This is a genomic window from Exiguobacterium sp. s128, assembly GCF_018618815.1.
Classification (GTDB): Bacteria; Bacillota; Bacilli; order Exiguobacteriales; family Exiguobacteriaceae; genus Exiguobacterium_A; species Exiguobacterium_A antarcticum.
In genome coordinates this window covers 171,768-227,499 of record NZ_JACSMT010000001.1, presented here as the reverse complement: position 1 = coordinate 227,499, position 55,732 = coordinate 171,768, and the positions used below count along the sequence as shown (strand labels likewise).

General features: G+C 46.2%; 51 protein-coding genes (1 of these 51 running past the window's edge). 41 read left to right on the top strand and 10 right to left on the bottom strand.

Annotated features, from left to right (window positions below; genetic code table 11):
* Positions 1-575: RNA-guided endonuclease TnpB family protein (locus KNQ13_RS01105; RefSeq protein WP_214773167.1), on the bottom strand; the 575-nt coding region annotated here is incomplete at its 3' end.
* A 438-nt stretch (positions 576-1,013) separates the two neighbouring features.
* On the opposite strand from KNQ13_RS01105, the gene KNQ13_RS01100 reads away from it, so the two are divergent.
* Complete coding sequence (locus KNQ13_RS01100; RefSeq protein WP_236624303.1) at positions 1,014-1,619, top strand: 3D domain-containing protein; 606 nt, start codon at positions 1,014-1,016, stop codon at positions 1,617-1,619.
* Positions 1,620-1,716: 97 nt separating this feature from the next.
* Here the strand turns inward: KNQ13_RS01100 and KNQ13_RS01095 are convergent, their stop codons facing one another.
* Positions 1,717-2,154, bottom strand: coding sequence for a universal stress protein (locus tag KNQ13_RS01095; RefSeq protein ID WP_014971008.1), 438 nt, complete (start codon positions 2,152-2,154; stop codon positions 1,717-1,719).
* Between the two features lie 154 nt (positions 2,155-2,308).
* On the opposite strand from KNQ13_RS01095, the gene KNQ13_RS01090 reads away from it, so the two are divergent.
* On the top strand, positions 2,309-3,034 hold the full coding sequence (locus KNQ13_RS01090) for an SDR family oxidoreductase (protein ID WP_026830006.1): 726 nt from the start codon (positions 2,309-2,311) through the stop codon (positions 3,032-3,034).
* 68 nt (positions 3,035-3,102) lie between these two features.
* On the opposite strand, the gene KNQ13_RS01085 is transcribed toward KNQ13_RS01090, so the two are convergent.
* Complete coding sequence (locus KNQ13_RS01085; RefSeq protein WP_026830005.1) at positions 3,103-4,215, bottom strand: M24 family metallopeptidase; 1,113 nt, start codon at positions 4,213-4,215, stop codon at positions 3,103-3,105.
* A gap of 154 nt (positions 4,216-4,369) precedes the next feature.
* Here KNQ13_RS01085 and KNQ13_RS01080 point away from each other — a divergent pair, with 154 nt between their 5' ends.
* Positions 4,370-5,680 carry a DRTGG domain-containing protein gene (locus KNQ13_RS01080; protein ID WP_014971005.1) on the top strand — a complete coding sequence of 437 codons (1,311 nt, stop codon included), beginning with the start codon at positions 4,370-4,372 and terminating at the stop codon, positions 5,678-5,680.
* 48 nt (positions 5,681-5,728) lie between these two features.
* Here the strand turns inward: KNQ13_RS01080 and KNQ13_RS01075 are convergent, their stop codons facing one another.
* The gene (locus tag KNQ13_RS01075) at positions 5,729-6,046 is read right to left on the bottom strand and encodes a YtpI family protein (RefSeq protein WP_014971004.1); all 318 of its coding nucleotides are present in this window, start codon (positions 6,044-6,046) and stop codon (positions 5,729-5,731) included.
* A 66-nt stretch (positions 6,047-6,112) separates the two neighbouring features.
* On the opposite strand from KNQ13_RS01075, the gene KNQ13_RS01070 reads away from it, so the two are divergent.
* Positions 6,113-7,051, top strand: coding sequence for a DHH family phosphoesterase (locus tag KNQ13_RS01070; protein WP_014971003.1), 939 nt, complete (start codon positions 6,113-6,115; stop codon positions 7,049-7,051).
* A 71-nt stretch (positions 7,052-7,122) separates the two neighbouring features.
* Here the strand turns inward: KNQ13_RS01070 and KNQ13_RS01065 are convergent, their stop codons facing one another.
* A complete protein-coding gene (locus KNQ13_RS01065; RefSeq protein ID WP_014971002.1) occupies positions 7,123-7,317 on the bottom strand; it encodes a YtzJ family protein in 195 nt (64 codons plus the stop codon).
* A gap of 153 nt (positions 7,318-7,470) precedes the next feature.
* Between KNQ13_RS01065 and dnaE the strand changes: the two genes are divergently transcribed.
* The 10 genes from dnaE (at position 7,471) to mdh (ending at position 20,179) form a co-directional block, all read left to right on the top strand.
* Complete coding sequence (gene dnaE / locus KNQ13_RS01060; RefSeq protein WP_026830003.1) at positions 7,471-10,638, top strand: DNA polymerase III subunit alpha; 3,168 nt, start codon at positions 7,471-7,473, stop codon at positions 10,636-10,638.
* 73 nt (positions 10,639-10,711) lie between these two features.
* Positions 10,712-11,257 (top strand): FadR/GntR family transcriptional regulator, encoded by a 546-nt coding sequence (locus tag KNQ13_RS01055; protein WP_236624293.1) that lies wholly within the window; start codon positions 10,712-10,714, stop codon positions 11,255-11,257.
* 21 nt (positions 11,258-11,278) lie between these two features.
* Positions 11,279-12,139, top strand: coding sequence for an acetyl-CoA carboxylase, carboxyltransferase subunit beta (accD, locus tag KNQ13_RS01050; protein ID WP_026830002.1), 861 nt, complete (start codon positions 11,279-11,281; stop codon positions 12,137-12,139).
* Positions 12,126-13,061 carry an acetyl-CoA carboxylase carboxyltransferase subunit alpha gene (locus tag KNQ13_RS01045; protein ID WP_014970998.1) on the top strand — a complete coding sequence of 312 codons (936 nt, stop codon included), beginning with the start codon at positions 12,126-12,128 and terminating at the stop codon, positions 13,059-13,061. The genes accD and KNQ13_RS01045 overlap by 14 nt, the downstream gene beginning before the upstream one ends.
* Before the next feature lie 153 nt (positions 13,062-13,214).
* A complete protein-coding gene (gene pfkA / locus KNQ13_RS01040) occupies positions 13,215-14,177 on the top strand; it encodes a 6-phosphofructokinase (protein ID WP_026830001.1) in 963 nt (320 codons plus the stop codon).
* Positions 14,178-14,263: 86 nt separating this feature from the next.
* Entirely contained in the window at positions 14,264-16,012 is a 1,749-nt protein-coding gene (gene pyk, locus KNQ13_RS01035; protein ID WP_026830000.1) for a pyruvate kinase, read from the top strand.
* 55 nt (positions 16,013-16,067) lie between these two features.
* Positions 16,068-16,544 (top strand): DUF441 domain-containing protein, encoded by a 477-nt coding sequence (locus KNQ13_RS01030; RefSeq protein WP_193363390.1) that lies wholly within the window; start codon positions 16,068-16,070, stop codon positions 16,542-16,544.
* A 218-nt stretch (positions 16,545-16,762) separates the two neighbouring features.
* Positions 16,763-17,875, top strand: a complete 1,113-nt coding sequence (gene citZ, locus KNQ13_RS01025; protein WP_014970994.1) for a citrate synthase — start codon at positions 16,763-16,765, stop codon at positions 17,873-17,875.
* Positions 17,876-17,944: 69 nt separating this feature from the next.
* Positions 17,945-19,219, top strand: a complete 1,275-nt coding sequence (gene icd, locus KNQ13_RS01020; protein ID WP_026829999.1) for an NADP-dependent isocitrate dehydrogenase — start codon at positions 17,945-17,947, stop codon at positions 19,217-19,219.
* A gap of 27 nt (positions 19,220-19,246) precedes the next feature.
* A complete protein-coding gene (mdh, locus tag KNQ13_RS01015) occupies positions 19,247-20,179 on the top strand; it encodes a malate dehydrogenase (protein ID WP_026829998.1) in 933 nt (310 codons plus the stop codon).
* A 91-nt stretch (positions 20,180-20,270) separates the two neighbouring features.
* On the opposite strand, the gene KNQ13_RS01010 is transcribed toward mdh, so the two are convergent.
* A complete protein-coding gene (locus tag KNQ13_RS01010; RefSeq protein WP_371818606.1) occupies positions 20,271-20,702 on the bottom strand; it encodes a divergent PAP2 family protein in 432 nt (143 codons plus the stop codon).
* Positions 20,703-20,919: 217 nt separating this feature from the next.
* Between KNQ13_RS01010 and KNQ13_RS01005 the strand changes: the two genes are divergently transcribed.
* The 13 genes from KNQ13_RS01005 (at position 20,920) to KNQ13_RS00945 (ending at position 36,352) form a co-directional block, all read left to right on the top strand.
* The gene (locus KNQ13_RS01005; RefSeq protein ID WP_014970989.1) at positions 20,920-21,627 is read left to right on the top strand and encodes a response regulator transcription factor; all 708 of its coding nucleotides are present in this window, start codon (positions 20,920-20,922) and stop codon (positions 21,625-21,627) included.
* Positions 21,624-23,357: a two-component system histidine kinase PnpS gene (gene pnpS, locus KNQ13_RS01000; RefSeq protein ID WP_014970988.1), complete on the top strand. Its 1,734-nt coding sequence runs from the start codon at positions 21,624-21,626 to the stop codon at positions 23,355-23,357. The genes KNQ13_RS01005 and pnpS overlap by 4 nt, the downstream gene beginning before the upstream one ends.
* A gap of 201 nt (positions 23,358-23,558) precedes the next feature.
* The gene (gene polA, locus KNQ13_RS00995) at positions 23,559-26,156 is read left to right on the top strand and encodes a DNA polymerase I (RefSeq protein WP_026829996.1); all 2,598 of its coding nucleotides are present in this window, start codon (positions 23,559-23,561) and stop codon (positions 26,154-26,156) included.
* 24 nt (positions 26,157-26,180) lie between these two features.
* Positions 26,181-27,011, top strand: coding sequence for a DNA-formamidopyrimidine glycosylase (gene mutM / locus KNQ13_RS00990; RefSeq protein WP_014970986.1), 831 nt, complete (start codon positions 26,181-26,183; stop codon positions 27,009-27,011).
* On the top strand, positions 27,008-27,598 hold the full coding sequence (gene coaE / locus KNQ13_RS00985; protein WP_026829995.1) for a dephospho-CoA kinase: 591 nt from the start codon (positions 27,008-27,010) through the stop codon (positions 27,596-27,598). The genes mutM and coaE overlap by 4 nt, the downstream gene beginning before the upstream one ends.
* Before the next feature lie 175 nt (positions 27,599-27,773).
* On the top strand, positions 27,774-28,817 hold the full coding sequence (locus KNQ13_RS00980; protein WP_026829994.1) for a glyceraldehyde-3-phosphate dehydrogenase: 1,044 nt from the start codon (positions 27,774-27,776) through the stop codon (positions 28,815-28,817).
* Between the two features lie 260 nt (positions 28,818-29,077).
* Positions 29,078-29,464, top strand: a complete 387-nt coding sequence (gene speD / locus KNQ13_RS00975) for an adenosylmethionine decarboxylase (protein WP_014970983.1) — start codon at positions 29,078-29,080, stop codon at positions 29,462-29,464.
* A 106-nt stretch (positions 29,465-29,570) separates the two neighbouring features.
* On the top strand, positions 29,571-29,939 hold the full coding sequence (locus KNQ13_RS00970; RefSeq protein WP_014970982.1) for a hypothetical protein: 369 nt from the start codon (positions 29,571-29,573) through the stop codon (positions 29,937-29,939).
* Between the two features lie 13 nt (positions 29,940-29,952).
* Positions 29,953-30,435: a transcriptional regulator NrdR gene (nrdR, locus tag KNQ13_RS00965; protein WP_014970981.1), complete on the top strand. Its 483-nt coding sequence runs from the start codon at positions 29,953-29,955 to the stop codon at positions 30,433-30,435.
* Between the two features lie 67 nt (positions 30,436-30,502).
* Complete coding sequence (locus KNQ13_RS00960) at positions 30,503-31,858, top strand: replication initiation and membrane attachment family protein (protein WP_026829993.1); 1,356 nt, start codon at positions 30,503-30,505, stop codon at positions 31,856-31,858.
* 12 nt (positions 31,859-31,870) lie between these two features.
* Positions 31,871-32,788: a primosomal protein DnaI gene (gene dnaI, locus KNQ13_RS00955; RefSeq protein WP_026829992.1), complete on the top strand. Its 918-nt coding sequence runs from the start codon at positions 31,871-31,873 to the stop codon at positions 32,786-32,788.
* A 319-nt stretch (positions 32,789-33,107) separates the two neighbouring features.
* Complete coding sequence (gene thrS, locus KNQ13_RS00950) at positions 33,108-35,048, top strand: threonine--tRNA ligase (protein WP_026829991.1); 1,941 nt, start codon at positions 33,108-33,110, stop codon at positions 35,046-35,048.
* Between the two features lie 107 nt (positions 35,049-35,155).
* Positions 35,156-36,352, top strand: a complete 1,197-nt coding sequence (locus KNQ13_RS00945) for a glycoside hydrolase family protein (protein ID WP_209547887.1) — start codon at positions 35,156-35,158, stop codon at positions 36,350-36,352.
* Positions 36,353-36,396: 44 nt separating this feature from the next.
* Here KNQ13_RS00945 and KNQ13_RS00940 read toward each other — a convergent pair whose 3' ends face one another.
* A complete protein-coding gene (locus KNQ13_RS00940) occupies positions 36,397-37,866 on the bottom strand; it encodes a catalase (protein ID WP_026829990.1) in 1,470 nt (489 codons plus the stop codon).
* A gap of 435 nt (positions 37,867-38,301) precedes the next feature.
* Between KNQ13_RS00940 and infC the strand changes: the two genes are divergently transcribed.
* The 8 genes from infC (at position 38,302) to pheT (ending at position 45,647) form a co-directional block, all read left to right on the top strand.
* Positions 38,302-38,832, top strand: a complete 531-nt coding sequence (gene infC, locus KNQ13_RS00935; protein WP_026829989.1) for a translation initiation factor IF-3 — start codon at positions 38,302-38,304, stop codon at positions 38,830-38,832.
* 27 nt (positions 38,833-38,859) lie between these two features.
* A complete protein-coding gene (gene rpmI, locus KNQ13_RS00930) occupies positions 38,860-39,054 on the top strand; it encodes a 50S ribosomal protein L35 (protein ID WP_026829988.1) in 195 nt (64 codons plus the stop codon).
* 37 nt (positions 39,055-39,091) lie between these two features.
* Complete coding sequence (gene rplT, locus KNQ13_RS00925) at positions 39,092-39,451, top strand: 50S ribosomal protein L20 (RefSeq protein WP_012371057.1); 360 nt, start codon at positions 39,092-39,094, stop codon at positions 39,449-39,451.
* A 117-nt stretch (positions 39,452-39,568) separates the two neighbouring features.
* Positions 39,569-40,051, top strand: coding sequence for a dUTP diphosphatase (locus tag KNQ13_RS00920; protein ID WP_014970974.1), 483 nt, complete (start codon positions 39,569-39,571; stop codon positions 40,049-40,051).
* Between the two features lie 12 nt (positions 40,052-40,063).
* Positions 40,064-41,146 (top strand): M42 family metallopeptidase, encoded by a 1,083-nt coding sequence (locus KNQ13_RS00915; protein WP_014970973.1) that lies wholly within the window; start codon positions 40,064-40,066, stop codon positions 41,144-41,146.
* A gap of 3 nt (positions 41,147-41,149) precedes the next feature.
* On the top strand, positions 41,150-41,905 hold the full coding sequence (locus KNQ13_RS00910; RefSeq protein WP_014970972.1) for a TrmH family RNA methyltransferase: 756 nt from the start codon (positions 41,150-41,152) through the stop codon (positions 41,903-41,905).
* 310 nt (positions 41,906-42,215) lie between these two features.
* Complete coding sequence (gene pheS / locus KNQ13_RS00905; RefSeq protein ID WP_014970971.1) at positions 42,216-43,238, top strand: phenylalanine--tRNA ligase subunit alpha; 1,023 nt, start codon at positions 42,216-42,218, stop codon at positions 43,236-43,238.
* Between the two features lie 12 nt (positions 43,239-43,250).
* A complete protein-coding gene (pheT, locus tag KNQ13_RS00900; protein WP_026829987.1) occupies positions 43,251-45,647 on the top strand; it encodes a phenylalanine--tRNA ligase subunit beta in 2,397 nt (798 codons plus the stop codon).
* 130 nt (positions 45,648-45,777) lie between these two features.
* Here the strand turns inward: pheT and KNQ13_RS00895 are convergent, their stop codons facing one another.
* Together KNQ13_RS00895 and KNQ13_RS15900 are read right to left on the bottom strand one after the other, a co-directional pair.
* The gene (locus KNQ13_RS00895) at positions 45,778-46,962 is read right to left on the bottom strand and encodes an MFS transporter (RefSeq protein WP_026829986.1); all 1,185 of its coding nucleotides are present in this window, start codon (positions 46,960-46,962) and stop codon (positions 45,778-45,780) included.
* Positions 46,959-47,354, bottom strand: coding sequence for a MarR family winged helix-turn-helix transcriptional regulator (locus tag KNQ13_RS15900; RefSeq protein WP_236624281.1), 396 nt, complete (start codon positions 47,352-47,354; stop codon positions 46,959-46,961). The genes KNQ13_RS00895 and KNQ13_RS15900 overlap by 4 nt, the downstream gene beginning before the upstream one ends.
* A gap of 549 nt (positions 47,355-47,903) precedes the next feature.
* On the opposite strand from KNQ13_RS15900, the gene KNQ13_RS00885 reads away from it, so the two are divergent.
* Positions 47,904-49,373 (top strand): UDP-N-acetylmuramoyl-L-alanyl-D-glutamate--2,6-diaminopimelate ligase, encoded by a 1,470-nt coding sequence (locus KNQ13_RS00885; protein WP_034774009.1) that lies wholly within the window; start codon positions 47,904-47,906, stop codon positions 49,371-49,373.
* 21 nt (positions 49,374-49,394) lie between these two features.
* Here the strand turns inward: KNQ13_RS00885 and rnhC are convergent, their stop codons facing one another.
* Entirely contained in the window at positions 49,395-50,315 is a 921-nt protein-coding gene (rnhC, locus tag KNQ13_RS00880; protein WP_026829983.1) for a ribonuclease HIII, read from the bottom strand.
* A 118-nt stretch (positions 50,316-50,433) separates the two neighbouring features.
* On the opposite strand from rnhC, the gene zapA reads away from it, so the two are divergent.
* The 5 genes in view from zapA to KNQ13_RS00855 are tightly spaced (at most 45 nt apart) and all read left to right on the top strand, a layout consistent with a single transcriptional unit that may run on beyond the window.
* Positions 50,434-50,670, top strand: coding sequence for a cell division protein ZapA (gene zapA / locus KNQ13_RS00875; protein ID WP_026829982.1), 237 nt, complete (start codon positions 50,434-50,436; stop codon positions 50,668-50,670).
* Positions 50,671-50,672: 2 nt separating this feature from the next.
* Positions 50,673-51,221, top strand: a complete 549-nt coding sequence (locus KNQ13_RS00870) for a CvpA family protein (RefSeq protein ID WP_014970960.1) — start codon at positions 50,673-50,675, stop codon at positions 51,219-51,221.
* Between the two features lie 45 nt (positions 51,222-51,266).
* Positions 51,267-52,982: a DNA polymerase/3'-5' exonuclease PolX gene (polX, locus tag KNQ13_RS00865; protein WP_014970959.1), complete on the top strand. Its 1,716-nt coding sequence runs from the start codon at positions 51,267-51,269 to the stop codon at positions 52,980-52,982.
* A 2-nt stretch (positions 52,983-52,984) separates the two neighbouring features.
* Positions 52,985-55,351, top strand: coding sequence for an endonuclease MutS2 (locus tag KNQ13_RS00860; RefSeq protein WP_014970958.1), 2,367 nt, complete (start codon positions 52,985-52,987; stop codon positions 55,349-55,351).
* 10 nt (positions 55,352-55,361) lie between these two features.
* Positions 55,362-55,732, top strand: the 5' portion of a protein-coding gene (locus tag KNQ13_RS00855; protein WP_014970957.1) for a DUF350 domain-containing protein. It continues 37 nt past the right edge of the window; 371 of the gene's 408 nt are visible here — the first part of the coding sequence; it begins with the start codon at positions 55,362-55,364; its stop codon lies off the right edge, out of view.

Here is a 55,732-nt window from a genome sequence, read left to right as displayed (position 1 = left end):
TTCTTGAGTCCTACGTCGACGCCGACGGATGAACCGGTCTTCGGCAGTTCGTTGATCTCCTGCTCGACGAGCAGGGAAACGAAGTATTTTCCTGAAGCGTTACGTCGGATCGTGGCGTTCAAGATACGGCCTGTGACCTGTTTCGAGTGGGCGAAACGAACCCATTTCAGCTTCGGAAGTTTGAGCTTGTTACATCCAATCGAGACTTCAGGAAGCTGGTTTTTGCCTTGGATGTTGGTCTTGTACGACTGGACGGGATGGCGCTTGGACTTGAAACGAGGGCGTTCGTTCTGCTTCTTGAAGAAGCGGTCAAACGCATCGGCAAGGTGTTTGACGCTGATCTGAACAGATGTACTATCCACTTCCTTCAACCAGTCGAACTGCCGCTTCAACAAAGGAATTTCTTTGGAACAAGAACCGTAGGACAGTCCTTTTCCAGTGGTCTTGTACGTTTCATCCCACTTCGCCAGGAAGTGGTTGAAGATGAAGCGCGAACACCCGATCGTCTTCGCAATCAGGATTTCCTGCTCTTTTGTGGGGTAGATTCTGAATTTGTAGGCCTTGTGCTTCAACAAAATTTTTCACCTCCTTCAAAAGGAGTATACCCGAAAGGTAGGCTAGCGATTCATCTCCCACTTTCACTTCGTTTAGAAGTGGGAGTATTCTCGCCTAATTTTGATAAAAAATTAAACATGAACGTCCGGACGCAACATATGTTGCATCCGGACGTTTTTTTGTTTTACAGAGCTTAAACTGGACCCTAAAAAATGAAGTAATTGAGATTGTGATTTAGTTTTGTTACGAACGTTGTCATATAAAAAAGTTGAAATAGAAAGTTAAACCTCGATTTGATGTAAAAAGGACTAAAAACTGAAAAAAATGAGTCTTTTGTAATATAAAAGTAACAATGACGTCATCTTTTTGTGGTCTATATGTAACGGCACGGCTCCATTTTGTCATGTATATTAATGTAAGTTACAAAACAGGGACAATTATGGAGGAGAGATTACATGATGATGAAACGAATACTCGCTAGTGTTTTAGCAGTCTTGTTAGCACTCAGTTCGTTTGCAGGTCTTCAAGCGGAAGCTGCAGCCAAAAAAAATGTCAAGTCGTCGGTCAATAGCCTAGTTGTTCGTCAGAAAGCAACAACAGCGTCTAAGAAACTTGGTCTTCTATATAAGAATCAAACATTACCGTACAAAGCGAAAACGGGAAACTGGTACAAAGTCAGTTACAAAGGCAAAACAGCTTATCTCAGCGCGCGTTACTCAAAAGTCGTTTCAGGATCTTCTTCAAAGAAACAATCGAGCGGCGGATGGAAAACACTCACGAACGTAAGTGCAACAGCCTATACACCATATGATCCGGGCAGCGGCAATTTAACAGCAATTGGTTGGAACATCAAGAGTTCGAAAAAGAAAGTCGTCGCAGTTGATCCACGCGTCATTCCACTTCGTTCAACAGTCAAAGTGTATTACAAAGGGAAATTAAAAGGGACCTACACAGCAGCAGATACGGGCGGTGCCATCAAAGGCAAGAAGCTCGATATCCTCTACTACTCACGTTCAGAGGCTTTTAACTGGGGTCGTCGTAACGTCACCGTGAAATTCAAATAATCAAGTCAGGTCTATTGCACATCGGTGTAATAGACCTTTTTTGTACAAAAAAACACTCCACCCAAAAGTGAAGTGCTGAATAAAGTAATGAGTTCGATTAAAGACGGACAATCAAGACATCACATTTAGCATAACGCGTAATGCTTTCAGAGACACTACCGATAAAGAATCGCTCAACGGCATTTAAACCGGTCGCACCACAAATGATTAGGTCGACATTGTGATTCGGTGCGAGTTTTTTGGCGATCGTCACTTTAGGAGAGCCGTATTCGATGGCGACTTCGACATCTTTGACGCCTCGTTCTTGAGCTGTTTTGACATACTCGTCAAGCAGTTCTTTTGCATAGGACTCGGCGCGTTCTGTAATCGTCCGGTCATAGGCTTCGACGGTCGCGAAAGTCCGTGTATCAATGACATGAGCGATGACGAGTTTGGCATCGTTTCGAAGTGATACGTCAATCGCCGTTTCAAAAGCTCGTTCTGCCTCTTTTGAACCGTCGACTGCTACTAAAATGTTATGATATACAATTGCCATTCTGTATCCATCCCTTCGTATTCGTCTGATTCTTACACCCTTATTATACCATTCCCTGAAATGGAAGGTGAGGAACATTTAGACGGTTTTAAAAATTGTTCTTCGACAACGGAACCCGTAAGATAAAGAAAGACGAAAGGAGGCGGATGCCAAGATGAGGCACGCATTGATTACAGCAGGAACAAAAGGGCTGGGTGAGATGGTCACCCTTCGTTTGCTCGAAGAAGGATGGTACGTCACAGCCCTTCATCGCTCGCAACCGACGTTTGAACATGAACGATTGAATCTGATTAAAGCGGATGTGACGAAACAAGAGGAGTTACTCGAAGCAGTCGAGCAGGCAATGTCTCAGTATGGGCGGATCGATGCCTTGATTCTCAATGCCGGACCGTACATTTTTGAACGAAAGTCGTTAGTGGATTATTCCGATCAAGAGTGGGACGAGGTCGTGACAGGGAACTTAACTGCTAGTTTTTGGTTGTTGCGAAAGATTCTTCCGATTATGCGGAAACAACAATATGGACGGATCGTTACATACGGATTTCCGGAAAGTGCGTCGGCGCCCGGCTGGATTGATCGAGCAGCGTTTGCAGCAGCTAAAAGTGGGATGGTCAGTCTGACGAAAAGCGTAGCACTTGAGGAAGCCGGGCATGGCATCACGGTCAATATGATCAATCCTGGAAACATCGTCGGTGACAATAAATCGAAGCGCATCGAACAAGCGACGGCAGATAACCAGACGCCGGTCGGTCGGACGGGGGTAGGCGAGGATATCGCCCGGGCCATCTTGTTTTTACTGGCTGAAGATTCCAGTCTGATCACAGGCGCGATCCTTGATGTCACAGGCGGCGTCAACGTCGTCCATCAATCACGTCGCTGAGGTTAGGGGAAACAGTTGAAGATACGACAATAGAGTCCATTCCGTTTTTTCGGAATGGACTCTATTATTTACCGTACAGACTGAGATGGAAGGGATTGGAGGTGTTTTGGGTAGCGAGTTAATGCTTCTGGTCCATTTTCTGTCAAGTAAATGTCGTCTTCGATCCGAACGCCACCGACGTTTGGAACGTAAATGCCCGGTTCGAGTGTATAGACGATACCGGCGTCTGCCGTCAACAGATTATTGGAGGCAAGTGACGGGAATTCATGAACATCAATTCCAAGACCATGCCCAACACGGTGCGTAAAGTAGTCGCCATAACCGGCCGTTTCAATCACCTGGCGGGCAGCTTGGTCGAGTGAGCCAAGTGTCACACCAACACGACTCGCTTTAGTCGCTGCTTCGAGTGCTGTGAGGACCGTTGAATAGATTTTGCGTTGTTCGTCACTTGCTTCGCCATACACGAATGTCCGAGTAATATCGGAACAATACCCTTTCCAGACGACACCTAAATCAAACAAGACGAAGTCTCCTTCTTCGATGACGCGGTCGCCAGGTACACCATGAGGATCCGCACTGTTTGCACCGAATAAGACCAATGTATCAAACGACATCTCGCGAACGCCTTTCTTTTTCATCTCAAATTCGATTTCCGCAATGACTTCCATTTCCGTCACACCGGGGCGAATCGCTTGTTTACCGATTTCAATCGCTTGATCGGCTAAATCAGCTGCTTCACGCATGATGTTGATTTCTTGTGAATCTTTTTTCAGTCGCAATGCTTGAAGTTGCTGACCGATATCAAGGATCGCCGCGTTTTCTTGGCGGGATTCGAGTTCCTTAAAACGACTAAATGTCATATGTTCGCCTTCGATTCCGATCCGGTTATTCGAGACCGCAAACGTTTCAAGGACTTGATTGATTTTATCGAATGGATGTTCGTGGTCGGCGTACGTGACGACTTCTCCGTCCCAAGGACTTGCTGAAACGATATTCGCTTCGAGTGCCGGGCAGAAAAGGGTACGTTTCCCGTCAGCATCAACGATGACGGCCATGACACGTTCATGGGGTTCGGCATAGACACCTGAAAAGTAAAAGACACCGGCTTTTGATGTAATCAACGCGACGTCAATTCCTGATTCTTGTAAGACACGACTAATCTGATTTGTCCGTTCTAACATATCGTTACCACCTCTCGATTCTTATCACATTTCAGTATACCATCGTTGAAACGTGAAAACATTTCTTGCAAATCGGACTAGTACACTTTTCATTCTTTAGAGTAGTACAGTATAATGACAGGAGAGTAGAATATAGGAAAAGAAGGGATACAGCATGCCTACGAAACATGAACAGATCATCCGGCACATTGAGGATCTCGATGTGGGCGCCAAAATATCCGTCCGGCAAATTGCAAAGGACTTAACGGTATCCGAAGGTACGGCGTATCGTGCCATTAAAGAAGCAGAAAACTTAGGATTCGTCTCAACGATCGAACGTGTCGGGACGATCCGGATCAAAAAAAAACAAAAAGAGAACATTGAAAAACTGACATTCGCAGAAGTCGTCAACATTGTGGATGGACAAGTCCTCGGAGGCAGAGATGGTCTTCATAAAACCTTGACGAAGTTCGTCATCGGGGCGATGAAGCTAGAAGCAATGATGCGGTATATCGATGTCGACAGCCTCGTCATCATCGGAAACCGGGAAAAAGCGCATGAACTCGTCTTAGAGGCAGGTGCTGCGGTCTTGATTACCGGTGGTTTTGATACAACGGAAGATGCCAAAAAATTAGCAGACGATATGCAGTTACCTATCATCTCGACTTCCTATGATACGTTCACCGTCGCGACGATGATCAACCGGGCGATTTATGACCGACTGATCAAAAAGGAAATCCTACTCGTTTCGGATATCTTGATTCCGTTGCATGATACCTTTTATTTGCAGACGAACGATCCGATTGCCAGATGGCATGAATTAAATGAACAGACGAAACATAACCGGTATCCGGTCATCGACGAGCAGATGAAGGTCGTCGGCGTCGTGACGGCGAAGGATATCATCGATCGTCCACACGACTGGCCGGTTGAAAAAGTCATGACCCGTCATCCGATCACAGTCGGGATCCGGACAAGTGTGACGAATTCCGCTCACCAGATGGTCTGGGAAGGAATCGAGATGTTACCGGTCATCGATCAATACGGTCGATTACTGGGCATCATCAGCCGACAGGATGTCTTAAAAGCCCTGCAACTCGCGAACCGGCAACCGCAGGTCGGGGAAACGTTTGATGATTTGATTACGGGACAAATCAAGGCGGCGGAAGATGCGAGAGGACCGTATCTGTCACTCGAGGTCTCGCCGCAGATGACGAACTTCATGGGGACGGCTTCAAGTGGTGTCTTGACGACGTTACTCGTCGAGGGGGCAACGCGGATGTTACGACACATGAAAAAAGGTGATCTTGTCATCGAAAATGTCAGTATCTACTTCATCAAACCGGTTCAAATCGAAAGTACGATCACGATTCGGGCGAATGTGTTTGATGTCGGCCGTAAGTTCGGAAAAGTCGACGTCGAGATGTATCAAGGGACACAAATCGTCGCCAAGGCGCTCGTGACGTCGCAACTGATTGATCGATAACTTTTTTGGGATTAAAAGCATAAAAAAAGACGGTCATGACCGTCTTTTTTACGACTGTTCCGTCTGTTCCATTTCCCGAATGACATACGGATAGATTTTTTTATAACGGATGAAGCCGGCAATGAAAGAAGCGACCCCGATGACGATCAGGGTGGAACAGACGATTTTACCAGTCAGTGTCGTCAAACCGTCACCGGACACAAACTGATTGACGGCAAATAGAATGACGAACAAGCTGAGCCAGATGCTCGCTTGCGTATTAAATAAAAATTTCCGATTCGTGCTTTTCGTATGGAAGGCACGCCGTTTGGCAAGTAAATAACCACCAAGGGACAAGACGATTAACAGAATGAGAACAAACTGCATATGGATGACCTCCTTTTCTTTCTATATCTGTTTGTATCATATCAATATTTAGAGGAGCTGTGCACTGTGAAAGAACAAATCAGACAATTGATTGAACAAGCATCGACGATCATCATCCACCGCCATGAACGTCCAGACCCGGACGCGCTCGGAAGTCAGTTCGGTTTACAGGTCGTTCTACAAAGTCGTTTTCCTGAAAAAAAAATAAAAGCTGTCGGTGAAATGGCGACTTCACTTGCCTTCATGGGGACACTTGATGTTGTCGGAACGACAGACTATCAAGAAGCACTGGTGATCGTATTGGATACCGCGAATCAAGGGCGAATCGACGGGAAGGAAGCATTGAGTGGTCGACAGACGATTAAAATTGACCACCATCCGGATGAAGATCCGTATGCAGACGTCCAACTCGTCGATACGACGGTCAGTTCGACTTCAGAACTGTTGGTTCATTTGTTAAATGAGTGGGGATACCCGATTCCAGCGGCGGCAGCGATTCAGTTCTACGCCGGAATCGTTGGAGATACGGGACGTTTTCAATTCAGAGGAACGACAAGTCGGACATTTTCCGTCGCAGCGCAACTTCTAGATACAGGAATCGATACGGATTGGCTGTACCGGAACATGTATCAAACGGAGCTCGCAGCACTGCAACTGCAAGGGTATGTCTTGCAACATATCCAATTGACGGAAGCGGGTGTCGGATACGTCGTGTTGACGCAAGAGATGCTTGCGACGTTCGATGCGACCGTCGAACAGGCTTCACTTCTTGTCAACAGTTTTGCTGGTCTGAAAGGGTTGAAAACATGGGCACTTTTCCTGGAAACGGAAAAAGAAGTCCGTGTGCGCCTACGTTCGAAAGGTCCGGTCATCAATGAAATCGCAAAAGAATTTAATGGCGGTGGTCATCCGATGGCCTCGGGTGCGACGATCAAAGACTTGACGGAGGTCGAGCATGTCATATCTCGTCTGAATGAAGTGGCAGGAGCCTTCCACTTCGAATAACGTCCTGCTTCGAATCAAAAGAGGCTGCTCGCTAGAATCCAATGGATCCATAGCGAACAGCCTTTTTAGCATCAGTTGGTTGAAGCCTCTTCTTGGGGGATGAACCAAGTTCCCCGTTCTGTATGATCTTCGATGACGTTCAATTCAAGTTCCTTTACAGACTTCCGAATTTTTTCAGCAATTTCTTCGGTTTCGGTAAAGGCAGTCACACCTAACTTTAGTTGTTCAACTTTTTCACGAGCGATTTGGCTACGGTTTAAAATCATGGCAAACTCTCCTTCCGTGCAAGTCATGACGATCTCTTTTTATTGTAGCGAATAATTGATGGTATGGCGAGACTCAGGGGCAGCTAGATATGAAACTTCTGAAAACGTTTTAAAATAGAAGCACGATAACCAAATGAGGAGGGAGGAAGCAGCATGATTCAACTAAATGTCCGGACGGCATATAGTCCTTTACAAAGTACGATTCGGATGGACCGTTATCTCGATGAAGTGATGCAACGTGGGATGCCTGCAGTAGCCATCTGTGAAACAGCTCTGACCGGTGTCCCGGCGTTCATCGCTGGCTGTCAGCAACGAGCATTGATTCCGATTATCGGGTTCGAGCAAACGGTAGAGACGGAGGAACTGACAATCCTTTGGTATGCGAAAACAAGTCGTGGCTTAAAAACACTGTATCAAATCGCCAGCCAGATGCCTGTTGAGGACTGTTCTGATCTCATCGCGATTTTGCAACCAAAACGACAAGCCCCGGAGGATGAAGCGCGCTTGCGGCGTCTCATCGCGCAGTGGATCGGTTTGACACAACATGCAACAGTTTATTTAGGGGTGAAATCCGTCCGTTCGACCGTCGAACGGGATAGTCGCGAGCAGTACCGACAGGCGGCCTACGCACTTGGCATCGAGACGATTCCGATTGATCCCGTACGTTACTTATACCGAGAGGAAGCAGAAGCTTATCAAGCATTGCGGGCCATTGATGAAGGAACGACGTTGCAGGAACAAAAAATCAACCGAATGGCATACTTTAAGTCCGGTGAAGAATTACACGAGCAGTTTTCTGAACGAGAATTGGCGTTAGTGAACCAATGGGGTGCCTCGCAAGAGACGTTGACGTTACCGTTTCAATCGCGGCCATTACCTCGGGTGACGGAAAACTCTGATCAAACATTAAAGAAATTGGCGTACGACGGGTTACTCGCTCATGGACGAGTCGATGCGCTCGCGACGGAACGGTTACGGTATGAACTGGAAGTCATCGAAAAGACGGGATTTGCGGACTATTTCCTCATCGTGGAAGATTTAGTTCGTCATGCGAAAACCAAAGGAATTCGGGTCGGACCGGGACGGGGATCGGCTGCTGGTTCACTCGTCAGCTATGCGTTAGGAATTACGACAGTTGATCCTATCAAATATGGCTTATTATTTGAGAGATTCTTGAACCCAGAACGGGTCTCGATGCCCGATATCGACATTGATATCGAAGACGAACGACGGGAAGAAGTTCTCGACTATCTGGTCGAACGGTATGGCCGACAGCATGTCGGACAAATCGGAACACTCTCGACCCTTGGAGCGAAAGCAGCCCTGCGTGATGTGGCCCGTGTGCTCGAGTTCTCAAAAGATGAAACGGATGCCGCTGCGAAGCAGTTAGGCAAGGCGACGACGTTGCAGGGACTTGAACAAAAAGCTCCACTTTACCGCTGGTTCTCAGGTAGTGAGAAACGTCGCCAACTCTTGCAACTTGCTCAAGCGATTGAAGGGTTACCGCGGCAACGTTCGATTCATGCAGCGGGTGTCGTCATCGGATCGGATGAATTGATCGAGACAACACCGGTTGATCGAAACACAAGCGACCGTTTCGTCACACAATATTTAATGAAGGCACTCGAACAACAAGGATTGCTGAAAATCGATTTACTCGGGTTACGAAACTTAACCCGTCTCCGGCAGATGGAACAATTGATTCAGCATACGTATCCTGATTTTTCCGTCGAACAGATACCGGAAGAAGACAAGGCGGCGTTACGCTTGTTCTCCAAAGGGGAGACCGATCAAATTTTTCAGTTCGAATCCGCTGGGATGAAACAGACATTACGGGAAGTCAAGCCAAGCCGTTTTGAAGACCTGGTCGCGACGATGTCACTGTTTCGCCCGGGTCCGATGAAGTTCATTGATCTTTACGCAAAACGTAAAGCCGGTCAACCGTACCAAGTGGTCCATCCGATTTTAGAGGATGTCTTACAATCGACGTATGGTGTCATCGTCTACCAAGAACAGATCATGGAAATCACCCGCCGCGTTGCCGGATTTACATTGGCACAGGCCGATCTGTTGCGCCGGGCCATTTCAAAGAAAAGCAGTCAATCGGTCGAGGACGAAAAAAAGCGTTTTATAGAGGGTGCTTTACAAAACGGTTTTGAGTTGACGATTGCCGAGACATTATATGATCAAATCGAGCGGTTTGCCGGGTATGGATTTAACCGGAGCCACGCCGTGGCCTATACAAAAATCAGCTATGCGTTAGGGTACATGAAGGCACATTACCCGCAAATCTTTTCCTTGGTATCGATTGATCAACCGGAACGTCTCGTTCGTGTCATGCGCGAAAAACGATTACCGGTGTTCCCGCCCGACATTTGGATATCGGACTACCGCTCGACCTTAGAAGGCAAAGGCATTCGTCTCGGAATCCAAACACTACGAGGCATCACGGAAAAGGATTTTCAGGCGTTACGAGAAGCAGCAAAATCCGCGCAAACCATCACACAATTGTTGACGGCAGTAGGATGGGGGAAAAAGGAGCGCTCTAAAATCGAATTGCTGTTATATAGCGGTGCACTCGATCGAGCCACACACGGGGACCGGGGACTCTCGGAACAAGAAATCCTCGACTATTTTACGATGGCATCCAATACGTTATTACCAGATGAACTGGCTAGTCTTGGACGAAGAAAGACGATCGCAAACACGAATCGGACTGCAACGGACTGGGCAAGACTTGAACGAGAGTCGCTCGGATTTTGGTTGACGTATTCACCTTTGATGACAGCGATGAAACCGCAAGTCGAGACGACACATTTTCAAGCGATCTCTCTTGAATCGGAGCATACGAACTACTTAGTCTGCTACATCGAACAGATGCGTGAGTTTAAAACAAAACGGGCGCAAACGATGGCCGTCATTCAAGCAGTCGATGGATATACGACGGAAGAAGTCGTCATTTTTCCGAAGCAGTATGAGGCATTCAAACGATCCTTGTATGTCGGGAACGTCTTATTGATCGAGGTGAAGGCGCAAGAACGTGAAGGGAATCGTCAATTCGTACTGGAACGATTACGTCCTTTGGGACAGGATGTGTTATTCATTAAACTGCAGTCTAAAAATGAACTAGCTGTGCTTGAACGGATGTTAGAGACGATGCCTGGTGACATTCCTGTTGTCGTCCGTTATGCGGATACAAACGAAACAAAGGCGTTACCAGGACTCTATGCCGTCCAACAGGAAGAAGAATTATTGGCACAACTCCGGATCCGGTTTGGGGAAACGAACATCATCCTTAAAAATGTCCCCCGTTCGAACTAGTAGTAGGTAATAAGATTTGTTATAATAAGGGGTAATTGGTCTGACCAATACCGCCGGATTTAGAAGGTGACGCATGCGTCAGGAAGGTGGTGTCGTACAAATGGAAAAGAAGCGCAATGCTTTTGAAATGAACATTTCAGCAATCAAAACGATGATCGAACAGGATGGTTTTGTACCAGGAGATCGGATTCCATCCGAACGTGAATTAGCGGAGCGACTTTCAATCAGTCGTCCCTCCGTCCGAGAAGCACTCCGGACATTAGCCTATCTCGGCATCATCGAGACAAGACACGGAGGAGGCAGTTTTCTCTTGAACCGTGACGACCATACCTACATTCAGATCATCGCACAATTTTTAGTGACCGGCGATTCGAAATTTGAAGATTTGGCAGGAACCCTTCGTTTACTGGAACAATCAGTTTTCGTTCAACGTACGGACTGGTCCATCCTTGAAGCGCACATCGATTCCGATGCCGCTTTTCGAGAGGCAATGATCAGTACGGTCGACAATGATTTATTCGAACGGATTTGGCGACAGGTGAATGCCTTTTATCAAAGTTTCGGTCAAGGGGAGCTCTACACGCGAGCGGAACGGGAAGCTTTTCTAAAACGCTCGTAGGAACCACAAGGGGGAACTAACGTGCAAGCATTTTTTCGCAAACCTAAAAAATTTGTCACTTTGACGTCAAAAGAACAACGGGTCGACGTACCCGTCGGTTTGATGACAAAATGTCCAAAGTGCAAACTGATTCAATATACGAAACAACTGGAAGCCAATCTAAAGGTCTGTACATGTGGATACCATCATCCATTAACGGCACATGAACGTTTTCATCAGCTGTTTGATGAAGGAACGGTGACGCATTTTGAATTGCCGGCCGTCAAAGCCGATCCACTCCAGTTTGAAGGGTATCCGGATAAAGTAAAGGGTGATCAGTTACGAACTGGACTCGATGAAGCCATCGTATGCGGGGTCGGGGAAGTGAACGGGTATCCACTTGTTGCCTGCGTCATGGATGCACGTTTTCGGATGGGCTCAATGGGAGCGGCAGTCGGAACGGCCATTGCAGAAGCGGTCCGATATGCGACGGAAAACCGTTTACCTGTCACCATTTTCTCAGCATCAGGCGGAGCGCGGATGCAAGAAGGGATGGTCAGTCTGATGCAGATGGCGAAATCAAGTTTGTTTTTAAAACAGCATTCGGATGCAGGGTTACTCTACGTTTCTTGTATGACTCATCCGACGACAGGTGGGGTCTCGGCAAGTTTTGCGATGCTAGGAGATTTTAACATCGCGGAACCCGGGGCACTGATTGGCTTTGCCGGTCGGAGAATCATTGAACAGACGATTCGTGAAAAGTTGCCGGAAGACTTCCAAACGTCAGAGTTCTTACTGCAGGCAGGACAACTTGATGATGTCGTATCGCGACATGACTTGAAAACCTACTATACACGTATTCTGATGATGCACTCGGAGGGAGCAAACCATGCAACCATTTGACCAACCAGTAATCGCATTACGCGAAAAAATACTAGAACTGCACGATATGGCGGAAACACAAGGGCTTGATTTTAAAGAAGAACTGAATTTATTAGAAGAACGGTTACGTCGATTAGAACTCGATATTTATGGGAATATGAAAGCGTGGAACCGTGTTCAGTTGGCACGTCATCCAGAACGCCCGACGACACTCGATTATGTTCGTCTGATTTGTGAGGATTTCATTGAACTACACGGTGACCGACACGGGTACGATGATGCAGCGATCGTCGGTGGTGTCGCGATGTTTAATGGGCAAGCGGTTACCATCATCGGTCATCAGCGGGGAAAAGACACAAAGGAAAATATTCGGCGGAACTTCGGGATGCCGCATCCGGAAGGGTACCGAAAAGCACTACGATTGATGCAACAAGCGGTCAAGTTCAACCGCCCGATCATCACGTTCATCGATACGAAAGGGGCTTACCCAGGTCGTGCGGCAGAAGAGCGTGGCCAAAGTGAGGCGATCGCTAAAAATCTGTTTGAAATGGCAGGGATGCCAGTCCCGATCATCTCGATTGTCATCGGTGAGGGGGGGTCAGGCGGAGCGCTTGGTATCGGTGTATGTGATCAGCTTCTGATGCTAGAAAATTCGACATACTCCGTCATTTCACCGGAAGGCGCCGCCGCTCTTTTATGGAAAGATGCATCCCTTGCGGAAAAGGCGGCAGAATCGATGCAGATCACGGCACCGGATTTGCTTCGTCTTGGAATCGCTGATGGAATCATTCCAGAAGTCATTGGGGGAGCCCATTTAGATGTTTCATTACAGGCGGATAAAGTGAAATCTGTTATAGAACAAAAGCTTGCATTTCTTGTCCAACTGACACCGGAACAGTTAATCGAGAAGCGCACAGAAAAATATCACCAAATTGGCACATAACGTGCATGTAATCGCTATCATGATTGGCAATCCTTATTTCGTGATAGGCTGAACAAACTGCTGTCGAAAGTTTATGCAATCTGCCCTGTTGTAAAACAACAAAACTACGTGCTATTTTAGACTAAGATTAATGGAGAGGTGATTAACGTGAGTTTGAAACGGATTGCTGTTTTAACAAGTGGTGGTGACGCACCCGGCATGAATGCCGCAGTGCGTGCTGTAACACGTAAGGCGATTTTTCATGGACTAGAAGTATTTGGTGTCTATAACGGATATCAAGGCTTGATCAATGGAGATCTCGTTCAATTGAACTTAGGTTCAGTTGGAGACATCATTCAACGAGGAGGAACATTCTTACGTTCTGCCCGTTGCCCAGAGTTCCGGACCGAAGAAGGGCGCGCGAAAGCGGTCGTCAATCTCAAGAAATTTGAAATCGATGCACTTGTCGTCGTAGGTGGTGACGGGTCTTATCGTGGTGCTCAAAAACTGACGGGTCTAGGGTTCCCGACGATTGGACTTCCAGGAACCATTGATAACGATATTCCAGGGACGGATTTCACCATTGGTTTTGATACGGCATTAAATACAGCACTTGAAGCGATTGACAAGATTCGTGATACAGCGTCTTCGCATGAGCGGACGTATGTCATCGAAGTCATGGGTCGCGATGCAGGTGATATCGCATTGTATGCCGGACTAGCAGGTGGAGCAGAATCGATTTTAGTTCCAGAACGTCCTGAAGATTTAAAAGAAGTATTGAATCGAATTCAAAGTGGTGTCAATCGGGGTAAAAAACACTCGATCGTCATCGTGGCAGAAGGCGCGGGTCGTGCGCAAGATGTGGGCGACGAAATCGCGAAGGAAACGGGTCTTGATACACGTGTTACCGTATTAGGTCATGTTCAGCGTGGTGGCGCACCAACTGCAGCCGACCGTGTGTTAGCTAGCCGGATGGGGGCATACGCAATCGACATCTTACTAGAAGGTAAGCAAGGTCGTGTCGTTGGTGTCCGTGGTGGGAAAATGATTGATCTCGACATCGATGAAGCGTTAGATGAGAACAAACATGAACTGGATCTTGAAATCTTAGAGTTGTCGAAACAACTATCGATTTAAGGTTTTTCAGCATCAGTTGAATTAGGATAGGTTTGTTGGCATTGTTCTTAAACAAATAGCCAAACATTGTAGGAGGTTTATGGAATATGCGTAGAACTAAAATTGTATGTACGATTGGACCGGCGTCAGAAAAACTTCTTCCAGAAATGATTGAAGCAGGTATGAACGTTGCACGTCTCAACTTCTCACACGGTGACTATGAAGAGCACGGTGCACGTATTACGGATATCCGTCGTGCAGCAGAAGAAGCGAATAAATTAGTGACGATTCTTTTAGACACAAAAGGTCCTGAAATTCGGACGCATACGTTTGAAGAAGGAAAAGCGCTTCTCGTACGCGATAAGCAAGTCATCGTCGTCAGCGGTGACGCAAACGAAATCGTCGGAACAGCAGATAAATTCTCTGTGACGTATGACGGTTTATATGATGATGTCGAAGTTGGTTCGATGATCATGTTAGACGATGGATTAATCGGACTTCGTGTCGCGGAGAAACTTGAGAACCGCGAACTCCTTTGCGACATCGAAAACGAAGGAATCATCAAAACGAAAAAAGGGGTTAACTTACCGAACGTCAAAGTTAACTTACCTGCCTTGACAAATAAAGATATCGCCGACATCGAATTCGGAATCAAAAGCGACATCGATTTGATTGCTGCTTCATTTGTTCGTCGTGCGTCTGATGTCGTCGCAATCCGTCAATTGCTCGAAAAACACAATGCAAGCCACATCAAAATCTTCCCGAAAATCGAAAACCAAGAGGGTGTCGACAACATCGAAGAAATCATCGCGATTTCAGACGGTTTGATGGTCGCGCGTGGTGATCTTGGAATCGAGATTCCGACAGAGGAAGTAACACCAACACAAAAAGACCTTATCAAAATCTGTAATGACTACGGTAAACCAGTCATCACAGCAACACAGATGCTTGACTCGATGCAACGTTTCCCACGTCCAACACGTGCGGAAGCATCAGACGTCGCAAACGCGATTCTTGATGGAACAGATGCGATCATGCTTTCAGGTGAAACAGCAGCCGGAGATTACCCGATCGAATCAGTTCAGATGATGCATACGATTGCGAAGCGGACAGAAAAAATGCTCGACTACAAGATGCTCTTAAAAGATCGTCAAACACGTAGCGAACATACGGTGACGGATGCGATCGCTCAAGCAGTTACACACACAGCGATCAACTTGGATGCAAAAGCGATTTTGACACCAACACAGTCTGGTTATACAGCTGCGCGGATCTCAAAATATCGTCCAGAACCAAATATCGTTGCAGTGACACCAAGCGCACGTGTTGCTCGTCAGTTGAACATCGTTTGGGGTGTTTATCCAATCGTCGTCGATCACCTGTCAGATAACACGGATGATATGCTGACGCTTGCTGCTGATACAGCAAAAGAAGCAGGATTCGTCACAGACGGTGACCTCGTCGTCATCTCAGCCGGTATCCCAGCTCTTACAGCAGGTACAACGAACATGCTGAAAATTCACATCGTTGGTAAAGAGATCGCAATCGGTCGTGGCATCGGTGAACGTGGTATCGTTGGCGAAGTCGTCATCGCACATACAGCAGAAGAAGCAAACGCAAAAGCGAAACCAGGGATGATTCTTGTTACGAACTCAACAGATCGTGACATGATGCCTGCAATCGAGCTTGCGGCTGCAATGGTTACAGTAGATGGTGGATTAACAAGCCACGCTGGCATTGTAGGACCATCACTCGGTAAGCCGGTTATCGTCGGTGTCGAAAACGCCTTGACACTCTTCACAGATGGTCAACGTATTTCAATTGATCCGTTAACAGGCAAATTGTACAACGCATAATCAATGGGACGGACGTGGCCGAGAGCCATGTCCGTTTTTTTTTTCGAATAGGGGGATTCACATGGAAGCCTATCTGTTTTTGATTGGTCTTGTATTGATTGGTGTCATCGCTCAAAATAAATCCTTGATCATTGCAGCGGCCTTTTTATTGATCATAAAAGCGATCGGTTTAGACAGCCGTCTGTTTCCTTCTTTACAGGCGAAGGGAATCACCTGGGGGGTCACCTTGATCACAGCGGCCATTCTGGTACCGATTGCCACCGGTGATATCGGATTTAAAGAATTGTTGAATAGTATTCGCGGGCACATTGGAATCATTTCTTTTTTGGCTGGAATTTTCGTTGCCATCATCGCCGCACACGGTGTCGGGCTGATGAAGGAAGATCCACTGGTCACGACGGCACTGCTTGCCGGAACGATTCTGGCGGTCGGACTGTTTCAGGGAGTTCCGGTTGGACCGTTGATCGGGGCTGGGATTGCGGCGCTTGTCATCGGAATGTGGGACATCATCGTCAAGGTAATCAGCGGTTAAGTCTATGAATGGCATGACATCGAATTAATTTTTTGATAATAGTATGCAAGTTCGTTCACTTTTTGGTTAATTTTGTTTATACTAAGGACAGAAACAAGATGGTCTATTCAAGAGCAAACGGTTCGAAGTGGGGAAACGACTCTTGCGTAGACGTCTTTTTTTCAATACGGAAATGAAAGCGTTTTAAATTTCTGGGGGAAAAAAAGGGGGATTTTTGTATGACACAAACAAAAGGTTTAGAAGGAATCGTCGCGACAGCATCGAAGATCAGTTCGATCATCGATGGTCAGTTGACGTATGGCGGCTATACAATTGATGATTTGGCGGAGCACGCCTCATTTGAAGAAGTGGTCTTTTTACTTTGGAATGACCGCTTACCAAAACAAGAGGAACTGAAGCAACTCTCAGAAGCATTGATTTCTGAAGCAACCGTTGCTAAAGAAGTACTTGAGACGTTAAAAGTGGCACCGAAAACCGCAAATGCGATGTCTGCTATCCGAACTGCCTTGTCACAACTGGCACTGTATGATGAGTCTGCAGAAGATATGTCGACGGAGGCGAACTACGCTAAAGCCATCAAACTCCAAGCGCAAATCGCGACACTCGTAACAGCGTATGCCCGTATCAAAAAAGGTCAAGAGCCGATTGCACCGAAAACGGGGCTCTCTTATGCGGCAAACTTCCTGTATATGTTAACAGGTGAAGAACCAACCGAAGTGGCAGAAAAAGCGTTTAATCAGGCGCTTGTCCTGCACGCCGATCACGAACTGAATGCATCGACGTTTACGGCGCGTGTTTGTGTCGCAACGTTATCTGATATCTATTCTGGTGTGACAGCAGCAATGGGCGCACTCAAAGGTCCACTTCACGGTGGAGCAAACGAAGCGGTCATGAAAATGTTGGTTGAAATTGATTCGGTTGAAAAGGTTGACGAGTATGTTCATAATAAACTTAAGAACAAGGAAAAAATCATGGGATTCGGTCACCGTGTCTATAAAGATGGTGACCCACGTGCGAAGCATCTCCAAGAGATGAGCCGTCAGTTGACTGCTCAAATCGGAGAACCGAAATGGTATGAGATGTCAGTCAAGATTGACCAAATCGTCCAATCGGAAAAAGGATTGAAACCAAACGTTGATTTCTATTCAGCTTCCACGTACCATGCACTTGGGCTTGATACGGAATTGTTTACACCAATCTTTGCCGTTAGTCGGATGTCAGGTTGGTTAGCGCACATTTTAGAGCAGTATAGCGACAACCGTCTCATTCGTCCACGCGCCGATTATATTGGTGAAACACACCGGACATATGTGTCCATGAACGAACGTTAAAAAAACGGAGAGGAGAAATCCTCTCCTGCTTTTTGATGACATCAATCATATTCAAGGGGGATTTTACAAATGGCTACAATTCAAGGCGAAAACATTACAGTAACAAACGGAACTCTAAACGTACCAAACGCTCCAATCATTCCGTTCATCATCGGTGATGGCACTGGACCTGATATCTGGAATGCTGCAGTTCGTGTCTTCGACGCTGCTGTCGAAAAAGCATACAACGGCGAAAAGAAAATTGAGTGGAAAGAAGTCTACGCTGGAGAAAAAGCCTTCAATAAAACAGGCAACTGGCTTCCGGAAGAAACACTTGATCTCATCCGCGAACACATCATCGCAATCAAAGGACCACTTACGACGCCAGTCGGTGGCGGAATCCGTTCGCTTAACGTTGCGCTTCGTCAAGAACTCGATTTGTACACATGCCTTCGCCCGGTCCGTTACTTCACAGGTGTTCCTTCACCGGTCAAACGCCCGGAAGATACAGACATGGTCATCTTCCGCGAAAATACGGAAGACATCTATGCAGGAATCGAATATGCATCAGGTAGTGAAGAAGCACAAAAATTACTTAACTTCCTTCAAACAGAGATGGGTGTCAATAAAATCCGTTTCCCTGAAACTTCTGGTCTTGGCATCAAGCCAATCTCAAAAGAAGGAACAGAACGCCTTGTCCGTGCAGCGATTGAATACGCTCTCGAAAACAAACGTACTTCATTGACGCTTGTCCACAAAGGGAACATCATGAAGTTCACAGAAGGTGCTTTCAAAAACTGGGGATATGAACTCGCAGAGCGTGAGTACGCAGAACACGTCTTCACATGGAACCAGTATGACCGCATTAAAGACGAAGAAGGTGCTGACGCAGCGAACAAAGCTCAGTCTGAAGCAGAAGCAGCTGGCAAGTTGATCGTGAAAGATTCAATCGCAGATATCTTCTTACAACAAATCTTGACGCGTCCAAAAGAATTTGATGTCGTCGCAACAATGAACCTAAACGGTGATTACATCTCTGATGCCCTTGCAGCACAAGTCGGCGGTATCGGAATCGCACCTGGAGCAAACATCAACTACATGACAGGACATGCGATCTTCGAAGCGACGCACGGTACAGCACCGAAGTATGCAGGACTTGATAAAGTCAACCCGTCATCCGTCATTCTCTCAGGAGAAATGATGTTCCGTCACTTGGGTTGGAATGAAGCAGCAGACTTGATCGTCCAATCGATGGAAAAATCAATCGAAGAAAAAGTCGTCACCTATGACTTCGCGCGTCTGATGGACGGTGCAACAGAAGTGAAATGTTCTGAATTCGCGGATGAACTCATCAAGAATATGTAATTGAATCTTGACTAGGGGGATTGGACAATGAATCGACGGAAAAAGATTTCGGTCATCGGTAGCGGATTCACAGGGGCGACGACAGCACTGTACCTCGCTCAAAAAGAGTTAGGGGATATTGTGCTCGTCGATATGCCGCAGCAGGAAAACGCAACGAAAGGGAAAGCGCTCGACATGCAGGAGACCGCACCAATCCAAGGATTTGATGCTTGGATTAAAGGGACATCGGATTATCGAGACATCGAAGGTTCTGACATTGTGGTCATTACGGCCGGGATTGCCAGAAAACCGGGGATGAGTCGTGAGGATCTTGTCAGCACGAATGCAAACGTCATGAAGGCGGTCACAAAAGAAATCGTGACCCACGCACCGCAAGCAATCATCATCGTCTTGACGAACCCTGTCGACGCGATGACCTATACCGTCTTTCAAGCGTCCGGTTTTCCGAAAGAACGGGTCATCGGTCAATCTGGTGTGTTAGATACCGCCCGGTTCCGAACGTTTGTTGCGATGGAACTGAACGTATCCGTCAAGGATATTTCCGGATTCGTGCTCGGTGGGCACGGAGACGATATGGTTCCGTTGTTACGTTATTCTTATGCAGGCGGCATTCCGCTCGAGAAGTTGATTCCACCAGACCGCTTGTCTGGAATCGTTGAGCGGACACGCAAAGGTGGCGGGGAAATCGTTCAGTTGCTTGGCAACGGTTCAGCGTATTACGCACCCGCAGCTGCGATTGTCGAGATGGTCGAAGCTATCCTAAAGGATCAGCGGCGGATTTTGCCGGCGATTGCTTATCTTGAAGGCGAGTATGGGTACGAAGACTTGTGCTTAGGTGTTCCAACCATCATAGGTGGGAATGGTGTAGAACAAGTATTAGAACTTGAACTCACATCCGAAGAAAAACAAGCCCTAGACCGTTCTGTTTCGACCGTTCGCTCTGTTCTTGAACTTCTTTAAGTCATGTAATCTGATACAGACTGCTCAATCAAAAAGGTGAATCCGGATTTAAATCCGGATTCACCTTTTTTTGTGAGATAAAGATTACGTATCATAAGAAAAGAACAGGCCACAAGAAACCAACCGCTAAACCAAGTAAAAGACCAACGAAGACCTGAAACTCGGTATGCCCAACCAATTCGTTGAGTAACGGTGTTTCGTGACGGATTCCTTTAAAGTAATCATTTAGAAGCTTGGCTTGTAGACCAACTGCTTGCCGGACTCCGGTTGCATCATACATGATGATGACGGCAAAAATCGTAGCGAGCGCAAACAGTGATGAATCAAACCCTTCTTGAAAGCCAATTACGACAGCCAGTGCGACGACAGTCGAACTATGTGAACTGGGCATACCACCTGAAGCAAACATGATTTCAAGATCAAATTTTCTTGTTTTGATGAGACCGGTGACAAGTTTTGCTGCTTGCGCGATAAACCAAGCAGTGATTGCTGCCAATAACGGGTTGTTCCATTCCATATTCATTCCTCCACATTCAATGACGATATGTTACTGTTTCCCGAATTCTTCGGTTTCAACACGGGAAACTACTGGAAGAACATGTCCGACCTTAAAGATTATGTAAAGAAAGACCAGAAAGATTTGTGATTTAGTGGCGAAAGTCGGTAAGATGAAGACAGAAGAAGTGGATTCCACGGAATTCCTCATTCAAAGATGAAACGCGCTGAGGAGGCCAACTGTTTTGAAAGATAAAATAATCGTTGTTGATGATGAACTCTCAATCGCCACGCTTTTAAAATTTAATTTAGAGCAAGCCGGTTTTATCGTTGAAACCGCACATGACGGCATGACAGGTCTGAAATTAGCCGAAAAACAAGATGCCGCTTTAATCGTACTCGATCTGATGTTGCCGGAACTCGATGGGCTAGAGGTCTGTAAACGATTACGTCAACAAAAAATCAACACACCGATCTTGATGCTTACGGCAAAAGATGATGAATTTGATAAAGTACTTGGACTTGAACTCGGAGCCGATGATTATTTGACGAAGCCGTTCAGTCCGCGAGAAGTCGTTGCGCGCGTCAAGGCGATTCTACGCCGCATGAACCAACAGTCTGTCGTAGAAGAGGTCACGGATGGAACCATCCTGATTGGGGATGTCAAGATCGTACCCGATAACTATGAAGCGTTTAAGGCGGACGAACGACTTGAATTGACACCAAAGGAATTTGAGTTACTGGTGTATCTCGCTAAAAACAAAGGCCGTGTCTTGACGCGTGATCAACTATTGTCCGCCATCTGGAACTATGACTTTGTTGGAGATACGCGCATCGTTGATGTCCATATCAGTCATGTTCGTGAAAAAATCGAACCGAACACGAAAAAACCGATTTATATCAAAACGATTCGTGGACTGGGTTATAAGATGGAGGAGCCGAAAGCGGAATGAGTAAATACCGCAAACGATTTATCCTGAAAATGTTGTCATTCATCAGTCTGGTCCTGATTGCACTTGGTTTTTTACTTGGACAATCCTTTAAAGAGTTTTATGTCAATAATGAAAAAGAAAAACTGACGGACGAGACGGTTCTCGTCGAGACGATTTTACGTGATCGTTCGGTTTCCGATATGGCCCTGTATGTCGACAAACTATATGCAGAGTCGAATTTCGATATGATTTTATTTAATTCACGTGGCGAAATCATTGCCGGAACACCGATTGATGTGACGAAATTAAATGTCCGTGCCATCAACTTCTCTGCCATTCCTGATGAAGGGACGTTTGAGTCAAAAACCGATGAGACGAGTCTTCAATATACAAAACCTGTCATGACTGCGGATGGTAGCGAAGTTTACATCAGTTTAATCCGGTATACAAAAGATTTGGATCTGATTTATTCAAGGATCTGGACCGTCATCGTTCTGTCTTTGATTACGTCGTTTTGTATCATCTTCTTTGCCGTCTACAGTTCGACGAAACGATTTTTACGACCTATCGCGGAAGCGACCGAGGTGTTGTATGAACTTTCGCATGGAAACTACAAATCACGTGTATATGAACTGACGGCACCAGACGAATCAAGAGATCTCGGAAAATCAATCAACCTATTAGCCCGAAACTTAGAAAATGCCTCTTCTGGCGAAGCGATGCAACGGGCAAGGCTTGAATCATTGATTGAGTATATGGGTGCTGGTCTGATGTTGATTGATGAAAAAGGATATGTGTTACTTGTCAACCGGACCTACCGTGAGATGTTTAATATCCATGACAAATCGAATGGTAAACTCTACTACCGGGTTCTGCCGAACGAAAAGATGAGCCAAGTGATTGAAGACGTCTATTTGACGGAAAAACCAAATCGGAAACAATCGAGTGTCCGGTTTGGATTAAACAGTCGGACCTTCATGGTCAGTGCTGCACCGATTTTTGGGAAAAATGGTCGTGTCCAAGGGACGACGGTCGTCTTTAATGATATTACGGAAATCAAGAAACTTGAACAGATGCGTAAAGACTTCGTGGCAAACGTCAGTCATGAGCTGAAAACTCCGTTGACCTCAATCAAAGGATTTGCGGAAACCTTGTTAGACGGGGCACAAGACGTCCCGGAAATTCGGGAACAGTTCTTAAACATCATTCATGATGAATCAGAACGAATGCAGACGCTGGTCGAGGATCTACTTGAGTTATCTCGTCTTGAACAGGATAACTACCAGCTCGAGACGACGATTGTCGATGTGACGAGTTTGCTTCGCGAAACGGAAACCTTATTACGCCATAAAGCGGTTGAGAAACAGATGAAAATCCATCTTGAGATGGAAGAGGAAGTATTCATCCGTGCCGATTTAAACCGTTTGAAACAAGTTGTCGTCAATCTCGTCGCCAATGCACTGAACTACACACCAAATGGTGGGAACGTCTGGGTTAGTCTGGAAGATGGCGAGGAAGCAGTGTTGTTACGGATCAAAGATGATGGAATCGGGATCCATCCGAAGGAAACGCAACGGATCTTCGAACGGTTTTATCGGGTCGACAAAGCGCGGAGTCGAAATTCAGGTGGAACGGGTCTCGGACTGGCCATCGTCAAACACATCATCGATCTCCACCACGGAACGATTGATGTCGAGTCAGAAGAAAATGAGGGGACAACCTTTACGATACGTTTACCAAAAAAGGGATAATGGTTCATATTCTCTTTACAGAATAATCGTATGCTTAAACTACCTTCTTCATCATCTGTGTCCCGACTGGATCAGCTCCCATGTCGAGAGGCACAAAGACGATCGGCATTTTAGCCGGTCGTCTTTTTTTGTCGGCTTTTTAGCGAACAAATGTGTGTAGAGTGATACAATAAGGACAGAAAATCTTCCAAAGGGGCGTAGATGATGGAAAACAAACTGTTATTGATTGATGGAAACTCGTTAACGTATCGTGCTTTTTTTGCTTTGCCGCCGATGACGGACGCACAAGGACGTAATACGAATGCCGCATATGGTTTTACGATGATGCTGTTAAAACTACTTGAAGAGGAACAGCCGACACATATGCTTGTGGCATTTGATGCTTCGAGCGAAACGTTCCGACACGATGTCTATCAGGAGTACAAAGGGAGTCGGGAAAAGACACCTTCTGAGCTTCGTGAACAATTTCCGATTGTCCGGGATATTTGTGAAGCCTTAGGGATTCAAATGATGGAACTTCATCGGTACGAGGCAGATGATTTAATCGGAACACTTGCGCAGACGATGCCGGCTGATCGAATCCGGATCGTGACGGGAGATAAGGATTTACTGCAACTCGTGACCGATCAAGTCGAGGTGTTGATCACTAAACGTGGGATTACAGACGTGCTCTGTATGACAGAAAAATTATTTGCCGAGACGTATGGTGGTTTGAAACCGATGCAGATGATTGACCTGAAAGGATTGATGGGAGATAAATCCGATAACATCCCAGGGGTGCCGGGAATTGGTGAAAAAACCGCCATCAAACTGATTTCTGCCTATGGGTCGGTCGAAGGGTTATATGAACATGTTGAAGACTTAAAAGGAAAACAAAAAGAAAAAGTCATCGCCAACGAAGAATTGGCGCGCCTCTCGAAGGAACTCGCGACGATCAAGCTGGACGTCCCGCTTGATGTCACGCTGGATGATTTACAGATCAGTGATGTCGATACACAGATTCCTTATTCGTTGTTCCAATCGCTTGGTTTTAAATCATTGACGAACCGGTTTGCACCGGTCGTCGAAGAAGCAGACAAGGAACAATTAAACGTCAAGACCATCTCCTCTCTTCCGCTTGATGTCACGGACGCCGTCCTTGTCGTCGAACAATTGCGGGAAGATTACATGGAAGAAGACATCATCGGTTTTGGGATTGCGACACTCGATCAAATTTATGTCGCTTCACAAGAATTGCTCCTCGATCCGGCCTTTCGCGCCTGGATTGAGTCCGACCATCAAAAAATCTGTCTGGATGCGAAACAAGTTGCCTTTGCGCTACGGAAACACGATTTGAAACTGACAGCTTTTGATGATCTGTTGCTCGCTGGTTATTTGTTGAACTTAAGTGGTGGGACGACACTTGCTTCGATTGCCGGCCATTACATGCTGATGGCGCCGAATGAAGAAGCGGTCTTAGGTAAGGGGGCAAAACGTCTTACACCAACGGATGACCTGTTACATCCCTATTTAGCAGAGAAGGCACGGATGATTGAATTGCTGTTCCCGAAAGTAGTCGAAGAACTGAAGGCGAATCAACAATTTGAATTGTATGAGACGTTAGAACGTCCGCTATCTGGTGTCCTTGCCGAGATGGAATGGACCGGTATCCGGGTCGACGTCGCGACCCTGCAAGAAATGCAACAGGATCTTGGAGGACGTCTAAACGATTTAGAACAATTGATCTACGGGGAAGTCGGAGAAGAGTTTAATATCAACTCACCGAAACAACTGGGTGTCATCTTGTTTGAAAAACTCGAATTGCCGGCGTTCAAAAAAACAAAGACGGGGTATTCGACAGCGGCGGATGTGTTAGAAAAACTGCGCCCCTTACATCCGGTCATCGATCACATCATGTTGTACCGGGAACTACAAAAACTACAATCGACGTATGTCGAAGGGCTACAAAAAGTGATTAAGGAAGACGGAAAAATCCATACACGTTTTGCCCAAACGATTGCTCAGACAGGACGCCTCAGTTCGGTGAACCCGAACTTGCAAAACATTCCGGTTCGGATTGAAGAGGGCCGTAAGATTCGGAAGGCCTTTGTTCCGAGCGAACCCGGTTGGTCCTTGTACGCGGCGGATTATTCGCAAATCGAATTGCGCGTCATGGCACACATGTCCGAAGATGAGACATTGGTTCAGGCATTTTTGGATGATGCCGATATCCATACGCAGACGGCGAGTAGTGTGTTTGGTGTCGAACCGAACGATGTCACGGGTAATATGCGTCGTCAGGCGAAGGCGGTTAACTTTGGGATCATTTACGGCATCAGTGATTACGGTTTGTCGCAGAATTTGAACATCTCGCGTAAGGAAGCACAAGAGTTCATCGACCGTTATTTTGAATTGTTCCCACAAATCAAGCTATTCATGGATGCGGCCATCGAGAAGGCACGGATGAACGGTTTTGTCGAAACGTTGATGAATCGTCGGCGCAACATTCCGGACATCAACTCGAAAAACTTCAATTTACGTGGTTTTGCAGAACGAACAGCAATCAATACACCGATTCAAGGATCAGCAGCAGATATCATTAAAAAAGCCATGCTTGACGTCCATGCGGCATTAGAACAGTCGCCATTGCAGGCCCGTCTGTTGCTTCAGGTCCACGATGAATTGATTTTTGAAGCGCCAGATGAAGAACTGGATGAACTAAAATCACTTGTCAAACAAGCGATGGAACAGACCGTCCACTTATCGGTCCCTTTGCGTGTCGATGGGGATGCGGGACACTCATGGTACGAAACGAAATAAACGGTTGTTGGAGGAGGAAACAAGTTGCCTGAATTACCTGAAGTCGAGACCGTCAGACGTAGTCTGGAGCGGACGGTCTCCGGAAAAACGATTTCTTCTGTAAAAGTATTTCACCCGAAGATGATTCGCGGGATGGAAGTAGGTCCGTTCATTGACACGTTGAAGCAAGGACGCATCGAACGCGTAGACCGTCGGGGGAAGTTCTTACTGTTCGTATTCGAGCGTTTTTATTTAGTCAGTCATTTACGAATGGAAGGAAAGTATTTTCCGTATCCACAAGCAATCGAAAAAGATAAGCATACGCATGTCATCTTCCGCTTTACGGATGGTTCGGAATTACATTATAACGATGTCCGGAAGTTTGGAACGATGGAGCTGCGGGATAAAGAGACGGCGATGTCTGTTGCTCCCCTTGCCCAACTCGAACGTGAACCGTTTGATCCGACGTTCACGGCAGAAGTATTGGCAGAAAATCTGATTCGGAAAAAACGAAGTCCCATCAAAACGGCCTTACTCGATCAGTCCATCTTTTTAGGGCTAGGTAATATTTATGTCGATGAGACGTTGTATGCAGCCCGTGTCCATCCTTTGACGAAAGCGGGTGCCTTGACACTCGATGAGATTGCCCGAATACATGTTGCGGGTGTTGACGTCTTGCGAAAAGCGGTCGAGAGTGGCGGAAGTACGATTCGCAGTTATGTTTCTCCAACCGGGAAGGGTGAATTTCAATTGCAACTGGCTGTTTACGGTCAGACCGGAGTCCCATGTCCGAGATGTGGAACGGCGATTGAAAAAATCAAGGTGGGTGGACGTGGGACGCACTTCTGTCCGACGTGCCAACAGGTAGCGTTATGAGAGTCGGGCTGACTGGAGGAATCGCGACCGGAAAAAGTACAGTATCTGCTTATTTGCAAGAACAAGGAGTTGTTGTCATCGATGCAGATCTTGTCGCGCGTGCTGTCATCGAACCGGGCGGATTGGCCTATGAGGAAGTGAAGGCCGTGTTTCCATCTGCTTTTTCAGATGGACAGCTTGTTCGTGCAAAACTGGGGGATATCATTTTTCACGATAGTGAAAAACGACTCGTGTTAAATGAATTGATGCATCCGAAAATTCGTCAGCAGATGCTTCAACAAGCAGACGAATATGAACAAGCGGGGCAGGCGTTGATCGTATTTGATATTCCGTTGTTACTTGAAGGGGACTGGAAACAACTCGTCGAACAAGTCGTAGTCGTCTATTGTAAGGCGGATTTACAAAAAAAACGTTTGATGGAACGTAATCAATTGACCGCTGAAGAGGCGCAGGCAAGAATCGATTCTCAACTTGATATCGAACAAAAAAAACGGCTGGCGGACTATGTGTTATCGAACGAAGGCACACGCGAAGCATTATATCAGCAAATTGATCAATGGTTGGAAACCTTCCGGATGGCTGGATAAAAAGTCAGTCGTCAAACCAATGACGAGTACAAAAACAGACTTCAAAATGAAAGTGAGAGAAAGTTACCAACTTCTCTCACTTTTTTTAGATTACATAATGAAATCGCTTACATTTCATGATATAGTTCTATCTGTAAACGGAGCATCATCCGTCACATTGAAGGGGGATCCAGATATGGGAGTCAAGGTGGCAGTCAATGGTTTTGGGCGGATCGGTCGAATGGTTTTTCGTCGATTGATCGCTGAGGGGAAAAGCGAAGTCGTGGCAATCAACGCCAGTTATCCGGCAGAAACACTCGCACATTTAATCAAGTACGATACGGTTCACGGGAAGTTCGAACATGCAGTGGAAATCGTCGAAAATGGATTGATGATCAATGGTCAGGTCATCCAAATCGTCAGCGAACGTGATCCTGAACGTTTACCATGGAAAGTGCTTGAAATCGATGTCGTCGTCGAAGCGACAGGGAAATTCAATTCGGATGAAGGTGCTGCCAAACATCTGCGGGCAGGTGCTAAAAAGGTCGTCATCACGGCGCCGGCTAAAGGGGATATCCGGACGATCGTCATGGGGGTCAATGACGCGATGTATGATCATGAAGTGGATCATATCGTCTCAAACGCATCCTGTACGACCAATTGCCTTGCACCGGTCGTTCAAGTCATCGATCGGGCATTTGGGATCGAGACAGGTCTTGTGACGACAATCCATGCCTTTACGAATGATCAAAACAACATCGATAATCCACATAAGGATTTACGTCGGGCTCGGGCCTGCGGCTCATCGATCATTCCGACTTCGACCGGAGCGGCAAAGGCGATTTCGCTTGTGTTGCCACATTTAGAAGGAAAATTAAACGGGTTAGCGTTACGAGTGCCGACACCAAACGTATCACTCGTCGACTTGGTCGTTGAAGTGAGTCGGGATACGACGGTCGCAGAAGTTAATGAAGCGTTCGTCAAAGCAGCAGACGGAGCACTCGACGGAATTCTTGGTCTGACCATGGAACCCCTTGTTTCGATTGACTTTAACGGTGAAGAAAAGTCAACGGTCGTGGATGGTTTATCGACGATGGTCATGGGAGGACGACAAGTAAAAGTTCTTGCTTGGTACGATAATGAGTGGGGGTATTCATGTCGTGTCGTCGATCTCGTCCATCTGGTCGGTGCGCATATCAAGGCGATACAGAATGAAGAAAAACAACTTGAGCTAAAATAATTAAATATGGAAGAATCGCTCTACAGCAGTCAGTAGAGCGTTTTTTTTAGGAAAATATATTAAAATTCGAAATTTATCCTTGTGTATCTTTTTGATACTCGCTATAATTCAAATCGTGAACTTCAATCGGTCTGGCAATCGCAGCTTAAAGGGTTAGGACCTCTCTGGACTAACTTTCCCCCGTGGGTGCGAACGACTCAGGCGCAAAGTAAGTGATCATAACTACTTTGAAGACCATTGAATGTAGGGGGGATCCACAAATGGATACTATGGGAAGACACATTATTGCAGAACTTTGGGATTGTAATCCTGAAAAATTGAACGACATGGAATTTGTAGAACGACTTTTTGTTGATGCAGCACTTCAAGCTGGTGCAGAAGTACGTGAAGTCGCATTCCATAAGTTTGCTCCACACGGCGTCAGCGGCGTCGTCATCATCTCTGAATCGCATTTAACGATTCATAGTTTTCCAGAACATGGATATGCATCGGTTGATGTATTTACATGTGGCGATCGGATCGATCCGGCTATCGCAGCGAATTATATCGCTGATGCACTCGATGCGAAAATCCGTGAAACTGTCGAAATTCCACGTGGTCTGGGACCTGTCAAAGTTCCTGCTGCTACGGTTCAGCACGTTAACTGACAAAAACACGAATGAACAAGCTCTCGTCTTCATGGCGAGGGCTTTTTAATATGTCTGACGTCTGTTATTCTTAATAGTAGAAGAAAACAGAAAAAGGTGATGACGAATGGGACTAAAGGAACGTTTGCAAAAACAAATGGAAACATCGGACACACATAAAAATGAAAAATTACGGACGCACTATTATGCAGCGACAGCAGAGATGTTGTTCACAGGTCTAGAAACGGCGATTACACGCCAACAAGGAACAGTCAAACGAATCGACCAAGGAAGAGGGGAATTGGCCTTCCAGGCATCTGGACTAGACGGACTTGCAACCGTCATCATGGTCGGATCAGGTCGGACAGCTGTCGATCTCTTTTTACATCGGGACGGATTGTTAGGTCCGGATCTTGAAAAATGGATTGAGTCGATTTATCAGGACCTCGATGCCGCGTATCGTTTGAAGATGATCGGCACAAGAGAAATTACGTGAATGGAGGTACGACATGCGTTGTCCAGCCTGCAACTATAACGGGACAAAAGTATTGGATTCACGACCCGTGCAAGATTTTGGATCGATTCGCAGACGGCGTGAATGTGAATCCTGCGGGTATCGCTTCACGACATTTGAGATGATTGAACAAACACCGCTCATCATCGTCAAGAAAGATGGGACGCGTGATGAATTCAATCGGGATAAGATTCTGCGAGGATTGGTTAGAGCGTGTGAAAAACGACCGATTTCCATCGAACAATTGGAGACCGTCGTCAGTCGTGTCGAAAAAACGTTACGCGCGACCGCACAACACGAAATTCCAAGTGAACAAGTGGGGCGTCTTGTATTAAATGAACTCGCTTCTGTCGATGAAGTGGCTTATGTCCGATTTGCCAGTGTCTATAAGCAGTTCAAAGACATCAACGTCTTTTTCCAAGAGTTATCTGAATTGATGGAACGCCATCAAGACAATGAACGAGAAAACCTAACATAATGAAGGAGAGGTCGTCTGTCTGTTCAGAACGCCCTCTCTTTTTCTCACGAAAGAAGGGACCAATCAAATGATGGAACGTGAATTGTCAGGGACTGATCTCTGCCTGATCATGAGTAATGGTGTCGTCGATCGGGAAGCCTATCAGTCCCTCTATTATTTATATCAACCAATCATTGGGGTGAAGGCACTTGGTTTGTACCAAACGTTTTGGAGTGAGATGATTCCTGGAAAAACAAAATCTCAATATATTTCACATGCGGAACTTGGGACGTTACTTGGGTTTTCAGTCGAGGAATTTAAAGAGGAACTGTTTAAGCTCGAAGGGATCGGCTTGATTCGGACATTTGAAGCCAAACAAGCCGCTTATCGTTATGTCTACCAAATACGTGTGCCGTTAGCCCCGCATACTTTTTTGAACGATGGTGTGTTATCGAGTTTACTGTTTTATCGTGTCGGTGAAATTCGATTCCGGTCGTTACAAAATCGATTCCGGACGGAGCCATTACCGAAAAACGTCGTCGATCGAACGGTACGCTTTGATCAAGTATTTGATGTCAAAGCCGGTTTGGCTTCAGCGCATCAGCCAAAGTCGTATGCGAAACAAGAACGGGCTGCCTATGAATTTGATTATTCCTTTGACCTCGAAGAAATGAAACGTCAGACCGATCGGTTCCTCCCACGTAGTTTTTATACGAAATCAATTGATCATCTCTTGTTGAAATTAGCCTACGTGACACAATCGAACGAGGCGTTGATGGCGGAACTGTTAAATGCTCGTTTTCGTCACGAAGCGTATTTGCCGATGACGGACAGTGAAAAACAAGAGCGTTGTAAACAAATGATGTTGTCGGCGAAGCAAAAGCTGAGTCGCGAGAAAAAAGCGAAGGTGGCGGTCCTCGAGGAAGTGGAAGTCGGTGAGCTGAGTGAAACGGAAACGATGGAAGGGACCCATCCGAAACATTACGTTGCGAAATTAAGAAAAGTCAAAGCCTTGTCGGAGCGGGACGAAGAGTTGATTCAACAGTTGATCATCGATTATGAGATGTCATCCGGTATCGTCAATGCAGCTTACTACTATGCACTTGTCATCAAAAAAGATAATCGGTTCAGTAAAAACTTCTTACTTTCAATCGTCGACGACTGGAAACAAAAAGGGTACGTGACAGCGGCTGAAGCGTTGGCGAAAACGAAAGAACAAGACGAGTTGATTTCGAAAAAACAGGACCAGAAGCAAGAACGTTCACGGCAGACGGTCGGAGGACGAAGAGGTCGTTCGAATGCGACCGGTCCGAATCCAAAATGGTTACAAGAAGAAAAAGAAAAACAGCAGCAATATGAAGCGACGAAAAAAGCGAGCTTTGAAGCCGAAGTGCCAGATGATGAAGAAATGGAACGGATTCTGCGGGAGCTCAAGGGCAAATAAAGGAGTAGTGAGATGGAACATATCCAATCATCGATTGAAAAGATTTTAAATCGGCCGGACGTGGCGGAATCGGTTCGGGCCATCCATCAACGTGTATTGTCACATCCGGGCGTCATCATGTTTTTACGAACACATCCGGAAATCGATCAACGGACGATTGAGCGAGGGATGCTGAAGCTAAATGAGTACGCCGAACAGATGCATGGGAATCAAATCATTGAGAAGAAGGCTGTCATCGAAGGATACCAGCCTGTTCTCCATCTAGAGAAAGGTCAAATCATGGTCGCCTATGAAAAAACACAAGCGTTACGTGATCTTGAAAATGAACGGGCTTTAGAGAAAAAGTTCAAAAGTTTGTTTTTACCGGATGAAGTCCGGGATGCGAACTTCAGTGATTTTGATTTGACGACGACGGACCGGAAACTGGCCTTGCGGGCTGCCTCACAATTTTTAAATTCTGCGCGTTCGAAACAACAAACAAAAGGATTGTATCTACACGGGAGTTTTGGCGTCGGAAAAACTTATCTTCTGGCTGCAATCGGCAATGCCTTGAAAAAAGAACGGATTGCAACGATTCTTGTCCATGCACCTGGTTTTGTCTCGGAAGCGAAACGCCGTATCCGGTCCGATAGTTTTGATACGTTTTTGGAAAGTTTCCAGACGGTTCCTGTCTTGTTGATTGATGACATCGGCGCAGAATCCATTAGTCCCTGGGTCCGTGATGAATTGTTCGGCATCATTCTTCAGTATCGGATGATGCACCGGTTACCGACCTTATTCAGTTCCAACCTTTCCTATGACGAACTCGAGTTACATTTTGGCATTACGAATGATCAAGGCGATAAATTAAAAGCGATGCGATTGATGGAACGAATCCGGACGACCACGAATCCGGTTGAGTTTTTAGGTGAAAACCGCCGTCGCTATTAATTTCTCTTGTCAAGGAAGTTCGATTTTCGCTATACTAAGGACACAATCTGTATAGATGTCAGCTACGATTGAGGACACGAAAAATGAAATGGTCCAGATCAGCGAGAGAAGGATGGTGAAAGCTTCTCATGGAATCCGTCATTTCTTTACTCCCTCATAGCTCAAGCGGGGCTAATCCGTTTGCGTGTCACGCCCGTTATCGCGTGTTCGAGCCGGTACATGGCAACATGTTCGGGAACGAGGGTGGTACCACGAGATTGAGACTCGTCCCTTTTTGAGGGATGGGTCTTTTTTATTTTAATTTGAGGGGGAAGCAGTCATGTCAAACATTGCTCTTACATTTCCAGATGGTGCAGTAAAAGAATTTGCAGCCGGAACTACAGCTGAAGAAGTCGCCGCTTCAATTAGTCCAGGATTACGAAAAAAAGCATTCGCCGCAAAACTGAACGGACAAGTCATCGACTACCGTCGTCCAATCGAAGAGGATGGTTCCATTGAACTCGTCATGCCGGACTCGGAAGAAGGATTAGATTTGATCCGCCACTCATCGGCACACTTGATGGCTCAAGCCATCAAACGTCTGTACCCGGACGAGACGATTCATCTTGGAATCGGACCGACGATCGAAAACGGGTTTTATTATGACATCGATATGGAGCGCCGTCTGACAGAGGAAGACCTGCCGGAAATCGAAAAGATGATGAATAAGATTGCCGGTGAAAACTTACCGATCGAACGGGAAGTCGTTTCACGTGACGAGGCACTGGCTGTTTATCAAGAATTAAACGATCCGCTCAAAATCGAACTGATCGAATCGATTCCAGCGGATCAGGACTTAACATTCTACCGTCAAGGCGAGTTCTTTGATCTTTGCCGTGGACCACACGTGCCGGCGACAGCCAAACTCCAAGTCTTCAAACTGATGAGCATCGCCGGTGCTTACTGGCGCGGCGATTCGAAAAACAAGATGCTCCAACGGATTTATGGAACAGCATGGGCGAATAAAGACCAGTTGAAACAACACCTGCATTTCCTGGCAGAAGCAAAAGAACGGGACCATCGGAAACTCGGAAAAGAACTCAATTTGTTCTTTACGTCTCAAGATGTCGGTCAAGGTCTACCGATGTGGTTGCCAAAAGGCGCAGCCATCCGCCGGACGGTCGAGCGGTATATCGTCGATAAAGAACTCGAACTTGGGTACGAGCATGTCTATACGCCGGTTCTCGGTTCTGTTGAATTGTATAAAACATCAGGACACTGGGATCATTATCAAGATGATATGTTCCCGAAAATGGAGATGGACAATGAAGAGTTAGTCCTCCGTCCGATGAACTGTCCGCACCATATGATGATTTATAAAAACGAACCGCGATCGTACCGTGATTTACCGCTCCGTGTCGCAGAACTCGGAGGTATGCACCGTTATGAGATGTCGGGTGCGTTAACAGGTCTCCAGCGTGTCCGTTACATGGTCCTCAACGATGGACATACGTTTGTTCGTCCGGATCAAATGAAGGAAGAGTTCAAAGCAATCGTCCACTTGATTCAGGAAGTATACGCCGACTTCGGTATCACAGACTACAAGTTCCGTCTGTCGTACCGTGATCCGGCTGATAAAGAAAAATACTTCGACAACGATGCGATTTGGGAAATGGCGCAGCGTGAGTTAAAAGAAACGATGGATGAGCTCGAGCTGCCGTACTTCGAAGCAGAAGGCGAAGCGGCATTCTACGGACCAAAGCTTGACGTGCAGGTCCGGACGGCACTCGGCAAAGACGAAACGCTATCGACCGTCCAACTCGACTTCCTCTTGCCGGAACGTTTTGAGCTGACGTACAAAGGAAATGACGGACAAGATCATCGTCCTGTTGTCCTACACCGTGGTGTCGTCTCGACAATGGAACGATTCGTCGCGTACTTGATCGAAGAGTACAAAGGGGCATTCCCGACATGGCTCGCACCGGTTCAAGTGAAGTTGATTCCAGTCTCAAGCGTACATGAAGACTACGCACGTGAAATCAAAGCGATTCTCCTGAAAAAAGGGATTCGTGTCGAAACGGACTTCCGGGATGAAAAACTCGGTTACCGGATTCGCGAAGCACAAGTCAATAAAGTACCGGTCATGCTCGTTCTTGGTGATAAAGAAATCGAAGCGCGTGAAGTCAATATCCGCCGCTACGGTTCAAAAGATTCAAGCAACGCATCACTGGAACAGTTCGTCAGCGACTTGGAACAAGAAATCGCAAACCGTTCAAAATAAGGATTTAGTAATAGCGATAAGAGGGTGGCTCACAGCTGCCCTCTTTTTTTGTCCTACAGATTCTATGCTCGAATACCGATAATAGGAACAGAGAAGGGGATGAGGGAATGAAAACAAGAACGATGCTTGGAGTATGCCTGGTCTTAGTATTTCTGCTTTTACCTGACACAGAACACGCAATCAGTATGAAAAGTTACCGGATTACGCCACAGACAGAACCGGTTGATCCTGCACTTCGCGCGTATTCGACATACAATGCCCAAACTAGAAATCATTACACACTTCGGTCGTATCTCGAAAAAATCGAGGCGGAAGGCGGAGGAACGCTAGTCTTGTCAAAAGGAGTGTATCTTTCCCCGTTACGTGTCGGGGTTCCTTCCAATACGACCATCATTTTAGAGGATGGTGTCATCATCAAAAAGACGAATGAGACAGGTACGTCAAAAATCCGTGCAACGACAAGCATCTTCGACTTGGTGCCACCTTCTGTTTTGCGGTTAAATACAACAGTCGGGAAATATGGCGGGTCAAAAAACATTAAAATCATCGGACGGGGAAATGCTCAAATCGATTTAAATTATTTTCCGCGCGGCTCAGCTTTTGCGATTGCGCATAATGAAAATCTGTATCTCGGGGGAATCACGATCCGTCATCAACAAGGGTCACATGCAATTGAACTGGATGCGACCAAAACGGCACTTATTGAAAACATGCATTTTTTCGATGCGAAGATGATTGCCGGGACAGGTCCCAATGAATCCATTAATCTGGATACGCCGGACCCGGTCACAAAAGGCTTTCAATGGAAATGGTCGGCGCAAGACCGGACACCGAATCACGATATTACGATTCGGAACAATGACTTCACTAATATCAATGTCGCAATCGGCACACATCAATATTCTCAAGATCGTCCGCATACGGCGGTCCGTATTTTAAATAACGTAATTGACGGAACGAAAGATCATGCGATTTCAATGATGAACTGGAACCAACCGGTCATTCAATACAATACGATTCGAAACGTGCATCGGGCAGACGGAAAAGCCATCGCTATTTTAGGACGTGGAGTAGTCGGTGGCAGCATCAAACAGAATCGACTGGAAAAGATTGATCGGGCCATTCAATTTCAGCCACACGTCAATTATGGATTTAAGCCGCTCTACAATCGATTCACGGATAAAGAGAAACTAAGCTTTCGTCAAAACGAAGTAAATCAAGCAACGGTAAATCAAGTCGTCCTGTTTTCCAAGTTAGGTGTCTTTTCGGCGGAAACATCAGAACGCTTTAATTTTATTCCATAAAAAAAGCCTATTCCTTTGCGGAATAGACTTTTTTTATGGAAACATTATTTTTGCATCTGTTGCAAGAACGGTTGGATATCGACTTGTAACGCTTCTGATAATTTTTTACCAAGGGATTCATCCGCCCGGTAGAAGTTACAGATGGCAAGCAAGACGGTATTTTCATGGCGGACTTGTTTTAGATCGTCCACCAGGTTGTTGAGAAGGGCTGTTTGTTCTTCTTCTGATAAGCGACGATAGACTTCACCGGCTTGACCGAAGTTGTTTGTTTTTTCGATTTCGAGACGACCGTGGATGTCATCATACAACGGTTGATTTTCTTCCGTGTACTCCGGCGTTTGTTTTGGCTCATCCTGATAACGGTTTGGTTCATAGTTGACCGGGCTTGTTTGTTGTCCGATCGGCATCGCACCATCACGTTGATAGTTGTTAACTTGGGCGAACGGACAGTTGATCGGCAACTGTTGGTAGTTCGTTCCAATCCGGTAACGTTGCGTATCTGAATACGAGAAGAGGCGTCCTTGAAGCAACTTATCTTCAGAAGGCAACATACCTGGAATCAGAACACCCGGGTTAAAACCAACGGATTCTGTTTCAGCAAAGTAATTATCAACGTTTTTATTAAGTGTCATCGTCCCGACATGTTGGAATGGAATGACATCTTCAAACCAATCCTTTGTTGCATCGAGTGGATCAAAGTCGAAATTGTCAACATCAGCGGGGTCAAGAACTTGAACGAACAAATCCCACTCTGGGAATTCTCCGTCTTCGATGGCTTGGAATGTATCGTTTGAAGCGTGGTTGAAGTCTTTTCCTTGAATTTCTGTTGCTTCGTCCGCTGACAGGTTATGAACACCGACTTTTGGCACCCAACGTAATTTGACATAAACCGTGTTTCCGTGTGCATTGACCCACTTAAAGGCATGGACGGATGAACCGCGCATTTTACGGTAGCTTGCCGGAATACCCTCATCTGTAAAGAGGTGCATCAACATGTTTGTCGATTCCGGACGTAATGTCATGAAATCCCAGTAGCGGTCAGGATCTTGAATGTTCGTTCGCGGGTCCGGTTTTAATGAGTGGACCATATCCGGGAATTTCATCGCGTCACGAATGAAGAAGACCGGTAAGTTGTTTCCGACGAAATCCCAGTTTCCTTCTTCTGTATAGAATTTAACAGAGAAACCACGTGGATCACGTAAGGTCTCTGGAGAATGTGTACCATGAATGACGGTTGAAAAACGGGCGAATACCGGTACCTCAGTACCTTCGTTCTGAAGGAATGCGGCTTTCGTGTATTTTTTCATCGAGTTTTTGACAGTGAATACACCGTGTGCGCCAAAACCGCGGGCGTGAACGACGCGCTCTGGAACGCGTTCCCGGTCAAAATGCGCCATCTTCTCAATCAATTGATAGTCTTCTAATAATGTAGGACCACGACGACCTGCTGTCCGTGAGTTCTGATTGTCACCAATCGGCACACCTTGATTCGTAGTTAATCTTTTTTCACTCATATTAATAATTCCCCCTTATGTATAAGATTATATTGATTATAAAACAAGAATCATTCTAAATAAAGAATAATGCTCTTAAATTCTGAAAACTTAATTCAGACCTTTTTTAATTACCCCTGAGGACAAGCTTAGAAACTTCTTGCTAAACAGGAGGAGGATTGCTATTATAATCAAGTGTGTGAGCAACGTTCTATCGGAACAGATAAAGCGGCTTGACATCGAGGGAAAACAAGTGCTATGATAGCAAAGTGAAATGACAACAAAGCAGAAGCATCCCGCTTCTCACCACGTATAGCAAACTATGCTGGTCCATCATGATGATATGCGATGATAGAGTGTTCTCTGATTATTGTATAGATTATGAGTGTGGGCGGGAAAAACTGCCGACGCTTTTTTTATAGCGTTTTATATCATTCATTTTTCGTGCTCTGCACGATGGAGGTGCTAACCATTAGCAAAGATCTGTTAATCAATGAAGGCATTCGCGCTCGAGAAGTTCGTCTTATCGGAGCGGATGGTGCACAACTTGGAGTCCAGTCGCGTACTGAAGCGTTACGTCTTGCTGAGGAAGCTGACCTTGACCTCGTCATGGTCGCACCACAAGCGACGCCGCCTGTATGCAAAATCATGGACTACGGTAAATACCGTTTTGAGTTGCAAAAAAAGGACAAAGAAACTCGGAAGAATCAGAAAGTGGTTCAGATGAAAGAAGTCCGTCTCAGCCCGACAATTGAGGAGAATGACTTCCAAACGAAATTCCGTAATGCGAAGAAGTTCTTAGAGAATGGAAACAAAGTGAAAGCGAGTATTCGTTTCCGCGGACGTGCCATCACTCACTCGGAAATCGGTAGACGTGTCCTCGAACGTCTCGCAACAGAATTAAGCGAGTTCGGTGTCATTGAACAGAGACCGAAGATGGAAGGACGCAGCATGTTCTTAGTGCTTGCTCCAAAGAAAGAAGACTAATCGAATCGAAGTAGGAGGGAATCTCTCATGCCTAAAATGAAATCGCACCGCGGTGCTTCTAAGCGTTTCAAACGTACTGCTTCAGGTAAATTGAAACGTGGTCGTGCTTACACAAGCCACTTATTCGGTAACAAATCAACTAAAGCGAAACGTAAATTACGTAAATCTAGCATGGTATCATCGGGTGACTTTAAACGTATCCGTCACATGATCGCTAAGTAATTTACCCAATCGTACACAGATTTAGGAGGGAATTTATATGCCACGCGTAAAAGGCGGATATACGACTCGTCAACGTCGTAAAAAACAACTCAAATTAGCTAAGGGCTATTACGGCTCGAAACATACACTCTTCAAGGTTGCAAAACAGCAGGTCATGAAATCTCTCATGTATGCTTACCGTGACCGTCGTCAAAAGAAACGTGACTTCCGTCGCCTCTGGATCACTCGGATCAATGCGGCTGCACGTATCAACGGTCTTTCTTACAGCCGCATGATGCATGGTCTCAAACTTGCAGGTATCGACGTTAACCGTAAGATGCTTGCTGACCTCGCAGTTACAGATGCAACTGCATTTGCTTCACTTGCTGATACAGCAAAAGCAAAATTGAACGCTTAAGTTCTACAATTCGTCGGGGAATTTAATTCTCCGACGATTTTTTTGGATTCATGGTAAAATGAAAAAGCACATTTTCACAGACTTAGGTAATTTTTTAAGATTAAAAGGAGAATTAAGATGGACTGGTTGACACTTTTTGAAATGCAGGAACAATTGGATAAACGGATTCAGTCAGAACATAATTTGACGGGAAATCAATTTGATGAACGTTTGCTGGCGTTATTAGTGGAGCTTGGTGAGCTTGCGAATGAGACGCGTTGTTTTAAATTCTGGTCGACAAAAGGACCATCGGCTCAAGTCACGATTCTCGAAGAATACGTCGACGGTGTTCATTTTCTACTTTCGTTAGGACTTTCGTTAGATTATCGGAAAAACGAATTTGTTGAAGGGGACTACTATCTGACGGCAACGGACGCCTTCTTAGATGTCTACAATAAAACAAATGTATTTGCGATTTCACGAACGGAACAAAGTTATGATGTTTTAATTGGTGCGTATTTAGCATTAGGTGCTACACTTGGTTTTACACAAGAAATGATTTTCAAAGCTTATGTCGCAAAAAACGAGGCGAATCACGTTCGCCAAGACAACGGTTACTGAGGAGGAAATCAGATGAATGAACAATTACATATGCTGAAACGTCTTACGGACGCAACAGGTGTTCCTGGAAATGAGAAAGAAGTACGCCAATTAATGCGCGAGTATCTCGAACCGCATGCAGAAGTCTTTCATCAAGATGGATTAGGGAGTTTGTTTGCTGAACATCAGGGAGCAGGAGAAGATGCACCGCGGATTCTGATTGCTGGTCATATGGACGAAGTCGGATTCATGGTCACGAAGATTGATGAGAAAGGATTTCTTCGTTTCCAGCCACTCGGCGGATGGTGGGGACAAGTTCTTCTCGCACAGCGTATGAATATTGTCACGTCATCTGGTGAAGTCATCCCAGGTGTGATCGGTGCGAAGCCACCTCATGTTTTACCACCGGAAGCGCGCAATAAACCAGTTGATATCAAAGAGATGTTCATCGATATCGGTGCCACTTCAAAAGAAGAAGTGGAAGGTTGGGGAGTTCGACCAGGAGATACGGTTGTCCCACATTGCGAATTTACTGTGATGAAAAATGAGAACTTTTTAATGGCGAAAGCGTGGGATAACCGCGTAGGTTGTGCGATTGCCATCGAAGCCATCAAACGCTTAAAAGAAGAGGGACATCCGAATACGATTTTCGCAGGTGCCACTGTTCAAGAAGAAGTTGGATTACGTGGTGCGCAAACGATCGCGAATCTGATTCGTCCGACGATTGCCTTTGCGGTCGATACGGGGATTCCAGGAGATACACCAGGCATGACAGACCGTGAAGCCTTATCCAAATTAGGTGAGGGTGTTCAAGTCATCATGTTTGACGCCACGATGATCGCACACCGTGGGCTAATTGATTTTGTCACTACTGTCGCTAAAGAAGAAAACATTAAATATCAATTGGATCTGACACCGGGTGGCGGAACAGATGCAGCGAAATTCCACCTGTCTCATACAGGCGTACCTTCACTTGCTCTGACTGTTCCGATCCGTTATCTGCATACAAACGTTTCGATCATGCATAAAGCAGACTTCGAAGCGGCCGTTGACTTAATCGTCGCGGTCACAAAACGTCTAGACGCAGAGTCGGTCCAAGCGATTTACGAGGGGTAAACGATGAAACATATTTCTTCCGCAAAAAATGAGATCGTCAAACAATGGAAAAAACTTTTAACTAAAAAGGGACGTCTGCAATCTAAACGTTTTCTGATCGAAGGAGAACATCTAGTTGAAGAAGCAGTTCGTGCCGGCATCATCAAAGAATTGATTGTCCGTGACGATGTTCAAGTACCGGGTTCTTGGAAAAAGAATGCAGCGGACTTGATTACGATCGATGAGTCGGTCGCCAAAGTCCTTTCAGAAACAGAAACGACACAAGGCATTTTTGCTGTTTGTGAAATGAAAGAACAAACAGAACGGTTAGAGCGTGGACGGTATCTGTTACTCGATCGTCTTCAAGATCCGGGTAATGTCGGAACGATGATCCGGACTGCCGATGCGGCTGGGTTTGATGGTGTCATCATTGGACACGGCACAGTGGATGTCTACAACAGTAAAGTATTGCGCGCGACACAAGGTTCGATTTTCCACCTGCCAGTCATCATGATGTCACTGGAAGACGCGATTCAAGATTTACATGAACTCGGTGTCTTTATTCTAGGGACGGCACTACGTGATGCCCAACCTTATACAGACGTTGAAAATCTTGGAGCCATCGGTTTGATTATCGGTAATGAAGCGCAAGGTGTTGCGCCTGAGCTGCTTGATCAATGTGATGGACGCGCATACATCCCGATTCGCGGAAAAGCAGAATCGTTGAATGCAGCCGTCGCTGCCGGGATTTTACTGTATCATTTTGCTCCGGCTGATTGAATCAGACACGCGTTCATGCTAAAGTAAATGACATCAGAACAATTACCTAGACGTTGATGGAACAGAGTAGGTTAGGAAACGATTCGATTAGGGAGGAGAAGCCTTAGACTGAAAGCTTCTTTACGAATCCGCTGACTGAATTCACTCCGGAGTCGCACGAGAGATCGTGACGGGATGCGCCCGTTATTGCGCTACTTGAGGACTTGATGGATTCAAGTCAAACAAGGGTGGTACCACGATGTAATGAAATCGTCCCTTCGGCAAATTGTCGGAGGGGCGATTTTTTATTTGATGAAAAGGAGTGACGAGCATGCGGGAACAATTAGAGGCACTTCGTGACGAAGCGCTACAACTCGTAGATCAGGCAAGTACACAAAAAGAATTAAATGATGTTCGTATCAAGTATCTCGGTAAAAAAGGTCCAATCACGGAAGTGCTTCGTGGGATGGGAAAATTATCAGCAGAAGAACGTCCTGTCGTCGGAGAAATCGCAAACGCTGTTCGAGGTGTGATTCAAACCCAACTGGAGCAACGTCTAGTCGATGTCAAACAACAAGAAATGAACGCAAAATTAGCGCTCGAAGCAATCGATGTGACGCTCCCGGGACGTTCGAAAAAAATGGGGCAAGCCCATTTGCTCCAACAAGTCACGGATGAAATTGAAGACATTTTTGTTGGACTCGGTTATACGATCGCAGAGGGTCCTGAAGTGGAACAAGACTTGTTCAACTTCGAGATGTTGAACCTTCCAAAAGATCATCCAGCGCGCGATATGCAGGATTCATTTTACATCACGGATGAAATCTTGATGCGGACACATACGTCTCCTGTTCAAGCACGGACGATGCTCGCTTCAAAAGGAGAGCCGATTCGGATTCTCTGCCCGGGTAAGGTCTACCGCCGGGACGAAGATGATGCGACGCATTCACACCAGTTCATGCAAGTCGAAGGACTTGTCGTCGGTGAAGACATCTCGATGGCAGATTTGAAGGGAACACTCGAAGCATTCGTAAAACAAATGTTTGGCGAAGCGCGCGAAATCCGGTTACGTCCAAGCTTCTTCCCGTTCACGGAACCATCTGTCGAAGTGGATGTCTCGTGTTTCAAGTGTGGCGGAAAAGGGTGTAACATCTGTAAACAGACCGGTTGGATTGAAATCTTAGGAGCCGGTATGGTTCATCCACACGTGCTGGAAATGGCGGAATACGACAGTACGAAAATGTCTGGATTTGCCTTTGGGATGGGGATTGAACGAATCGCCATGTTGAAATATGGTGTTGATGATATTCGCCACTTCTATACGAATGACGTTCGCTTCAGCGAACAGTTTTAAGGGGGAAAACAGATGTTAGTCTCAAAACAATGGTTACAGGAATTCGTCGATGTCCGTCAAAAAACAGGCGAAGAATTGGCTGATTTGATTACGAAAAGTGGAATTGAAGTAGAAGGTGTCGAAGTCCGCGACGCTGAGTTAAGCAATATCGTCGTAGGACACGTCTTGACGAAAGAAAAACATCCGGAAGCGGATAAATTGAATGTCACGACAGTCGATATCGGACAAGAAGAACCCGTTCAAATCGTGTGTGGCGCACCCAACGTTGATGTCGGACAAGACGTCATCGTCGCGCGTGTCGGGGCACGCCTTCCCGGTATCAAGATTAAACGCGCTAAATTACGAGGAGTCGTCTCCGAAGGCATGATTTGTTCACTTGAAGAACTTGGATTTGAGAAAAAATATATCCGTGAGGACGAACAGGACGGAATCCATACATTCCGGGAAAACGTCGAACCGGGCCAAGATGTATTAGAAGTGCTCGGGATGCATGACGAAATCCTGGAACTCGGGCTGACACCAAACCGTTCGGACTGTCTCAGCATGTACGGCGTCGCCCACGAAGTCGCGGGAATCTTGAATACGAACCCGGTCTTCCCGACGGTCGAAGTGATGGAAGCATCGGAAACTACGGGTGTCGAAGTCCGACTGGATTCAGAAGCCTGCTCGTTTTATGCGGCACGCGAAATTCGGGACATCGCCATTGCCGAATCGCCACTCTGGTTAAAAAATCGTCTGATTGCCAACGGAATTCGTCCAATCAACAACGTCGTCGACATTACGAATTTTGTTTTACTGGAGACGGGACAACCACTCCATGCTTTTGATGCCAAAAAACTCGGCAACCAGATTGTTGTTCGTCAAGCAATCGCCGGCGAAACGTTCCAGACACTGGATGAAGTGGAACGGACACTCGATCCATCGATGCTCGTTATCACAGATGGTGAGCGTCCGGTCGCACTGGCCGGCGTCATGGGCGGGGCGAATACAGAAGTTGATGCAACGACGACATCGATTGTCCTTGAATCGGCGTATTTCGCTCCTATCTCTGTTCGGAAAACAAGCCGTGTCTTAGGCCTTCGTTCGGATTCAAGTTCACGCTTTGAAAAAGGTGTCGACCCACGCGGCGTCCTTCTGGCGCTTGATCGGGCAGCGACATTGATTGCGGAAGTAGCAGGCGGGACAATCCTTGCCGGAACAGCGCAAGCCGGTGCTCTGCAACTTGAGGATCATTTGATCGAAGCAAGTGTCTCGTACATCAACCATCGTCTTGGAATGGAAATCGAAGGAACGGTCATGAAGGAATTGTTAGAACGTCTTGGATTAGGTGTCGAGTTGTCGGCAGATGCGTTGACAGTTAGTGTACCGACACGTCGTCAAGATTTAATGATTCCGGCCGATTTAGCAGAAGAAGTCGCGCGACTGTACGGTTATGACGCGTTAACATCAAGTCTGCCGCGAGAAGCGAGTCGTGGTTTCTTACCAAAACGCAATCAACACCGTCGTCACATTCGTCGGTTGTTGCAGGGCGCAGGACTCTCGCAAGCCATTACGTATTCGTTGACGAGTGAACAACGGGCGATGCAATTCAACGAACAACACGATTTGCATCCGGTCAAACTCGCAATGCCGATCAGTGAAGCCCGTTCGACGCTTCGGACATCCTTGATTCCGGGATTACTGGAAGTCGCACAACATAATGTCGCACGTCAGCACGCCGATCTTGCGTATTATGAACTAGGCAGCGTTTATCTCCAACGGGATGCCTCGCTTGAGACGTTACCGCTTGAGCAAGAAGTAGTCGCGGGAGTCATGGTCGGCGTGGCGGAGCAACATCGTGTCCATGGTACATTCGTCAAAACGGATTTCTTCGTCATGAAAGGAATCGTCGAGACGTTAGCTGAGGCCCTTGACGTGTCATTGACGTATGAAGCGGTAGGGATGCCATCGATGCATCCGGGTCGGACGGCGCGGGTCTTCCTAAGTGGTGAGGCGATTGGTTTTGTTGGACAGGTCCATCCGGGATTATCAAAAGAAGAATACGGACTAAAAGAAGTGTATGTCTTTGAACTCGATGCGATGTTATTGCATTCTAAAGATCAGCTTGTCTATCAAGAAATCTCTCGTTTCCCATCGATGACGCGTGATGTCGCGATTGTTCTGCCACGTTCAGTGACAGCGAGTGAAGTGGAGAACGTCATCACGCAAGCGGCGGGACCACTTTTGCAACAGGTGGAGTTGTTTGATGTCTATACAGGCGAAAACGTCGGAGCAGATCAAAAGTCGTTTGCTTTCTCCCTACGTTATCAAAATAAAGAACGAACACTTGTGGATGAGGAAGTCACGGCAGCCCATCAACATGTAGTTGAAGCACTGAAAGCGACGTTTGACGCCGAGTTACGTGCATAATCGCAAAAACAGTCACCAGTAAAGAGTGTCTTAAATGAAACACCGAATGCGATCTCTCTTTTAAAAAAGAGGGATATCATTTGGTGTTTTTTTGTGTGTTTCAGAGGGGAATCAGATTGTGTCAACGAATTCATGATGCAAGATTTTTTTCATGAGATGACTGATTTCGTCGATTAAAGATCCAGTAGATCAAACCACTTGTGAAGACGATTAGGCTACAAAAAAGAAACATCTTCGAGTAACCGACTTCAGCTGCTAGACTTGAGAGCATTAAAGCCCCAAGACCAAACCCGCTGTCATACGCCAAGAAAAAGGTTGAGATGGCTTTCCCTTTTTGATGTGGAGCGGCATACGTCAACATGACCGTCTGAAGCCCTGGAAAAATCGAGGCGGAGCCAATCCCGATGATGAGCGCGGCCAGCAAGAGTCCGATGAGTGACGGGAATGTACCTAAGAGGACAAAGCCGATGACATATAAAAAATAAGATGGAAACAAAACGAAACCAGGTCCTTTTTGATCAAACCATTTTCCCGCTAAGGGACGAATCGCTACCATACCGAGTGCGACGACAGCATAAAAATAAGAAGCATAAGGAACATGACCAATCGAATCCGCATAAAGCGAAATAAACGCCGATGTACTTGAAATAGCAACTCCGGCAAGAACCGTCGCTAGTAGTAAAAGAGGGCGGGACAGGAAAAGCGATTGATGCAGGCGGAAAGCAATTCTGTTCGGAACATGCTGGCTTTCTAGGGGCAGACGAACCATTAATACGAACGAAAGAAATGCAAGTAATGCGACCAAAACGAAATAAAAGAAAAATGCTTCTTGCTGAATCAAACTGAGTCCGATTACGGGACCGAGAACGGAAGCGAGGTTCATTGAAAGAACAAAATAGCCCATTCCTTCTCCTTGCCGTGGTTTTGGAATGAGCGTCGTCACTGCTAAACTGATCGAGGAAGACAACATACCGAAACTAAATCCGTGCAATACACGCACAACAATCAGGTAGACGAATGATTCGAGCGGTAAAACGAATACATATAACAGGCTCATGAATGTAAACAATCCTGCTGATATTAACAGCACCCGCTTTAAATCAAACCGATCCAGCCAATGGCCAATCAACGGCCGTGAACAGACGGTTGCTAAAATGAAGCTGGTCACGACCCAACCGAGTGCGGCTTGGGAGACGTCAAACCGTTTAGCAGCTAGTAACGGCAAGGAAGCATTTAACAAATAAAACGTGATAAACAGTAGTAGGTTAATCAATAACGTCATGACATAGTGTCGATGAAATAAACGGTTTGTCAATAGAGTTCCTCCTGTTCGTCAGGACGATGTTCTTCGAGGAGGTGTGTCATGATGGTGGCGAGAAGAGCTTGATTTTCACCTGAAATAGTGTGTAAAAAAGATTGATGAGCCGATTGGACGGCTTGATTGATTTGTTCATAAGACTGGTTTGCGGATGGCGTTAACGTAATCCGGCGCTTTCGACCAGATCCGATCCGAACGACAAACCCCAGTTCTTCGAGCCGAGTGACGGTTTTAGTGACGGCGGGTTTTTCAATGACCAGGTATTTAGCCAACGCCACTTGCGAGACAGGTTCAAGGATAACGACGGCCTTCAATAACGCCCATTGTCCTGTATGTAAGGAGAACGGGGCTAGTGCGACATCAATATCCCGTTTCGCGAGACGTGCCACTTTCGATAATTGACCGAGTAAGTCTTCTTGTTGGGTAAAGATAAAAAAACCTCCTTTAAGGTAACTAGTTAACTTAAAGGAGTATAACGGACTAAAGGATAGGTTGGCAAGGCATTGTTTTTTGTAAGAAGCAGTTTGGAATACTAATCGATTTAATACCTTTCAGCATTCGATGATGAACAAACACACCACTACGAAGATTCTAAGTGAGAGCGTTTTCAAAAAAAAAACGTTATAGCTTGCTGAAAATAGGGTAATTTTACGAAAAGAGAGGTCTTTTTCTGTATCTGCCTGAATCTGTTGAACGGTGGCTTCAATCCTAGGGCACTCGATTCTTCAGAACAGGGCTGAGGAAGGTCATCATCAATCCTTTCATCTGATTTTCTTGAAAAGGTTTTGCGAAGCTAACGTGCGATTTTGAATTGGTTGTAACATACTTAGTTGAAAGTTTACTTGAAAATGAATCGACATCTTCCTAATCATTATATAGAACAAACCCGTCAAACTATAACTCACGTCCGTTTAACCACAAAGGAGAGAATACACATCATGAATCGTCCATCCAAACACTTGTCAGAATTAATTGCTCTGTTTCACCTTACATGTGATGAAAACCCGGTCATCACGAGTATCGAGACGGACTCTCGTCGAGTGACAGCAGGAAGTCTGTTTATTTGTGTCCGTGGTTATACCGTAGATGGACATCAATATGCACAAGAAGCGATGGAGAACGGAGCAGTTGCGATTTTAGCAGAAGAACCGCTTGCCGGAATCACGATCCCCGTGATTTTATTAGCGGACACGAAACATGCCGCTGGAAAAATCGCGGATTTGTTTTACGATCATCCAAGTCAACAACTTCGTGTCTATGGGATTACCGGTACAAACGGGAAGACGACGACAACGAAACTAACCTATGACTTGTTCCGAGCAGCTGGGCATAAAGCCGGGATGATCAGTACGGTTGGGGCGATGATTGATGGTGAAATGATTGATACGCCGAATACGACGCCGGAAGCAATCATCTTACATCGCATTTTACATCAGATGGTCGAACGTGGTGTGACGGACTGCGTACTCGAAGTATCTTCTCATGCGTTGGTCGAGGGACGCGTGGAAGGAGTCCGGTTTCATGCGGCAGCATTTACGAACTTAACACACGATCATCTGGATTATCATACATCGATGGAAGAATATGCAGAGGCAAAAGCGTTATTATTTGAACAAGTCGCGACGAGTGGTGGGGAGGCGGTGATTCTCAACGAAGCCGATCCCATCAGCCAAGTCATGGCGCAAGCAGCAGATGGGGTCCCTGTTCTCTGGTATGCGACAGATGAAACATCAAATGCCCCGATTGCAGTCGAATGGAAAAAAGAGACGGTTCGGGTTCGACTCGATGGAACGGTGACGGAAGTCCCGGTCTTTCTTTTAGGTGACTTTAATGCCGCCAATCTCGCAGCAGCAATCGGATTGATTAGGGCGGGCGAAGTCAACATGTACCAACTGATTCGACACATCCCGGAACTTCGTTTACCAAAAGGAAGGCTCGAGCGGATTCCATTCGAAGGGTGTGAAATTTATATCGACTATGCCCATACGCCGGATGGACTGGAAAAATGTTTGAAAGCTTTATCTGTTCCGGATGAACCGTTATATGTCGTGTTAAGTGCAGCAGGAGAACGGGATCGTTCGAAACGAAGTATCATGGGACGAATTGCGAGTCAGTACTGTGAGGGTATCATCGTGACAGTCCATGATACGAGACGAGAGGAACCACAGCAGATCATCAAGGAATTGATCAAGGAAATCCCGCCCCGGAAAATCATCACGTGTCATGAAACACGGAAAGAAGCGTTGCAGATTGCGGCCAAAATCGCCTTGACCGGAAAACGGGTTATCATCGTCGGAAAAGGGCATGAACGGTTTGAACGGATCGGAACGGAAGATGTTCCGTTTGATGAAACGAAAATTTTGATGGAAGCTTTAAACCGTTTATCCGGACAAGAGTCAGCGATGTAAAAAAACCGACCGATCCTGGGATCATGGTCGGTTTCGTTTTTCTGCTAATGTCAGGGCTTTTTTCGTATTGGCAAAATGAAATTTCGTCCAATCTTGTAGACGTGTTGGTCCATATCGTAATAGCAGTGAAGCAGCCACTTGATCGACTTTAGCACCGGCTCCCTTTGGAATCTCGGTCCCTGCTTGTTGGCTCAATTGATTCATTTCTTTAAGAAATATGGCACGGGCTAAAATCGAGGCGGCAGCGACAGCGACATGTAATCCTTCTGCTTTTGTCGAGAAATAGACATTATCTGTCACTTGTTTCGCTTCCCCAGACAAGTGTTTATAGTAGACGGTTTTTTCAGCGAATTGATCAATTAAAATTGCTTGCGGAGGAGATGTTAATTTCTCAAGCAGCCCGTTCAGCGCGGCATTGTGCAGTAAGGCTGTCATTTTTCCTTGCGTCATCGTTCGTTGCATCCGATTGTAATCGGGATTATGCAGAATACGATACTCATAAGGGATGACAGCATGAAGGTCGCGGGCAATCTTTCGAATCTCCGGATCTGAAACGTTTTTAGAGTCGCGGACGCCGAGTTCACGCACAAGATCAATCTTTTCGTGCTCGACATACGCGGCGACGACGACTAACGGACCAAAAAAATCGCCTTTGCCGACTTCATCACTCCCGACGACGGACCAGTTCGAAAATCCTTCAGGTAAGGATGCGCTGGTAGTCGAGCTTGCCTTTTTAGCGACAGGAGAACCGTAACGGGCGGCAATGGATTCTGCTTCTTGTCCTTGAAACATGACTTTGCCAGAATTATAGACCGTCAGGATACATCCTGATGTCCGGGCAGCAAATCGTGCATACGGAGGAGGGGGACTATGTTGACCACCAAAATCTGAAATAACTGCTTCTTGTTTTTCTTTTGTTAACTTTAATACGACCGTTCCCATATGATGATCACCCTTTCGAAATAAGCATACCATCCTTAAGACGGATGGTGGACTTCTTTTCCTATTTCAAAAATGATGGTACTATATGAAAGAAGCAAAGTGTGAGGAGGACAGAAAAATGGCTGATTCAGAAGGGTTGAACCGGACGACGATTCATATCGCAGGAAATGATTATACGATTGTCGGAACGGAGTCGCCTGAACACGTACGTGAAGTGGGTCTCCTCGTGGATACGAAAATTCGTGAAATCAGAGACCAGGCACCACAACTTGATGTTCGTCAAATTGCTGTTTTAGCAGCTCTCAATATTGGTAGTGATTATGTGAAAATCAAAAAGAATTTGGGTGAAATTTAAACATGATTTCTTTTGTAATCTTATTATTTTTGGCGTTAGGGACGATGACAGGTGTCCGTCGAGGTGTAATCTTACAAGCGGGACATCTATTGAGTTTGATCATTTCCTTTATCGTTGCCTTATCGTTTTACGATGAACTGGCCGAAAAATTTAAACTGTGGATTCCATATCCATCGACACTCGATGATGCCGGAATCGATTTGACGATGTTTTCTATCCCAAGTTCGACTGGACTAGATGAAGTCTTTTATAAAGCCTTTTGGTTCATCGTCTTATTTTTCGTCACGAAAATCGTGTTGTCGATCATTTTATCGATGTTTGATTCATTGACGAATATCCCGATCCTCAAGCAGTTAAAAGGATTGTTAGGTGGCGTGTTCGGATTCATCGAGATGTATATCTTCATCTTCTTGATTTTGTTCTTGGCAGCCTTTGCACCGGTTCAATCGATTCAAGATGCCATTGCCAATTCAAGCTTAGCCTCGTTCATGATTCAGCATACACCGTTACTCGCGGAATGGTTGATGGACAAAGTCGGTTTGACAAAATAACGTGCTCCCGTTTCCTGGGAGCTTTTTTTGAGGGGAGAATTGAACATGCGAACGACACAAGATGCGATTCGACATTTGGAACGAATTTCTGTATATCTCGAAGTAAAAGGAGAAAATCCGTTTAAAATCAATGCTTTTCGAAAGGCGGCTAGTTTACTAGAAGCAGCAGAGGTCGACTTGATGGATATTGAAGATTTCACGGCGATGAAGGGAATCGGGAAAGGAACGGCGACTGTCCTTGAAGAATTCCGGACTACCGGAACGAGCACAGCCTTGACGGAACTGGAACAACAAGTTCCGGAAGGGTTGATTGCCTTGCTAAAAATTCCCGGTCTCGGAGGGAAGAAGTTAGCGAAATTACATGAAGTCGGTGTGATCGATGCGGATTCCTTCGCTGAGAAACTGGCGGATGGTACAGTGGAAGCAATGCCAGGCTTCGGGAAAAAGACAGTTGAAAAATACAGTAAGGCACTTGAAACGTTTGAGACACGACCAGAACGCTTGCCGTACGGTGTGATGCGAAAAAGTGTAGCCGAGCTTGAACGGACATTAGCGGAGATGGAACACATCATCCGTTTTGAAGTCGGTGGCAGTTTCCGACGAGCAGAAGAAACCTGTAAGGATCTTGATTTCATCCTCTCAACGGAGCGGCCGAAAGAAGTGAAGGAACAGCTACTTGAACTGGAACAGATTGATGAAATCATTGCTGCCGGAGACACGAAGGTGTCGATCGTCCTCAAACGGGATGACGCCTATATCGCTGTTGATTTTCGACTGGTCGATGATTTAGCTTTTGCCTCGACCTTACACCATTTCACAGGATCAAAAGATCATAATGTCCGGATGCGGCAACTCGCGAAAGAACGTGGGGAAAGCATTTCAGAGTATGGTGTCGAGACGAAAGAGGGTCTTTTCCAGCCGAAGACGGAAGAAGAATTATTTGCCCGCTATGACCTACCGTTCATCCCACCGGAACTTCGAGCTGGACGATTGGAATTCGAAGCGGATTTAAACACGTTGATTCAAGAAACGGATATCCATGCTGATGTGCACATGCATACGACATGGTCTGACGGCACATTGTCCGTTGAAGAACTTGTCGATGCCTGTGCGGCGCGGGGTTATTCCTGGATGGCGATCACCGATCACAGTAAATATATGAAGTTTGTGAATGGATTGACGGAAGAACGTCTCCGGAAACAACGGATTGAGATTGAAGCGGCGCGTAAAAAACATCCGGATATGACGATTTTATGTGGCGTCGAGATGGATATTTTACCGGACGGCTCACTTGATTACGAGGATACGTTTTTACAAGAGATGGACTATGTCATTGCCTCGATTCATTCCAAGTTTGATCAGACAGAGGAAGAAATCATGCAACGGCTTGAAAATGCCTGCCGTAATCCGTATGTCTCCTTGATTGCTCATCCGACAGGCCGAATCATCGGACGGCGTGAAGGATATGCCGTCAACATCGATCGACTCGTCGAACTAGCGGCTGAGACGGGAACAGCACTTGAAATGAACGCGAATCCGGCACGATTTGATTTAACGGCATCATCTTTAGTGAAAGCGAAGGCGGCGGGCGTCAAAATCATGATCAATACCGATACGCATAAACCAGAAATGTTAGAAGATATGAAACTTGGGGTCCTACATGCACGTAAGGCATATTTGGAACCGTCAGATGTCATCAATACGTGGACAGCAGAAGAAGCCCGTGCGTTCTTTGAGCGAAAACGTCAAGGAGTGAAGTGAAAATGAATGCCAATGCACTACGTGTATTAGAATACGATAAATTAAAAGAATTAATCGCCAAACAGACGGCAAGTTCTCTCGGGGCACAATTCGTGCGCAAGATGGAGCCGGCAGAAGACTTCGAACAAGTGAAGTCGTTATTAGCCTTGACGACAGAAGCGACGACGGTCTATCGATTACGCGATCGGTATCCATTTGGCGGACTGACGGATGTTCGTAGTGAAGTGAAGCGGGCTGAAATCGGTTCTGTGTTATCAACGAGCGAACTGCTTGCCGTCGCGGATGTCGTCTATTCGGGTCGACAAGTCAAAGCCTTTCAGGAACGACTGCATGAAGACCATCCCGATCTCCGACTACCAGCTCTCGATAGTCGGATCGATCAGATTACGAAACTCGTCGAAATCGAGCAGGGAATCCGTCATGCGATTGACGATCAAGGAACGGTCCAGGATTCAGCGAGCGACAAGCTACGCGCTTTACGGAGCCAGTTACGCTCACTTGAAGGACAAGTCCGTTCGAAAATTGATGGGGTATTACGCAGTAAGTCGAAGATGTTATCCGATGCGATCGTCACGATGCGAAATGACCGATACTGTGTACCTGTCAAACAGGAATATCGGCAAGCTTTTGGCGGAATCGTCCATGACCAATCCGCATCTGGCGCCACCCTGTTCATCGAGCCACAAGCCGTCGTTGCGGCTAATAATGAAATACAAGAAGCACGTCTCAAAGAACGCGCCGAAATCGAGCGGATTTTAGCACAACTTTCGGCACTCGTCGGATCAGTTGGCGATTCGTTGCGGATTAACGTCGACGTCTTGGCAGAACTGGATTTCATCATGGCGAAAGCATTGTACGGACATACGATTCGTGCCGTTGAACCAAAACTAAATGAAAATCGTCATATCGTCTTGAAAGAAGCACGGCACCCATTCATCCCGGATGATGAAGTCGTACCGATTACGGTCTCGCTCGGCGGTGAATTTACGTCACTTGTCATTACGGGACCGAACACCGGCGGGAAAACCGTCACTTTGAAGACGATTGGTTTACTTCAATTGATGGTCCAATCGGGATTATATGTCCCGGCAGCAGATGAGACGGAACTCAGTGTCTTTGACGCTATTTATGCGGATATCGGAGACGAACAATCGATTGAACAAAATCTCTCGACGTTTAGTTCGCATATGACGAATATCGTCTCGATGATGGGGAAAATTGATTTCATGAGTCTGGTCTTGTTTGATGAGCTGGGTGCAGGAACGGATCCGACAGAAGGAGCCGCGCTTGCGATTGCGATTTTGGATGAAGTCAAACGGCGTGGCGCGCGTGTGGCTGCGACGACCCATTATTCTGAACTGAAAGCGTATGGCTATAACCGGGAAGGTGTCGTCAACGCCTCGATGGAGTTTGACGTCGAGTCGTTAAGTCCGACCTATCGTTTGCTGATTGGTGTCCCGGGTCGCTCGAACGCCTTTGAGATTTCGAAACGACTTGGTTTGGATGACCGGGTCATCAGCGCAGCACGAGATCAAGTCGGAAGCGATGCACAATCGGTCGAAACGATGATTGGTCGACTTGAGGAAGCCAAACAACGAGCAGAGACGTTGGAACGGGAGTTGCTTCAAGAACAAAAACGGTTAGTTCAGGAACGCGAAGAATTCGAACAGGAACAAGCTGAAATCCATCAAGAAAAAAATGAAATTTTAGCAAAAGCCGAAGAAAAAGCAACACGTGCCGTCGAACGGGCTCAAAAAGAAGCAGAAGCCGTCATCAAACGCTTAAAAGAGTTGCGGGATGCGGGTGCAGTGAAAGAACACGAACTGATTGAAGCGCGTAAACAGCTCGAGCAGGCAAAACCTTCCCTGCAAGATCAACGAATCGCGAAGGTGAAGGCGAAGTCGAACCAAACACCTGTTTTTGCAAAAGGTGAAGAAGTGAAAGTCACGACGTTTAATCAAAAAGGGTATATCATCAATCAAAACTCGAATGGTGAGTATACGGTCCAAGTCGGCATCATGAAGGTGAACGTCAAACCAAGCGATCTCGCGAAAGTCGGCGAAGTGAAATCGGCTTCGAAAACAAAAAAACGTGCTGGTGGAACAAGTGTAACCAAACAATCAGCCGCATCGGCCGAACTGGATTTACGAGGTGTTCGTGTAGAGGAGGGGCTCGCGAAGCTCGACCGCTTCATGGACCAGGCATTGCTGTCGAATTATGAACAGATTCGTGTCATTCATGGACTAGGCACAGGTGCGATGCGTCAAGGAGTTCAGGAGTATCTGCGTGGAAACCGTCATGTGAAGACACATCGTCTAGGTGGTCAAGGTGAAGGTGGACACGGTGTCACAATCATCGAATTGAAATGAGGCGCGTTAGGTGAATATTTTTGAAAACGTCTATGTCTACACGACAGCTTTATATTCGGTCGCCGGACTACTCATCATCATGGGACTAGCACTTTTTGAGTTGACAACCCGGTACCGAAACTGGGAACATATCAAGAGTGGAAACATTGCTGTTGCCTTGGCGACAGGTGGAAAAATCATTGGTCTTGCGAACATCGTTCATTTTACCGTCCAAAGTGAACAGCGTGTCGGAGCGATTTTCTTAGAGAGTGCGTTTGGATTTCTATTGCTGATTTCGACGTACTGGATCTTCGAATTTCTGACACCGAATCTGCCGGTCGACCGGGAAATCGAAAAAGGAAATATCGCTGTTGGGATCATTTCCTGTTCGTTATCGATTGG

Coding starts and splice junctions, on each gene's coding strand:
- KNQ13_RS01100 (WP_236624303.1), top strand. CDS start 1,014: ATGATGAAACGAATACTCGCTAGTGTTTTAGCAGTCTTGTTAGCACTC.
- KNQ13_RS01095 (WP_014971008.1), bottom strand. CDS start 2,154: ATGGCAATTGTATATCATAACATTTTAGTAGCAGTCGACGGTTCAAAA.
- KNQ13_RS01090 (WP_026830006.1), top strand. CDS start 2,309: ATGAGGCACGCATTGATTACAGCAGGAACAAAAGGGCTGGGTGAGATG.
- KNQ13_RS01085 (WP_026830005.1), bottom strand. CDS start 4,215: ATGTTAGAACGGACAAATCAGATTAGTCGTGTCTTACAAGAATCAGGA.
- KNQ13_RS01080 (WP_014971005.1), top strand. CDS start 4,370: ATGCCTACGAAACATGAACAGATCATCCGGCACATTGAGGATCTCGAT.
- KNQ13_RS01075 (WP_014971004.1), bottom strand. CDS start 6,046: ATGCAGTTTGTTCTCATTCTGTTAATCGTCTTGTCCCTTGGTGGTTAT.
- KNQ13_RS01065 (WP_014971002.1), bottom strand. CDS start 7,317: ATGATTTTAAACCGTAGCCAAATCGCTCGTGAAAAAGTTGAACAACTA.
- dnaE (WP_026830003.1), top strand. CDS start 7,471: ATGATTCAACTAAATGTCCGGACGGCATATAGTCCTTTACAAAGTACG.
- KNQ13_RS01055 (WP_236624293.1), top strand. CDS start 10,712: ATGCGTCAGGAAGGTGGTGTCGTACAAATGGAAAAGAAGCGCAATGCT.
- KNQ13_RS01045 (WP_014970998.1), top strand. CDS start 12,126: ATGCAACCATTTGACCAACCAGTAATCGCATTACGCGAAAAAATACTA.
- pyk (WP_026830000.1), top strand. CDS start 14,264: ATGCGTAGAACTAAAATTGTATGTACGATTGGACCGGCGTCAGAAAAA.
- citZ (WP_014970994.1), top strand. CDS start 16,763: ATGACACAAACAAAAGGTTTAGAAGGAATCGTCGCGACAGCATCGAAG.
- icd (WP_026829999.1), top strand. CDS start 17,945: ATGGCTACAATTCAAGGCGAAAACATTACAGTAACAAACGGAACTCTA.
- mdh (WP_026829998.1), top strand. CDS start 19,247: ATGAATCGACGGAAAAAGATTTCGGTCATCGGTAGCGGATTCACAGGG.
- KNQ13_RS01010 (WP_371818606.1), bottom strand. CDS start 20,702: ATGAATATGGAATGGAACAACCCGTTATTGGCAGCAATCACTGCTTGG.
- pnpS (WP_014970988.1), top strand. CDS start 21,624: ATGAGTAAATACCGCAAACGATTTATCCTGAAAATGTTGTCATTCATC.
- polA (WP_026829996.1), top strand. CDS start 23,559: ATGATGGAAAACAAACTGTTATTGATTGATGGAAACTCGTTAACGTAT.
- coaE (WP_026829995.1), top strand. CDS start 27,008: ATGAGAGTCGGGCTGACTGGAGGAATCGCGACCGGAAAAAGTACAGTA.
- KNQ13_RS00980 (WP_026829994.1), top strand. CDS start 27,774: ATGGGAGTCAAGGTGGCAGTCAATGGTTTTGGGCGGATCGGTCGAATG.
- speD (WP_014970983.1), top strand. CDS start 29,078: ATGGATACTATGGGAAGACACATTATTGCAGAACTTTGGGATTGTAAT.
- KNQ13_RS00970 (WP_014970982.1), top strand. CDS start 29,571: ATGGGACTAAAGGAACGTTTGCAAAAACAAATGGAAACATCGGACACA.
- nrdR (WP_014970981.1), top strand. CDS start 29,953: ATGCGTTGTCCAGCCTGCAACTATAACGGGACAAAAGTATTGGATTCA.
- KNQ13_RS00960 (WP_026829993.1), top strand. CDS start 30,503: ATGATGGAACGTGAATTGTCAGGGACTGATCTCTGCCTGATCATGAGT.
- dnaI (WP_026829992.1), top strand. CDS start 31,871: ATGGAACATATCCAATCATCGATTGAAAAGATTTTAAATCGGCCGGAC.
- thrS (WP_026829991.1), top strand. CDS start 33,108: ATGTCAAACATTGCTCTTACATTTCCAGATGGTGCAGTAAAAGAATTT.
- KNQ13_RS00945 (WP_209547887.1), top strand. CDS start 35,156: ATGAAAACAAGAACGATGCTTGGAGTATGCCTGGTCTTAGTATTTCTG.
- KNQ13_RS00940 (WP_026829990.1), bottom strand. CDS start 37,866: ATGAGTGAAAAAAGATTAACTACGAATCAAGGTGTGCCGATTGGTGAC.
- infC (WP_026829989.1), top strand. CDS start 38,302: ATGGAGGTGCTAACCATTAGCAAAGATCTGTTAATCAATGAAGGCATT.
- rpmI (WP_026829988.1), top strand. CDS start 38,860: ATGCCTAAAATGAAATCGCACCGCGGTGCTTCTAAGCGTTTCAAACGT.
- rplT (WP_012371057.1), top strand. CDS start 39,092: ATGCCACGCGTAAAAGGCGGATATACGACTCGTCAACGTCGTAAAAAA.
- KNQ13_RS00920 (WP_014970974.1), top strand. CDS start 39,569: ATGGACTGGTTGACACTTTTTGAAATGCAGGAACAATTGGATAAACGG.
- KNQ13_RS00915 (WP_014970973.1), top strand. CDS start 40,064: ATGAATGAACAATTACATATGCTGAAACGTCTTACGGACGCAACAGGT.
- KNQ13_RS00910 (WP_014970972.1), top strand. CDS start 41,150: ATGAAACATATTTCTTCCGCAAAAAATGAGATCGTCAAACAATGGAAA.
- pheS (WP_014970971.1), top strand. CDS start 42,216: ATGCGGGAACAATTAGAGGCACTTCGTGACGAAGCGCTACAACTCGTA.
- pheT (WP_026829987.1), top strand. CDS start 43,251: ATGTTAGTCTCAAAACAATGGTTACAGGAATTCGTCGATGTCCGTCAA.
- KNQ13_RS00885 (WP_034774009.1), top strand. CDS start 47,904: ATGAATCGTCCATCCAAACACTTGTCAGAATTAATTGCTCTGTTTCAC.
- rnhC (WP_026829983.1), bottom strand. CDS start 50,315: ATGGGAACGGTCGTATTAAAGTTAACAAAAGAAAAACAAGAAGCAGTT.
- zapA (WP_026829982.1), top strand. CDS start 50,434: ATGGCTGATTCAGAAGGGTTGAACCGGACGACGATTCATATCGCAGGA.
- KNQ13_RS00870 (WP_014970960.1), top strand. CDS start 50,673: ATGATTTCTTTTGTAATCTTATTATTTTTGGCGTTAGGGACGATGACA.
- polX (WP_014970959.1), top strand. CDS start 51,267: ATGCGAACGACACAAGATGCGATTCGACATTTGGAACGAATTTCTGTA.
- KNQ13_RS00860 (WP_014970958.1), top strand. CDS start 52,985: ATGAATGCCAATGCACTACGTGTATTAGAATACGATAAATTAAAAGAA.